Source organism: Streptomyces sp. NPDC087300, assembly GCF_044744425.1.
Classification (GTDB): Bacteria; Actinomycetota; Actinomycetes; order Streptomycetales; family Streptomycetaceae; genus Streptomyces.
This window is the reverse complement of record NZ_JBIUYI010000001.1, coordinates 1,195,028-1,251,305: the sequence shown is the minus strand read 5'-3', so window position 1 is coordinate 1,251,305 and position 56,278 is coordinate 1,195,028. Positions and strand designations below refer to the sequence as shown.

52 protein-coding genes and 3 pseudogenes (2 of these 55 cut by a window edge) are annotated in these 56,278 nt (G+C 71.0%); 31 read left to right on the top strand and 24 right to left on the bottom strand.

Annotated elements, in window-relative coordinates:
- Positions 1-198 carry the 5' portion of a threo-3-hydroxy-L-aspartate ammonia-lyase gene (locus ACIO9J_RS05055; RefSeq protein ID WP_401992631.1) on the bottom strand. The gene continues 786 nt to the left of window position 1, outside the view, so only the first 198 of its 984 coding nucleotides appear in the window; it begins with the start codon at positions 196-198; its stop codon lies beyond the left edge, outside the window.
- A gap of 207 nt (positions 199-405) precedes the next feature.
- On the opposite strand from ACIO9J_RS05055, the gene ACIO9J_RS05050 reads away from it, so the two are divergent.
- Positions 406-960, top strand: coding sequence for a two-component system response regulator (locus tag ACIO9J_RS05050; RefSeq protein ID WP_401992628.1), 555 nt, complete (start codon positions 406-408; stop codon positions 958-960).
- Between the two features lie 57 nt (positions 961-1,017).
- On the opposite strand, the gene ACIO9J_RS05045 is transcribed toward ACIO9J_RS05050, so the two are convergent.
- Positions 1,018-1,551 (bottom strand): GNAT family N-acetyltransferase, encoded by a 534-nt coding sequence (locus tag ACIO9J_RS05045; protein WP_401992625.1) that lies wholly within the window; start codon positions 1,549-1,551, stop codon positions 1,018-1,020.
- Between the two features lie 912 nt (positions 1,552-2,463).
- On the opposite strand from ACIO9J_RS05045, the gene ACIO9J_RS05040 reads away from it, so the two are divergent.
- The 3 genes from ACIO9J_RS05040 to ACIO9J_RS05030 all read left to right on the top strand — a co-directional run bounded on the left by ACIO9J_RS05040 (position 2,464) and on the right by ACIO9J_RS05030 (position 10,540).
- Positions 2,464-5,232: an AAA family ATPase gene (locus ACIO9J_RS05040; RefSeq protein ID WP_401992622.1), complete on the top strand. Its 2,769-nt coding sequence runs from the start codon at positions 2,464-2,466 to the stop codon at positions 5,230-5,232.
- Between the two features lie 293 nt (positions 5,233-5,525).
- Positions 5,526-6,299 (top strand): thioesterase II family protein, encoded by a 774-nt coding sequence (locus ACIO9J_RS05035; RefSeq protein ID WP_401992619.1) that lies wholly within the window; start codon positions 5,526-5,528, stop codon positions 6,297-6,299.
- A 287-nt stretch (positions 6,300-6,586) separates the two neighbouring features.
- The gene (locus ACIO9J_RS05030; protein WP_401992616.1) at positions 6,587-10,540 is read left to right on the top strand and encodes a type I polyketide synthase; all 3,954 of its coding nucleotides are present in this window, start codon (positions 6,587-6,589) and stop codon (positions 10,538-10,540) included.
- Positions 10,541-10,614: 74 nt separating this feature from the next.
- Here ACIO9J_RS05030 and ACIO9J_RS05025 read toward each other — a convergent pair whose 3' ends face one another.
- Both ACIO9J_RS05025 and ACIO9J_RS05020 read right to left on the bottom strand, forming a co-directional pair.
- Positions 10,615-11,988, bottom strand: a complete 1,374-nt coding sequence (locus tag ACIO9J_RS05025) for an FAD-dependent oxidoreductase (RefSeq protein WP_401992613.1) — start codon at positions 11,986-11,988, stop codon at positions 10,615-10,617.
- 251 nt (positions 11,989-12,239) lie between these two features.
- Entirely contained in the window at positions 12,240-13,238 is a 999-nt protein-coding gene (locus ACIO9J_RS05020; protein WP_401992610.1) for a TerC family protein, read from the bottom strand.
- Positions 13,239-13,595: 357 nt separating this feature from the next.
- On the opposite strand from ACIO9J_RS05020, the gene ACIO9J_RS05015 reads away from it, so the two are divergent.
- The 4 genes from ACIO9J_RS05015 (at position 13,596) to ACIO9J_RS05000 (ending at position 18,165) form a co-directional block, all read left to right on the top strand.
- The gene (locus ACIO9J_RS05015) at positions 13,596-14,564 is read left to right on the top strand and encodes a hypothetical protein (protein ID WP_401992608.1); all 969 of its coding nucleotides are present in this window, start codon (positions 13,596-13,598) and stop codon (positions 14,562-14,564) included.
- On the top strand, positions 14,561-15,682 hold the full coding sequence (locus ACIO9J_RS05010) for an NAD(P)/FAD-dependent oxidoreductase (RefSeq protein WP_401992605.1): 1,122 nt from the start codon (positions 14,561-14,563) through the stop codon (positions 15,680-15,682). The genes ACIO9J_RS05015 and ACIO9J_RS05010 overlap by 4 nt, the downstream gene beginning before the upstream one ends.
- Positions 15,683-15,745: 63 nt before the next feature.
- The gene (locus ACIO9J_RS05005) at positions 15,746-16,804 is read left to right on the top strand and encodes an AMP-binding protein (RefSeq protein WP_401992602.1); all 1,059 of its coding nucleotides are present in this window, start codon (positions 15,746-15,748) and stop codon (positions 16,802-16,804) included.
- Entirely contained in the window at positions 16,804-18,165 is a 1,362-nt protein-coding gene (locus ACIO9J_RS05000) for an aldehyde dehydrogenase family protein (protein WP_401992599.1), read from the top strand. Before ACIO9J_RS05005 ends, ACIO9J_RS05000 begins: the two co-directional genes overlap by 1 nt.
- 62 nt (positions 18,166-18,227) lie before the next feature.
- On the opposite strand, the gene ACIO9J_RS04995 is transcribed toward ACIO9J_RS05000, so the two are convergent.
- Positions 18,228-18,878, bottom strand: a complete 651-nt coding sequence (locus ACIO9J_RS04995) for a histidine phosphatase family protein (protein WP_401992596.1) — start codon at positions 18,876-18,878, stop codon at positions 18,228-18,230.
- 60 nt (positions 18,879-18,938) lie between these two features.
- A complete protein-coding gene (locus tag ACIO9J_RS04990; RefSeq protein WP_401992593.1) occupies positions 18,939-19,820 on the bottom strand; it encodes an LLM class F420-dependent oxidoreductase in 882 nt (293 codons plus the stop codon).
- Positions 19,821-20,042: 222 nt separating this feature from the next.
- Here ACIO9J_RS04990 and ACIO9J_RS04985 point away from each other — a divergent pair, with 222 nt between their 5' ends.
- Positions 20,043-20,915: an aldo/keto reductase gene (locus ACIO9J_RS04985; protein ID WP_401992590.1), complete on the top strand. Its 873-nt coding sequence runs from the start codon at positions 20,043-20,045 to the stop codon at positions 20,913-20,915.
- Between the two features lie 104 nt (positions 20,916-21,019).
- Here ACIO9J_RS04985 and nrdR read toward each other — a convergent pair whose 3' ends face one another.
- The 3 genes from nrdR to ACIO9J_RS04970 all read right to left on the bottom strand — a co-directional run bounded on the left by nrdR (position 21,020) and on the right by ACIO9J_RS04970 (position 23,110).
- Positions 21,020-21,469, bottom strand: coding sequence for a transcriptional regulator NrdR (gene nrdR, locus ACIO9J_RS04980; protein WP_401992587.1), 450 nt, complete (start codon positions 21,467-21,469; stop codon positions 21,020-21,022).
- A gap of 197 nt (positions 21,470-21,666) precedes the next feature.
- Complete coding sequence (locus ACIO9J_RS04975) at positions 21,667-22,464, bottom strand: maleylpyruvate isomerase family mycothiol-dependent enzyme (protein WP_401992584.1); 798 nt, start codon at positions 22,462-22,464, stop codon at positions 21,667-21,669.
- A gap of 130 nt (positions 22,465-22,594) precedes the next feature.
- A complete protein-coding gene (locus ACIO9J_RS04970) occupies positions 22,595-23,110 on the bottom strand; it encodes a cupin domain-containing protein (protein ID WP_401992581.1) in 516 nt (171 codons plus the stop codon).
- A gap of 191 nt (positions 23,111-23,301) precedes the next feature.
- Here ACIO9J_RS04970 and ACIO9J_RS04965 point away from each other — a divergent pair, with 191 nt between their 5' ends.
- Positions 23,302-23,859 (top strand): TetR/AcrR family transcriptional regulator, encoded by a 558-nt coding sequence (locus tag ACIO9J_RS04965; RefSeq protein ID WP_401992578.1) that lies wholly within the window; start codon positions 23,302-23,304, stop codon positions 23,857-23,859.
- A gap of 8 nt (positions 23,860-23,867) precedes the next feature.
- On the opposite strand, the gene ACIO9J_RS04960 is transcribed toward ACIO9J_RS04965, so the two are convergent.
- Entirely contained in the window at positions 23,868-24,674 is an 807-nt protein-coding gene (locus ACIO9J_RS04960; protein ID WP_401992575.1) for an oxidoreductase, read from the bottom strand.
- Positions 24,671-25,645: an NmrA/HSCARG family protein gene (locus tag ACIO9J_RS04955; protein ID WP_401992573.1), complete on the bottom strand. Its 975-nt coding sequence runs from the start codon at positions 25,643-25,645 to the stop codon at positions 24,671-24,673. Before ACIO9J_RS04955 ends, ACIO9J_RS04960 begins: the two co-directional genes overlap by 4 nt.
- A gap of 83 nt (positions 25,646-25,728) precedes the next feature.
- Here ACIO9J_RS04955 and ACIO9J_RS04950 point away from each other — a divergent pair, with 83 nt between their 5' ends.
- The 12 genes from ACIO9J_RS04950 to ACIO9J_RS04895 all read left to right on the top strand — a co-directional run bounded on the left by ACIO9J_RS04950 (position 25,729) and on the right by ACIO9J_RS04895 (position 39,193).
- Complete coding sequence (locus ACIO9J_RS04950; protein WP_401992570.1) at positions 25,729-26,199, top strand: MarR family winged helix-turn-helix transcriptional regulator; 471 nt, start codon at positions 25,729-25,731, stop codon at positions 26,197-26,199.
- Positions 26,200-26,313: 114 nt separating this feature from the next.
- Entirely contained in the window at positions 26,314-27,006 is a 693-nt protein-coding gene (locus ACIO9J_RS04945; protein ID WP_401992567.1) for an alpha/beta fold hydrolase, read from the top strand.
- Between the two features lie 120 nt (positions 27,007-27,126).
- Complete coding sequence (locus ACIO9J_RS04940; RefSeq protein WP_401992564.1) at positions 27,127-27,390, top strand: hypothetical protein; 264 nt, start codon at positions 27,127-27,129, stop codon at positions 27,388-27,390.
- A gap of 39 nt (positions 27,391-27,429) precedes the next feature.
- Positions 27,430-30,135, top strand: coding sequence for an aldehyde dehydrogenase family protein (locus ACIO9J_RS04935; RefSeq protein WP_401993076.1), 2,706 nt, complete (start codon positions 27,430-27,432; stop codon positions 30,133-30,135).
- Positions 30,132-31,826 (top strand): thiamine pyrophosphate-binding protein, encoded by a 1,695-nt coding sequence (locus ACIO9J_RS04930; protein ID WP_401992561.1) that lies wholly within the window; start codon positions 30,132-30,134, stop codon positions 31,824-31,826. The genes ACIO9J_RS04935 and ACIO9J_RS04930 overlap by 4 nt, the downstream gene beginning before the upstream one ends.
- Complete coding sequence (fabF, locus tag ACIO9J_RS04925; protein WP_401992558.1) at positions 31,823-33,082, top strand: beta-ketoacyl-ACP synthase II; 1,260 nt, start codon at positions 31,823-31,825, stop codon at positions 33,080-33,082. The genes ACIO9J_RS04930 and fabF overlap by 4 nt, the downstream gene beginning before the upstream one ends.
- Positions 33,079-35,040 (top strand): condensation domain-containing protein, encoded by a 1,962-nt coding sequence (locus tag ACIO9J_RS04920; protein WP_401992555.1) that lies wholly within the window; start codon positions 33,079-33,081, stop codon positions 35,038-35,040. Before fabF ends, ACIO9J_RS04920 begins: the two co-directional genes overlap by 4 nt.
- Positions 35,037-36,281, top strand: coding sequence for an aminotransferase class I/II-fold pyridoxal phosphate-dependent enzyme (locus ACIO9J_RS04915; protein ID WP_401992552.1), 1,245 nt, complete (start codon positions 35,037-35,039; stop codon positions 36,279-36,281). The genes ACIO9J_RS04920 and ACIO9J_RS04915 overlap by 4 nt, the downstream gene beginning before the upstream one ends.
- A 50-nt stretch (positions 36,282-36,331) precedes the next feature.
- A complete protein-coding gene (locus ACIO9J_RS04910; RefSeq protein WP_401993073.1) occupies positions 36,332-36,574 on the top strand; it encodes an acyl carrier protein in 243 nt (80 codons plus the stop codon).
- Positions 36,571-37,332, top strand: coding sequence for an SDR family NAD(P)-dependent oxidoreductase (locus tag ACIO9J_RS04905; protein ID WP_401992549.1), 762 nt, complete (start codon positions 36,571-36,573; stop codon positions 37,330-37,332). The genes ACIO9J_RS04910 and ACIO9J_RS04905 overlap by 4 nt, the downstream gene beginning before the upstream one ends.
- Positions 37,329-38,585 carry an MFS transporter gene (locus tag ACIO9J_RS04900; RefSeq protein ID WP_401992546.1) on the top strand — a complete coding sequence of 419 codons (1,257 nt, stop codon included), beginning with the start codon at positions 37,329-37,331 and terminating at the stop codon, positions 38,583-38,585. The genes ACIO9J_RS04905 and ACIO9J_RS04900 overlap by 4 nt, the downstream gene beginning before the upstream one ends.
- Before the next feature lie 167 nt (positions 38,586-38,752).
- Positions 38,753-39,193 carry a VOC family protein gene (locus ACIO9J_RS04895; protein ID WP_401992543.1) on the top strand — a complete coding sequence of 147 codons (441 nt, stop codon included), beginning with the start codon at positions 38,753-38,755 and terminating at the stop codon, positions 39,191-39,193.
- Positions 39,194-39,220: 27 nt separating this feature from the next.
- Here ACIO9J_RS04895 and ACIO9J_RS04890 read toward each other — a convergent pair.
- A pseudogene (locus tag ACIO9J_RS04890) lies at positions 39,221-39,559 on the bottom strand (hypothetical protein); the annotation flags it as partial.
- Between ACIO9J_RS04890 and ACIO9J_RS04885 the strand changes: the two are divergent.
- Positions 39,500-40,015 (top strand): hypothetical protein, encoded by a 516-nt coding sequence (locus tag ACIO9J_RS04885; RefSeq protein WP_401992540.1) that lies wholly within the window; start codon positions 39,500-39,502, stop codon positions 40,013-40,015. The pseudogene ACIO9J_RS04890 and the gene ACIO9J_RS04885 sit on opposite strands and share 60 nt — an antisense overlap.
- A 10-nt stretch (positions 40,016-40,025) precedes the next feature.
- Here the strand turns inward: ACIO9J_RS04885 and ACIO9J_RS04880 are convergent, their stop codons facing one another.
- Together ACIO9J_RS04880 and ACIO9J_RS04875 are read right to left on the bottom strand one after the other, a co-directional pair.
- Entirely contained in the window at positions 40,026-41,210 is a 1,185-nt protein-coding gene (locus ACIO9J_RS04880; protein ID WP_401992537.1) for an acyl-CoA dehydrogenase family protein, read from the bottom strand.
- Between the two features lie 27 nt (positions 41,211-41,237).
- On the bottom strand, positions 41,238-41,630 hold the full coding sequence (locus ACIO9J_RS04875; RefSeq protein ID WP_401992534.1) for a VOC family protein: 393 nt from the start codon (positions 41,628-41,630) through the stop codon (positions 41,238-41,240).
- A 195-nt stretch (positions 41,631-41,825) separates the two neighbouring features.
- Here ACIO9J_RS04875 and ACIO9J_RS04870 point away from each other — a divergent pair, with 195 nt between their 5' ends.
- The 4 genes from ACIO9J_RS04870 (at position 41,826) to ACIO9J_RS04855 (ending at position 45,072) form a co-directional block, all read left to right on the top strand.
- Positions 41,826-41,948: a hypothetical protein gene (locus tag ACIO9J_RS04870; RefSeq protein WP_401992531.1), complete on the top strand. Its 123-nt coding sequence runs from the start codon at positions 41,826-41,828 to the stop codon at positions 41,946-41,948.
- Positions 41,945-42,424, top strand: coding sequence for an FtsX-like permease family protein (locus ACIO9J_RS04865; protein ID WP_401992528.1), 480 nt, complete (start codon positions 41,945-41,947; stop codon positions 42,422-42,424). Before ACIO9J_RS04870 ends, ACIO9J_RS04865 begins: the two co-directional genes overlap by 4 nt.
- A gap of 27 nt (positions 42,425-42,451) precedes the next feature.
- Positions 42,452-43,300: an FtsX-like permease family protein gene (locus ACIO9J_RS04860; protein ID WP_401992526.1), complete on the top strand. Its 849-nt coding sequence runs from the start codon at positions 42,452-42,454 to the stop codon at positions 43,298-43,300.
- 86 nt (positions 43,301-43,386) lie between these two features.
- Entirely contained in the window at positions 43,387-45,072 is a 1,686-nt protein-coding gene (locus tag ACIO9J_RS04855; RefSeq protein ID WP_401992523.1) for a sensor domain-containing protein, read from the top strand.
- A gap of 22 nt (positions 45,073-45,094) precedes the next feature.
- Here ACIO9J_RS04855 and ACIO9J_RS04850 read toward each other — a convergent pair whose 3' ends face one another.
- Entirely contained in the window at positions 45,095-45,661 is a 567-nt protein-coding gene (locus tag ACIO9J_RS04850; RefSeq protein ID WP_401992520.1) for a TetR/AcrR family transcriptional regulator, read from the bottom strand.
- 168 nt (positions 45,662-45,829) lie between these two features.
- Between ACIO9J_RS04850 and ACIO9J_RS04845 the strand changes: the two genes are divergently transcribed.
- Positions 45,830-47,299, top strand: a complete 1,470-nt coding sequence (locus ACIO9J_RS04845; RefSeq protein ID WP_401992517.1) for an MFS transporter — start codon at positions 45,830-45,832, stop codon at positions 47,297-47,299.
- Positions 47,300-47,378: 79 nt separating this feature from the next.
- Positions 47,379-48,227, top strand: a complete 849-nt coding sequence (locus ACIO9J_RS04840; protein ID WP_401992514.1) for an oxidoreductase — start codon at positions 47,379-47,381, stop codon at positions 48,225-48,227.
- 21 nt (positions 48,228-48,248) lie between these two features.
- On the opposite strand, the gene ACIO9J_RS04835 is transcribed toward ACIO9J_RS04840, so the two are convergent.
- The gene (locus tag ACIO9J_RS04835; RefSeq protein ID WP_401992511.1) at positions 48,249-49,424 is read right to left on the bottom strand and encodes an epoxide hydrolase family protein; all 1,176 of its coding nucleotides are present in this window, start codon (positions 49,422-49,424) and stop codon (positions 48,249-48,251) included.
- 103 nt (positions 49,425-49,527) lie between these two features.
- Here ACIO9J_RS04835 and ACIO9J_RS04830 point away from each other — a divergent pair, with 103 nt between their 5' ends.
- On the top strand, positions 49,528-50,094 hold the full coding sequence (locus ACIO9J_RS04830; RefSeq protein WP_401992508.1) for a CGNR zinc finger domain-containing protein: 567 nt from the start codon (positions 49,528-49,530) through the stop codon (positions 50,092-50,094).
- Positions 50,095-50,174: 80 nt separating this feature from the next.
- Here the strand turns inward: ACIO9J_RS04830 and ACIO9J_RS04825 are convergent, their stop codons facing one another.
- From ACIO9J_RS04825 to ACIO9J_RS04795, 7 genes and pseudogenes are all read right to left on the bottom strand, one after another.
- Positions 50,175-50,375 (bottom strand): LPXTG cell wall anchor domain-containing protein, encoded by a 201-nt coding sequence (locus ACIO9J_RS04825; RefSeq protein ID WP_401992505.1) that lies wholly within the window; start codon positions 50,373-50,375, stop codon positions 50,175-50,177.
- Positions 50,336-50,569 (bottom strand): hypothetical protein, encoded by a 234-nt coding sequence (locus tag ACIO9J_RS04820; RefSeq protein ID WP_401993085.1) that lies wholly within the window; start codon positions 50,567-50,569, stop codon positions 50,336-50,338. The genes ACIO9J_RS04825 and ACIO9J_RS04820 overlap by 40 nt, the downstream gene beginning before the upstream one ends.
- Before the next feature lie 144 nt (positions 50,570-50,713).
- Positions 50,714-51,070, bottom strand: a pseudogene (locus ACIO9J_RS04815) (DUF3592 domain-containing protein); the annotation flags it as partial.
- Between the two features lie 490 nt (positions 51,071-51,560).
- Positions 51,561-52,226 (bottom strand): deoxynucleoside kinase, encoded by a 666-nt coding sequence (locus ACIO9J_RS04810; protein WP_401992502.1) that lies wholly within the window; start codon positions 52,224-52,226, stop codon positions 51,561-51,563.
- A 174-nt stretch (positions 52,227-52,400) separates the two neighbouring features.
- Complete coding sequence (locus ACIO9J_RS04805) at positions 52,401-52,760, bottom strand: DoxX family protein (RefSeq protein WP_401992499.1); 360 nt, start codon at positions 52,758-52,760, stop codon at positions 52,401-52,403.
- Positions 52,761-53,034: 274 nt separating this feature from the next.
- A complete protein-coding gene (locus tag ACIO9J_RS04800; protein WP_401992496.1) occupies positions 53,035-53,271 on the bottom strand; it encodes a hypothetical protein in 237 nt (78 codons plus the stop codon).
- A 147-nt stretch (positions 53,272-53,418) separates the two neighbouring features.
- Positions 53,419-54,426: pseudogene (locus tag ACIO9J_RS04795) on the bottom strand (serine/threonine-protein kinase); the annotation flags it as partial.
- A gap of 98 nt (positions 54,427-54,524) precedes the next feature.
- On the opposite strand from ACIO9J_RS04795, the gene ACIO9J_RS04790 reads away from it, so the two are divergent.
- Positions 54,525-55,184, top strand: a complete 660-nt coding sequence (locus ACIO9J_RS04790; RefSeq protein ID WP_401992493.1) for a hypothetical protein — start codon at positions 54,525-54,527, stop codon at positions 55,182-55,184.
- Positions 55,185-55,199: 15 nt separating this feature from the next.
- On the opposite strand, the gene ACIO9J_RS04785 is transcribed toward ACIO9J_RS04790, so the two are convergent.
- On the bottom strand, positions 55,200-56,278 hold the 3' portion of the coding sequence (locus tag ACIO9J_RS04785) for a thiamine pyrophosphate-binding protein (RefSeq protein WP_401992491.1). The gene runs 526 nt beyond the window's last position; the window shows 1,079 of its 1,605 coding nt (coding positions 527-1,605); its start codon lies beyond the right edge, outside the window; it ends in the stop codon at positions 55,200-55,202.

The following is a 56,278-nucleotide window of genomic DNA, read 5'->3' as shown; positions in this document are numbered from 1 at the left end:
CTGGGCGGCGGCGTTGTAGGCGCCGCGGAACTTGAAGGCGCCGACGCGCTGGAAGTTCTCGCACTTGATGAACACCTGGGCGCCGACCAGGGCGTCGAGGGTGCGTGAGGTGAGGACGGGGGTGCGGTGGGCGACGCCGTCGAGACGCGCGGCGGCCTGCCGGACGTCGTCGAAGGTGACGGGCGGTGCTGCGGCCATGGTGTGTCCTTACGCGACGGGGGTGGATCCGGACGGGTACGACGGGGCTGGATCCGGACGGGTACGAGAAGAACGCTGATCAAGACAGGGACAGCTCACCAGGTCGACGGCCCGACCGGAAGGACACGACACGGTGCATGCCGCAGAGGAACGCTCTTCAACTCACCTTGGGCATAATCTGGTTGGTGGAGTGAGGGGGCTCAACTCATGGCGGCGGATTCGAAGATCCTCATCGTCGATGACCACGCGGACACCTTGTTCGCGCTCGAAAGCGCGTTGGCACCTCTGCACTACGAACTGATCTGTGTCACCAACGGCGACGACGCGCTCAAGCAGATACTCCGGGGCGACATCGGCCTGGTCCTGCTCGATGTCCGCATGCCCGGCTCCGGCGGTCTCGACGTGGTCCGCTACATGCGCCGCCTGGAGCAGACCCAGTACATCCCCATCCTGCTGCTCACCGGCTTCGGCATGAGCCGTGACCTGGCCGCGGCGGCCTTCATGTTCGGCGTGGCCGACGTGATCCTGAAACCCGTCGACCCATGGACCCTGCGCACGAAGGTCCGCTACCTCTACGAGGCATACGTGCGCACACGCGCCCTCCAACAGGAACTCGACGCGCTACGGGCCAACGGCTCCACCACCCCACCCCGGGACCACACCTCACCGGACCGCCAGGACCCCACACCCCCAAGGGTCCCGGAACAGCCGAAGGGCACGAACCGGCCGAACCGTGTGGTGCATGACGGGCGACAGCAGTGACGGCCGGTACACGTATGCCGTAGGCCCGTCAGCCGTGGGCCCCCGTCACGCCGTGGGCTACGCCTCGTACTCGGTGAGATCGATCGCATGCACCAGCAGCGGATGGCCCGAGGTCGGGTGGGTCGTTTCGTGGTCCAGGGTCATGCCGAGTTTGCGGATGACGTTGGCCGAGGCCTCGTTGCCGAGGCGGTCGATGGCGATGACGCGGTCGATGCCGCGGTCCTGGAGGGCGAATTCGAGGGTGGCCTGGGCGGCTTCCGAGGCGTAGCCCTGGCCCCAGAACTGGGCGCCGAGCCGCCAGCTGATCGCCACGTCGGACCCTGCCTCGGGGAGGAATTCGGGGACGAAGAGGCCGGTGAAACCGGCGAGTTCGCCGGAGGCGAGGAGTTCCACGGCGAAGAGGCCGAAGCCCTCGTCGTCCCACTCCTCCTCCCAGCGCTCGATGGCCTCGGCCGTGGCGTCCAGGTCGCCGCTGGGGCCCTCGTCGGTCCAGCGCATGACGCGCGGGTCCGCGTTGATGTCCGCCATGGGCGCGAGGTCGTCGTCGTGCCAGCGGCGAAGGAGGAGGCGGGGGGTGCGGATCTCGGTCATGGGTCTCATCCTGCCGAACGGGGGAGGGGTGGTGGTAATCGGGCCATAGGGGGTCGGCCCGAAGGCGTAGGGGGCGGATTCCGTAGTTGCGCATGTTGTGCAGTTACGGAGATTGCCCGCGTGGAGCGACTGGCTCTCTCGCGGCGCATATGCCACAGCGTTCCGCGATTCGGAAGTCGGCACGCCGCAAGGCCGGTCCATTGTCGTCAACTCGAGAGCGGAAGCGGGTTATTCGGATTCTTCGCCGAGGTCGCTCCGGTGTCTCCTCGCGTGGATCTCTCATGGATAGGCCATCGGTGCGGAGCGGCGGCGGCAACTGATTGCGCGGCATGCCCGTCGCCTTGCGGCGGGGCACGCAAGGGCAATATGTCTGAACTGTGCCGTCGTTGAAGTGTGCGCTTGCCCACGTTTCGGGGGGTGATGGTGAAGCCTTCACGGGGAGCCGAGTGATCGGCCGAGTACGGAGCGTGTGGGTGTGTGTCGACTGGGTGGCGCGAGGCGGGTGTTGGTGCTGCTTTGGTGTAGACCTGGCGCCGCCCCGGTGGTGCCCCAGTGCCGTCCCGGTGATCGATTTCGGCCTCGCCGCGAGAGGTGTTCCGGCGGCGGGCCGTGAGGCGCGCGGGGCGATTTCGGGGCCCGTTCCCGCGTTCGGGCCCAGTTGGGCCGGAAAACGGAATCGTACTCTCCGTCCCGAAGGCGCGAGCGCCCGCCCTCGGGCGCATATCTTCGGCCAGCCTCGGCCAGTCGATGTGTAGCTTTCCCGGCCTTATGGGGCATTGTTTGGCATTTTTTCTAGATGGGCAGAGTAAAGGCCGGGTAGGGGGATCTTGACTGATCGCAGGGAGGTGGGGATACATTAAAGTTCAGCCAAAGTTGTTAAATCACGGGTGAACTTGGCTGGATGGCTCTGCAGTGAAGGGGGATTCAGTGATCTGGGTTGAGCGGCATGCTGAGCTACAAATCCTGAAGCGGATGCTTGATGAGTGCATGATGACAGGCCGAAAAGTTGCCCTGGTCGCAGGTCCGGGCGGTATGGGGAAAACGACGCTCCTGACGGGATTCTCCGGCTACGCCAAGGCCGTCGGCGCACTGGTGCTGAGTGCGTCCGCGGCCCGTTCCGAGCAGGTCAACGACTTGGGGGTGTTGAGGCAGGTATTTCGCTCCGTTGAGTTGAGCGCCGAGGAAAAAGAGCGCCTTGAGTTCATTCTGACCTGTCAGGAGGTGGAATCCCGGGATTCTGCGCTGAGCACGTGTGTGGTGGATGAATTAACAGATATTCTCCTTGAAGCGGCCGATAGCCGCCCCCTGGTATTGGCCCTCGATGATATGCAGTACGCGGACTCGGTCAGTCTTCAGGCGCTTCTCCTGATGCTGCGCCGACTCGCTTCGAAGCCCGTCGTCGCGGTATTCGCCGAGTGGCGGATATTCAACTCCGCAGGACCGGGCATCCTGTCCGAGTGCATCAAGCAGCCATATTTCTGCTACCTGAATCTGAGCCCGCTCTCGCTGGCGGGAGTAACCGACTGGCTGCGGCACCAGCGGCTGGGCGATACGCGTGCGGAACGGCTCGCGCCGTCCTTCCTCGCGGCGACAGGGGGAAGCCCCCTGCTCCTGCAAGCCCTGTGCCAGGACCAGTTCCCCCGGGGTGCCGAGCCCGCGTCCCCGGACGCGGAGGGCGCACCCGTCGAGGACGAGCTGTCCCCGGGGGCCCACTTCCAGGTCGCCATCGAGGCGTGCCTGCACCGCTGGGACCCTCGACTGCTCGATGTGGCTCGGGGTTTGGCCGCTCTCGGCGGACCGGCCTCCGTCGCCGTACTGGCGCGGCTGCTGGAGAGTGAACGCCGGACGGTGGTCCAGACGTTGAGCGCGCTCACCGACACGGGACTGCTCCGCTCCGGGTGGTTCTGCCATCCCGCCGTCCAGGGAGCAGCGTTGAGAGGGCTCGGCGAGGACGCGCTCGGCGTGCTCTACGAGCGCACCGCGCTGCAACTGCACCATGACGGCGCGCTGCCGTCGAAGATCGCCGACCGCCTCGTCGCCGCCGGAGGCATCCCGCAGAAGTGGTCCGTAGGGGTCCTCCGCGACGCGGCCAGACAGGCCATGAGGGAAGGGGATCCGTGCCGCGCGGCCGAGTTCCTCGAGGTCGCCCGCGAGGCCTGCACCGACGCCCGGGAGCGCGCCGAGGTGCTGGGGTCCCTGGCGCGGGTGCTGTGGCTGGTCAAGCCGTCGGCGGTCAACTCGCTGCTGGCGCCGCTGCGTTCGGCCCTCGACGACGGAAGCCTGGGCGGCCGCGGCATCCTGCTGCTCAGCAGCTCCCTCGCGTGGCAGGGCGGCGCGGAGGAAGCGACGGCGGTGCTGGAGCGCATCGGCACGCAGGAGCGCGAGTTCGACCTGACCGGCGCCGCGGAGGTGATGCTCGTACGGCAGTGGCTTCGCTGGGTGTCGCCCCTCAAGGACAAGGGCCGCGCCGACGGAACGACGTGGGCGGAGTGCGCCAGGGAGGAGGGGGCGGTCGAGGGCAAGTCGTGGAGCGACCTGGTCAAGAGCGCCGAACAGGTATTGCAGAGCTGTCGACTTGCCGACGCCCTGCCGGTCGCCGTGCTGTCCGCGCTGCTCGTCCTGGCCTACGGCAACCGCCTCGACGACGCCCAGCGCTGGTGCGCGACGCTCAGGCCCGAGGCTGAAGAGCACCGGGCCGTGGCCTGGGTGGCCCTGCTCGCGGCCGTCGAGGGGGTGGTGGCGCTGCGCAGGGGCGACCTGATCGACGCCGAGCGGCACACGCGCCGGGCCCTGGCCGTGATGCCGCCGCACAACTGGGGCGCGGCCGTCGGCCTGCCGCTGTCCTGTCTCGTGCACGCCACCACGGCCATGGGGAAGACGAGCGAAGCGGAGGCGCTCGTCAAAGAGGCCCTCCCCGAGGCTCATCAGAACGCGTTCTGGCTGCACTTCCTGCATGCCCGGGGCCGCTTCTACATCGCCATCGACCGGCCGTACGCGGCGCTGGCGGACCTTCAGGAGTGCGGCACCCACCTGGTCAACTCGCACCTCGACGGCCCGAACTTCATCCCCTGGCGCAGCGATCTGGCCGAGGCGTGGCTGCTGCTCCAGGAGCCGCACAGCGCCAGAGCCGCGCTGGAGGAGCAGCTGCTCCTGGTGAACGTCGAGGACGACCGGGTGCACGGCAGCTCGCTGCGCATCATGGCCGCCACGCTCGACCTGCCGGGCCGGGCCGCCATGCTGAGGGACGCGGTGAACGTGCTCTTCAAATCGGGGGACCAGCTGGAGCTGGCCCTCGCGCTCGCCGATACAAGCGACGTCGAACTGGAGTACGGGCGCTTCGCCGAGTTCCGGCTCAGCGCGCACCAGGCGAAGCGGATCGCCAAGTTCTGCGGTGCCGAGCCGCTCTACTGGCGGTTGCAGAAGACCGACGGCGCGGAACAGCAGGAGGACGCTCCCGCGGCGCAGCAGAACACCCCCGGCTTCACCGAGCTGAGCGAGGCCGAGCGCAAGGTCGCGGCACTGGCCGCGCAGGGCCGGAGCAACCGCGACATCAGCCGCACGCTCTTCATCACGGTGAGCACGGTGGAGCAGCACCTCACCAAGGTCTACCGCAAGCTCCGGGTGAGCAGCCGCTCCAGCCTCCCCGCGGAGCTGTACCTGGTGGGCTCGGCCGAGCACTGACCGTCTTCAGCGATAGCGCTCACGACAGGACGGGGATCCGACGAGGCCCCCGTGCCGTAGGGGCGAGGCGTCCGACGCCTCCCCTGCGGCACGGGGGCCTCGTGCGTCGTGCCTGGTCAGGGGCGGTATCGGGCGACGCGCTGGGGTAGGGCGACCGCCACGATAGGGGGCTGATTAGGGGTGGGACCGCGCTTGATCGCCGGTACGTTGACGCTCGATGGCAAAGAGTTTCCCAACAGATCGGGCGCCGCACACGCCGGCCGACTGCGCTGAGGATGAGGGGTCTTGAACCGATGAACGTAGCCGCGGACCGGAACAATTGGTTCCGCAGATACGTACCCGCGGCGCCCGGCGCCGTCCAGCTGATCTGTCTGCCGCACGCGGGCGGCGGGGCACCACAGTTCCTGCCGCTGGCCCGCGCGCTGGCGCCGGACGTCGACGTGGTCAGCGTGCAGTACCCGGGACGCCAGGACCGGCGCCAGGAGACGCCCTTCGACGACGTGCGCGCCCTCGCCGACCGGATCTGCGAACTGCTGGCGCCCCCTCCCTCGCAGCCCCTGGTCATCCTCGGACACAGCATGGGATCGGTCCTCGGATTCGAACTGGGCCTGCGGATCGAACGGTCGGCGCCGGGCGCGCTGCTCGGGCTGATCGCCTCGGGCCGCAGGGCTCCCGTCGTGCACCGGGACGAGAACGTCCACCAGCGTGACGACGACGCGGTCATCGCGGAGATCCGCTCCCTGAGCGGTACCGCGGCGACCGTGCTGCAGGACGACGAACTGCTGCGCATGGCCCTGCCCGCCCTGCGGGCCGACTACCGGGCGGTGGAGACCTACCGCTACCGCGAGGGCGACCGGCTGCGGGCTCCGATCGCCGCGCTGGTCGGCGACACCGACCCCCGCGTGAGCCTCGACGACGCCAGGGCCTGGCAGCGGATCACCGATGCCGGGTTCTCGCTGCGCACGTTCCCCGGCGGACATTTCTACCTGTCCGACCAGTGGCCCGACGTGGCCGCCGCGGTCGTCGACCGCATCGCCGTGTTCGAGGGCCGGGCCCATGCCTCCTGACCTGCCGACGCACTCGTGTGCGCGGCCGCGCCCGGCGCGGCACCCCGCGGGGGACGCGGTCCTGGCCACCCCGGCCGTCCTGGCCATCGGCATCCGCTGAGCCCTCACGCCCCTCCCCGCCCGTCCCTCCCCTCCCCTCCCCTCTTCTTCGTCTTCCCCGTTCCGTCCCAGCGGTGGGCGTCCCGCCGACCGCGCACGGCGTCGTTCCGTCAGGCACTGACGGCCCGGCTCTTCCCACGCACGTTTCCTCGCTCGTTTTCCTCGCGACCATGGAGGTGATTTCGGCAATGCTGGAATCGGCGACCGATTCGTACGGCCGTCACGGCTGTCAGCCGATAGCCGTGGTCGGAGTGTCCTGCCGGCTCCCGGAGGCCGCGACACCCGAAGCCTTCTGGCGCCTGCTGGCCGAAGGGCGCAGCGCCGTCGGGCGGGTACCGGCCGGGCGGTGGACGGCCGAACCGCCGGAGCGGGAAGCCCACTTGGGCGCCTTCCTCGACGAGGTCGACCGGTTCGACGCGGCGTTCTTCGGCGTCTCGCCGCGCGAGGCGCGGACCATGGACCCGCAGCAGCGGCTGGCGCTGGAACTGTGCTGGGAGGCTCTCGAAGACGCGGGCATCGTCCCTGAGACGGTGCGCGGCGGCCCTGCCGGTGTGTTCGTCGGCGCGATCGCGGACGACTACGCCCGGCTGCTGCACGGCCAGGGCATGTCGGCCATCGGCGCGCACAGCATCACGGGACTGCACCGGAGCCTCATCGCCAACCGGGTCTCCTACGGTCTCGGTCTGACCGGGCCGAGCCTCACCGTCGACACCGGCCAGTCGTCGTCCCTGGTCGCGGTGCACCTGGCGGCGGAGAGCCTGCGCAGGGGCGAGTCCGAGATCGCGCTCGTCGGCGGAGTGCACCTCAACCTCGTCGCGGAGAGCGCCGTGACCGCCGCCCGGTTCGGCGCGCTCTCGCCCACCGGCCGCTGCCACACCTTCGACGAACGCGCCGACGGTTATGTCCGGGGCGAGGGCGGGGCGATGGTGGTGCTCAAGCCCCTGGATCGGGCGCGGGCCGACGGCGACACCGTCTACTGCGTGATCCGGGGCAGCGCCGTCAACAACGACGGCGGGGGCGCCAACCTCACCCGGCCCAGCGGCCGGGCCCAGGCGGAGGTGCTCAGGACGGCCTACCGGCGGGCCGGGGTCGCTCCCGAACACGTGGGATACGTGGAACTGCACGGCACCGGCACCCCGGTCGGGGACCCGGTCGAGGCGGCCGCGCTGGGCGCGGCCCTGACGTCGGACCGGCCGGTGGGCAGCCGGCTCCTCGTCGGTTCGGTGAAGACGAACATCGGGCACCTGGAGGGCGCGGCCGGTATCGCCGGTCTGGTCAAGGCGGTGCTCTCGCTGGCACACCGCCGGATCCCGCCGAGCCTCAACTTCGTCCGGGCGAACCCGGACATCCCCCTCGACGAGCTGCGGATGGACGTCGTCCGCGAGCTGACGCCGTGGCCCGACGGCACGGGCCCGGCCCTCGCCGGTGTGAGCTCGTTCGGCATGGGTGGCACCAACTGCCATGTCGTACTGGCCGCGGAGTCCGAGACGCGGGAGTCCGAGACGGAGGGGCCCGAGACGGAGGGGCCCGAGACGCAGGGGTCCGCACCGGAAGAGAGCCCGGCGCGCACCATCCCCTGGGTCCTCTCGGCCCGCACCGAGGCCGCGCTCCGCGAGCAGGCGGACCGACTGCGCGCCCGCGTCGAAGCCGACCCGGACCTCGGGCACCTCGACGTGGGCCGGACGCTGGCGGGACACCGCACCCTGTTCGAGCACCGGGCCGTGGTGCTCGGCGACGACCGCGCGGCGCGGTCGGACGCGCTGGCCGCTGTGGCCCGTGCCGAGTCCTCGGCGGACGCGGTGACCGGGCGGGCCGTCCAGGGGGACGCCGTGTTCGTCTTCCCCGGCCAGGGGTCGCAGTGGCTCGGCATGGGGCTGGAGCTGTACGGGGAGTTCCCGGTCTTCGCCGACCATCTGCGGGTGTGCGCGAGGGAGTTGGAGCCGTACACCGGATGGTCGCTGCTGTCCGTGCTGCGCGGGGAGCCGGACGCGCCGTCGCTCGACCGGGTGGACGTGGTGCAGCCCGCGCTGTTCGCGGTGATGACGTCGCTGGCACGGCTGTGGGAATCGCTGGGTGTGCGTCCGGCCGCGGTGGTCGGGCACAGCCAGGGCGAGATCGCGGCCGCGTACGTGGCGGGCGCGCTGTCGCTGGCCGACGCGGCGCGCGTCGTGGCCCTGCGCAGCCGGGCCCTGCGGAGCCTGTCGGGCCGGGGTGCGATGGCCGCGGTGTCGATGCCCGCGGACGAGGTCGCGCGGCGGGTCGGCGACGTCGCGGGCGGCCTGTCGGTCGCGGCGGTCAACGGGCCGGTGTCGACGGTGGTCGCCGGTGAACCCGGCCTGGTGGACGCCTTCGTGGACCAGGCCGTCGGTGAAGGGTTCCAGGCGCGTCGGCTGCCCGTCGACTACGCCTCGCACTCGGCGCAGACGGAGGAGATCCGCGAGGAACTCCACGAGGCCCTGGCCGGGATCTCCGCCCGCGAGGGAGAGGTGCCGTTCTACTCGACGGTCACCGGCGAGCTGGTGGACACGGCCGGGTTCGACGCCGACTACTGGTTCAGGAACATCCGGCAGACCGTCCGGTTCGAGGAGACCGTCCGGCTGCTACTGGCCGACGGGCACCGGCAGTTCGTGGAGTGCGGTCCGCATCCGGCCCTGCTCGCAGGAGTGGCCGACACGGCCGCCGCGGCCGGGGTGCCCGCTGTCACGGTGGGTTCGCTGCGCCGTGACGACGGCGGCAGGCGGCGGTTCCTGACCAGCCTGGCCGAGGCGCACACCCAGGGCGTGCCGGTGGACTGGTCCGCCGTACTCGAAGGGCCGGACGGCCGACGCGTGCCGCTGCCCACGTACCCCTTCCAGCGTGAGCGGCACTGGTGGGAAGCGCCCACGGGCACGGCGCGGGCGACCGTCGCCCCTGAGCCGGTGCAGGCGCCCGCCACCCCTGAACTCCCCGCCGCACGGGCCCCGTTCACGGACGCGTACGCCGACGAGGAGCCGGCGCCCGCCACGGAGGCAGGCCGGCAGTCCCTGGCCGACCGGCTCGCCCAACTGCCCGACGCCGACCGCGACCGGACGCTGCTCGACCTGGTCAGGGAGCGCGCGGCACACGTGCTGGAGCACCCCTCCACGGACGGCGTCGAAGCCGACCGGTCGTTCCGGGAGCTCGGTCTCGACTCGATGATGGCGGTCGAGCTGCGGCGGCAGATGAACGACGCCACCGGTCTGCACCTGCCCCCGACCGTCCTGTTCGAGCACCCGACCCCGGCCCGCCTCGCCCGCCACCTGCGTGGCGAACTGCTCCCCACGGCGCCCGCCGCGCCCGCCGCCCCCACCGCGGACCCCGACCGGGACGAGCCGGTCGTGATCGTCGGCATCGGCTGCCGCTTCCCCGGCGACGTCCGGTCCCCCGAGGACCTGTGGCGACTGCTGGCCGAAGGAGGCGACGCCGTGTCGGAGTTCCCCGACGACCGCGGCTGGCCCCTGGACGAACTCTTCGACCCGGACCAGGAGAACGGCGCGCGCAGCTACGTACGACAGGGCGGCTTCCTGCGCGACGCGACGCAGTTCGACGCGGCCTTCTTCGGCATCAGCCCGCGCGAGGCCGACGCGATGGACCCCCAGCAGCGGCTGCTCCTGGAAACCTCCTGGGAGGCGCTGGAGCGCGCCGGGATCGACCCGGTCGGTCTCGCGGGCAGCCCCACCGGAGTGTTCTTCGGCGCGACCTCGCAGGACTACGGCTCACGCCTGGACGCCGCACCCGCCGGTTACGAGGGCTACGTGCTGACCGGCAGCACCTCCAGCGTCGCCTCCGGAAGAGTGGCCTACACGCTGGGACTTGAAGGTCCCGCGCTGACCGTCGACACCGCGTGCTCGTCCTCACTGGTGGCACTGCACCTGGCGCGGCAGGCGCTGCTGCGCGGCGAGTGCTCCATGGCGCTGGCCGGCGGGGTGACCGTGATGGCGACGCCCGGCATGTTCACCGAGTTCAGCAGGCAGCGCGGACTGGCCCCGGACGGACGCTGCAAGCCGTTCGCCGAGGCGGCCGACGGCACCGCGTGGAGCGAGGGCGTCGGAGTCCTCCTCCTGGAGCGGCTGTCCGACGCGACGCGGCACGGACACCGCCTCGGGCGACCGCAGGCCGACTGAGGCCGGGGGGTGCGAGCCCCACGGAACGCCGAAGGGCCCCGGCAGTTGCCGGGGCCCTTCGGTATGCAGGTCGTTCAGTCGCCGTACGCGGCCAGCGCGTTCGTCAGCTCCGGGTAGGTCGGGCCGGGGGAGAGCACCGGCGGCTCCCAGTCGGAGGTCAGCACGGCGTCGAGCCGCTCGCGCACCTCGGGGGTGTCCAGGCTGTCCGGGGCGGCCATCAGATTGGCGCGCAGCTGCGCCAACTCCCACAGGCGGTGGTCCTGTTGACCCGCCAGGGCGGCGAGTACGCCCAACGGGAGCTCGGCGGGCGGCTCCTGCTCGCCGCTCACCGTCGCGCGCCAGCTGCGGGTGCGCTCCACGTCGTCGTGCACCCCGTCCTCGTACCAGGGCCGGAGCTCGTGCTCGGCGTGGGCGCGCAGTCCGGCGCCCACCGCTGCCAGGTCGGACTTGTGACGGCCCATCAGCTCACTCAGTTCGACCGCACCCGACAGGGCGAAGGACGCGCCACGGCCCAGGATGGGGTCGGTCGTGCACAGCACGTCCCCGAGCGGCAGATAGCCGTCCGGCGTCTCCGGCGACAACTCGCGCCAGGTGTTGGTGAGTCCGGCCATCGGCACGACGTCGCCGATCGGCTCGGAGCTGCCCGGCTGGAGCCACGGCCCGAACTGGGCCACGGCGTCCGCCGCCGCCTCGAACGCGCCGGTCTCGCGCAGCCGCCCGAGCGTCTCGTCCTCCGGAAGGCGGGCGAACACCACGGCGAACGTGCGGTTGTCGTGCGCGTAGAGCCCGCCACCGAAGCCCGCCCCGCCCGCGAAGACCACGGGAACCAGGAACGTCGGCGGCTTCGGTACGCCGTCCATGAGCCGGTAGAAACGGCTGTGGTAGACGTTGCCGCAGGGGCTTTCCTCCACCTCCTTGATGAAGGCGCCGACCAGCGGGGAGCGCCGCCCCGTGGCGTCCACCACCGCGTCCGCTTCGAGCACCTCGCCGTCCACCCGCACGCCCCGGACACGTCCCTGGTCGGCCACGACCTCGCGGACGGACAGACCGTGGTGGACCTGGATGCCGGCCTGCTTCCGCACGGCGCGGTGCAGCACCCACTCGACGGTCGCCCGGCGTGAGCCGAAGCTCGCCAGTACGGTCGCGCCGGCCGGCGCCTCGGCCCCGGGCGGCGCGGTGTTGTCCACCTCGTCGACGCCGTGCGCGAGCAAGTCCGCGTGCACGTCGGGCAGTCGGGTGTGCAGCAGGTGCCGGAACAGGCCGAGGAACATGTGCGGGTGACGGACCTGCGGCGCACCCGGCCGCTGCCACTCCTGGATGTCGCCGAGGCTCTCCGGCGGGGGACCGTCGCGCTCGACCAGGTCCACCGCGTACCCCTGGCGGGCGAGCAGCAGCGCGGCGCTCAGCCCGGCGATGCCTCCGCCCGCGACCACGATTCGTGAAACCATGCATGCTCCTGGATGTCGTGCTGCCCTTGCGATTCACTGCGAAGCGGCGGCCACACCCCACGCCCGTGCCCAGGCCGGGCACCGTGCCCGTGCCGTTGAGCCGACTGCGTCACGCCGCGATGCTAGGCCGCGCCGCTCGGCCTTGTGGAGGCCGGGCGGCGAAGATAGGGGCCCCCTACCGGTCGGACAGAGGGAGCGGGCCGCCCCCTGGCACCCCGGCCGGGAGCGGCCCGATTCGTAGGGACGCGGGCTCAGCCCCGGGCGTCCGCCTTCTCGTCGTCGGCCTTCTCCGCCTCGGCCTTCGCGGCCTTCTTCGTCGCGGCGAGGCTGGTGATCGTCGTGATGATCAGTACGCCGAAGATGACGCTCAGCGAGACCGGCAGGGAGACCTCGGGGACGTTCAGCGACGTCGTCTCGTGGATGCCGTGCAGGACCAGCTTCACGCCGATGAAGGCGAGGATGACCGACAGGCCGTACGACAGGTGGACCAGCTTCTTCAGCAGGCCGACGATGAGGAAGTACAGCTGCCGCAGGCCCATCAGGGCGAAGGCGTTGGCGGTGAAGACGATGTACGGGTCCTGGGTCAGGCCGAAGATCGCCGGGATCGAGTCCACCGCGAAGAGCACGTCCGTGATGCCGATGGCCAGCATCACGATCAGCATCGGGGTGGCCAGCCGCTTGCCGTTCTCACGGACGAACATCTTCGTGCCGTGCCACTTGTCGGTGGAGGGCAGGCGCCGCTCGATCGCCTTCATCAGGCGGCCTTCCTCCCAGTCCTCTTCCTCCTCGCCGGCCCGCGCCTCCTGGATGAGCTTCCAGGCGGTCCAGATGAGGAAGGCACCGAAGATGAAGAAGACCCACGCGAACGAGTTGATCGCGGCGGCGCCCGCGGCGATGAACACGGCGCGCAGCACCAGTGCGATCAGCACGCCGATCATCAGGACCCGCTGCTGGTAGATCGGCGGGACCGCGAACTTCGCCATGATCAGTACGAAGACGAACAAGTTGTCGACGCTGAGGGACTTCTCGGTGACGTAGCCCGCGAAGAACTCACCCGAGGCCTCTCCGCCGCCCCAGATCAGCAGGCCGATGCCGAAGAGCGTGGCCAGAGCGATCCAGACGGCCGACCAGATGCCCGCCTCCTTGATCGAGACCTCGTGCGGCTTACGGCCGCCGATGAAGAAGTCGGCCGCGATGAGCACACACAGTCCGGCAACTGTGAGCACCCACATGGTCATTGAGACGTTCAACCTGGATCCCTCCCTGTGGCGAGAGCTGCCAACAGTACAAGGATTACCAAAGGATAGTAAAGAAACGGTATGGAGGCCTGGTCGCGGGATTCGTGAGCAGGGCCCCCGTCGGCGCCTCGTCGGGGGTCGATCAACTCGCTCTGTCCGGGCGTGTGTCGGGGTGTCCGAAAGGAGACGCATGTGTCACGTGAAGGTAAAAGTCAAGCCTGGCCAGAGCCGGTTCCGCGCGGCGCGCTGGGGTCGCGTGACGGCCACGATAGGGGGCTGATTAGGGGTGGGGCGGCGCTTGATCGCCGGTACCTTGAGGCCCGATCGCAGGGAGTTTCCATTCAGGTCAACTGAACTAAGGGGAAAATCTTGACTGACACGTTTTCCGGTCGGCATGTCGAGATCGCCTGGCCCGACCTGGGTATCACCGTGACCGCGGAACTCGACGGCCGTAACAGCGAACTCGCCGACGCGCTGTGGGAATCGTTGCCCTATCAGAGTCTGCAGGGACACGCGCTGGTGGCGGGGGAACATCTCTACCACGCGGCACCGATTCCGTCACTGCTGCACCTGACCCCCGAAACGCGGATCCCGGACCGCCGTGACGCTCCCAACGGAACCGTATTCTGCTCCGGCCTCCAGCATTTGGGCATCAAGTACGGCACGTTGACCGAACCGATGCCCGCCGCGCCCGTCGGCCGCATCCGGCAGGAGGACATGCCCGCGCTCCTGGAGGCGGCGCAGGCGGTCTGGGATTCGGTCTACGCGACGAAGAAGCCGATCCTGGTGGAGGTCCGCAAGGCGGGCTCCGAAGGCGGCCACCGAATACCGAAGTTGACCGCCGCGAATGCCGACGCGAGCAGTCTCATCCACGACGTGTACACCGCGACCGAGCGCGACTGGCTGGCGGGACCCAAGGAGCTCGTGGAGCTCCACGAGGGAGTGATCCCGTCCGGCGCGGGCAGCTTCGAGACGGTGCTGCCGACCCTGCTGTTCGTCAACGGCGAGACGCGCCCGCTGGGTTACGCCACCTACGGCGGTCTGGTCCGGGCCTCGGTCCAGGGCATGCCGCTGGAGTCCCTGCGCCACATGACGCGGCTGCTGGTCGGCGTCCCCGCCGAGTTCCTCGGCTACTGCGGCCTCGAAGAGCTGTGGAGTTTCACGCAGCGCTTCCTGGCCTGCCTCGACGAGCTCGACCGCGACGACTTCCTGAGCGTGGTGAGCCAACTCGCCCTCTACATCAACCTGTTGGGCGGCTGGAACCTGCACCTGTACCCGTGGGACTCCGGTGACCACCTGCGCCAGCTGACCACCGCCGAGCCGGTCCACCAGTCGTGAGTCGACTCCCCGAGCGCGCCGACGCCGTCGTCATCGGCGGCGGCGTCATCGGCACCTCCGTCGCGTGCCAGCTCGCCGAGTCGGGCGTCGGCACCGTCCTGCTGGAGCGCGGCGCGCTCGGCTCGGGCTCCTCCGGGACCACCGCGGGCGTCGTGCGCACCTACTTCCCCGGCAAGCCGCTCATCAGCAACCTCGCCGTACGGAGCCTGGCCGCCTACCAGGCCCTGGCCGAACGGACCGGCACCGACCTCGGCCTGCGACGCATCGGCCTGCTCGTGCTGTTCACCGACGAACAGCAGGTGCGGGAGTTCCGGGACACCCAGGCCGCCCAGCACGCGGCCGGTGTCGACGTCGAGTTCGTGACCCCCGCCGAGGTGGCGCGGCTGAACCCGCTGGTCGACGAGCGGACCGTCCTGGGCGCCGCCTGGGCGCCCGAGGCCTACGGCTGCGACCCGGCCGCGATCGTGCGCGCCTACGCCACCGCCGCCGAGAAGGCCGGTGCCGTCCTGCGCACGGAGACGCCCGTCACCGGGATCGACCCGGACGGTGTCGTCCACACGCCCGAGGGCAGCATCCGCGCGGACAACGTCGTCTGCGCGGCAGGGCCCTGGGCGGACACGGTCGGGGCCCTGGCCGACGTGCGGATTCCCGTGTCCCCTTACCCCGTCGAGATGCTCCTGACCGACACCCCGGACGCGCCCGGCGGTGCGCCGCTCGACGCGCTGCCGATGACCCTCCACCCGTCCAGCCTGCGGATCAGGAGCTGGGGCGAGCGCATCCTCATCGGGATGGGCCGCCCCGCTCCCGACGAGACCCGGCAGGCCTGGCTGGAGCGCGTGTCGGGCACCCTCGGCACGATCTGCCCGTCGCTCGCCGACCACGGCATCGACAGCGGGTGGACCGGAGACCTCGACGTCAGCCCGGACGGGATGGCCTTCATCGGCCGGGACGACTCCCGCCCCTTCTTCTACGCCGCCGGATTCTCCGGCCAGGGACTGTGCCAGGCACCGGCCGCCGGAGAAATCGTCCGGAACCTCGTGCTCGGCAAGGAATCCTGGATCGACACGGCCCCTCTCTCCACCGCCCGCTGCCTCGGCGAACCGGCCGGGACCGGATAGGGAAAAGGGCACGCTGCCGGGTGGTTGCCGGGAATCTTTTCAATTCTTTCGAGAGGAAAATCCATGGCCGAGCACACTGACGGAGAGTTCGTCCGGGAGATGATGCGGTGGCACTTCAGTCCGGAGACCGGGTCACCGTTCTGGTTGAAACGGGCCGCGGAACTCGACTTCGATCCGCTGACCGACGTCCGGGACTTCGACGATCTCGGTCTGTTTCCCAACGTGGTCGACGAACTGCGCGATGTCGGCGTCCGTGAACTGATTCCCCGTGGCTACGGCGACGAGCACCGGGCGTCCGTCTACGAAAGCGGCGGCACCACCGGACAGCCCAAGCGCGTGATGTACAGCGCCGAGTGGCACCGGCGCAGCGTCGAATGGTTCAGCGAGCGACTGGATTCCCACGGCGTACCGCGGAATGTCGACTGGCTCAGCGCGGTTCCCACCGGGCCGCACAATGTCGGCGCGATGGCGGTCGACACCGCGATGCTCCGGGGTGGCCTGAACTTCAGCATCGACCTGGACCCGCGCTGGGTGAAGAAGCTGATCGGCCAGGGCAACATGGACATGGCGAGCGCCTATACCGACCACCTGATCGAACAGGTCGGTTACATCCTGGCCAGCCAGGACGTCGGCGTGCTCTTCGCCACTCCGCCGATGCTGGAGCGCCTCGCGCAACACGACGACCTGGTCGAGCTGGTGAACCGCAAGGTCCGCGCGATCGTCTGGGGCGGCACGCATCTGGACGCCGACACCCGGGACCTGCTGCGCGACGAGGTGTTCGGGAACGCCACGTTCGTCGGCGGGTACGGCGGCACGATGATGCTGGGAACCTCGGTGGAGCGCCCCGGCCTCGGCGCCGACGAGCCGTGCGTGTTCGACTCCTTCGCGCCCTACACCACGTTCCGGGTGGTCGACCCGGACACCGGCGAGGTCGTTCCGTACGGCGAGCGCGGGCAGATCGTGCTGCACCACATGAGCCGCAGCGCCCTGCTGGTCAACAACGTCGAGCGGGACTTCGCGACCCGGATCGCGCCGGTCGACGGCGGCTTCGGTGACGCGGTCGCGGACGTCACCCCCGTGGCGTCGTTCGGCGACACGGCCGTGGTCGAGGGCGTGTACTGATGCTGTCCCTCGACGTACTCGGCCCCGGCGGCCCCTACCGGTCCCGGCGCCAGGAGACCATCCACGGCCTGTCGGGAGAGGCGGCCGCGACCCTGAGCCTCGCGCCCTCCCTCTACGTCACCCGCGCGATCAAGGCCATGCGCCGGGCGTCCGAACTCCCCGTCGACACACGGCTCGACGCCATCGCGCGGGCGGGCCGGGCCTTCGCCACGGGGACGGTCGCGGGACAGACGGCGCAGGAGTACCAGCACACCGTCAGCGTCTCCACCGGGATACCGATCTCGGTGGTGCGCAGCGCAACCGACGACATCGCGCAGGCCGCCGAGCGGATCCACCTCAACGTGGCGAACGCCCGGCCGGCCGGCGCGGTCAGCTCCTGGCGCGATCCGCGGGCCAAGGACGGCGCCGCGGCGTGGACCCGGCGCGGCACGGTGTTCGCCGTCCACGCGGCGGGCAACCACCCAGCGGTGCACCAGGGTTGGCTCGACGCCCTCGCGCTCGGCTACCACGTCGTCGTACGGCCCTCGCGCCGTGAGCCGTTCACCCCGTACCGGCTGGTCACCGCGTTGCGCGAGGCGGGATTCGGCGACGAGCGCGTCGTGCTGCTGCCCACCGACCACAGCGTGGCCGACGACATCCTCCGGCACGCCGACTACGGGATGGTGTACGGCGGCGCGGACGTCGTGGGCAAGTACGCGGGCGATCCGCGCATCCTGCCGCAGGGTCCTGGGCGCTCCAAGGTGCTCATCACCGCCGAGACGGCGTGGGAGCCGCTCGTCGACACCCTCGTGGAGTCGATCAGCGGTGGTGGTGGCGTCGGGTGCATCAACGCCACCGGCGTACTGGTCGAGGGTGATCCGGCCCCCGTGGCCGCGGCGATCGCCGAACGCCTCGCCGCGCTGCCCAGCCTGCCGCCGACGGACGAGCGCGCGGTCCTGCCCGTGATGCCCGTCGAACCCGCCCGCCGGTGGGACGTGTATCTGCGGCAGCGGACCGTGGGCGCCAAGGCGTGGCTCGGCGGTGACGGCATCGCCGACGAACTCGGCGACGGCTCCGCGGCGCTCCGGCCCGCGGTGCACCAGCTGGACAGCCCGTTCGACGAGCGGCTCGGGATGGAGCTGGGATTCCCCTGCGCGTGGGTCGCGCCGTGGGACCGGGAGGCCGGGATCCGACCGCTGCGCGACAGCCTCGTGCTGACCGCCGCCACCACCGACGAGGACTTGATCGACTCCTTGGTGGCCGAGCCGTCCATCGCCAACGTGTACATCGGCGACCATCCGACACCGTGGATGGCGCACGGGTTGCCGCACGACGGCTACCTCGCCGAATTCCTCATGCGCACCAAGACGATTCGGCGCTGAGCGGTGAGTGGGGGGCGGTGCCGAGCACCGCCCCCTCAGCTACCGGGGTCAGCGCAGATCCGTCAGCTACGCAGATCCGTCAGGTACGAGGTGTCGTTCAGTGAACGCAAGGACGCGTTCCCGTTCCCGTCGTACGTCACGGCCGTCAGCGAGGCCGCCGACAGTTCCATCCGGAACAGCGACTCGGGCGGTGCGCCGAGCGCAAGGCGGACCAGCGTCCGCAACACCCCGACATGCGAGACGACCGCCACGGTCTGCCCCTGGTACCGCTCCAGGAGCCGGTCCCGCGCGAGCGCGGCCCGTTGGGCGACGGAGGTGAACGGTTCGCCGGTGCCGCCGGGCACCACCGCCGGGGACGCGAGCCAGGCCGCCATCTCCTCAGGGTGGCGTTCGCGCACCTCGGCGAACGTCAGCCCCTCCCAGGCACCGAAGTCCGCCTCGCGGAGTTCGTCGTCGATGTGGACGTCCAGGCCGAGCCGTCGTGCCGCTGCCGCGGCCGTCTGCCGGGCCCGGCGCATCGGTGAGGACACCACGGCCCGCACCGCGCCGAGTGCCACGAGCTTTCCCGCGGCGGCCTCGGCCTGGCGCTGCCCGATGTCCGACAGCGCCGGATCGGAGCCGCCGCTGCCGGACAACCGCCTTTCCGGTGTCAATGCCGTTTCACCGTGCCGCAGCAGTAAAAGGGTGGTGGGGGTGCCACGGTCGGCGAGCACGTGTCGGTCCTTTCGGTCGCAGCCCCCCGTCGGCGGCGGCATGCTGGCGGAATGTGCGGTTCAGCGGAGTGCGGCGATGACCGGAGCGAATAGCTCCATGTTGTATTCCATGATGGTGAAATACGTGAATCCGTAGCGCTCGCTGCGTTCCTTGATCTGCTGTGCCATTTCCGCCGGGGTGCCGGTCACGACACTCGGCAGATCCTCGGGCTCGTGCGGGGCGTCGGGGGACACCGTCGCGAACCTGTCGGGCGTCGCGGAGTCTTCGGAGGGCGGAATGACCTGCTGCAACAGGAGATTCAACTCCACGTCGTCCGCGCGGTCGCCGAGAATGCCGCGCACATAGGCGAGACGTTCTTCCAGTTGCTCGGCGCTCGCCAGATGGAGTGATTCACCCGTGGCGCTGGCCCAGCCGCCGGGAAAGGCGATGATGTCGGCGTGCGTGGCGGCCAGCCGCAGCAGCCGGTCACCCCATCCCGCGATCAGCAGGGGCGGCCCGTCCGGCTGGGCGGGCCGCGGCTGGTACTCCGCGTCCGCGAACAGTCCGCGCAACGTGCTGACGGTCTGTTCCAGCTGCTCAACCCGCTTGCCGCCACTGGGGAACGGCATCTGCGCGGTGTCGAACTCGGCCTTCACATAGCCGGCGCCGAGCCCGAGTTCCAGCCGCCCGTCGATGAATTGGTCGGTGCTCGCCACGTCACGCGCGAGAAGGGCGGCGTTGTAGAACGGTGTGTTCAGGACGAATGTGGTCAGCCGTACCCGTTCGGTTGCTTCCGCCGCGAGCATGAGCGCGGGAAAAGGCGAAGGGAAGCCCAGGTGATCGGCGACTCCGACCACATCGAAACCGAGTTCCTCGGCTCTACGGCACTTCGCACTCCACTCGTCTTTCGAACCGGGAACGAACATGTTGACACCGAAGCGGAAAGGGCGCTGTAAAGACATTTTGACTGTATATCACATGGTGATTCTCGCGTCATCCCATTAGTCGAGACGGCCTTCGTCGCTCGGTCAAAAGGGCCAAGGGTGACGAATTCACCGATTCCTGCCGAACGTTCGGTGAGTGGCCTCACCTACTAACTTCCGGCCCAAAGGGCCTTCGGCCTACAATCGGCACCGCGTGTTTGCCGTTACTCCACAGTTCCCGAGTGAAATGAGACGTACCTCATGAGCGACCGGACCACGTCCCGTCCCGCAGCGGCGTCCGGCACCTTCGCCCTCGGCGGAGACCTGACCGTCAACCGACTCGGCTACGGTGCCATGCAGCTCACCGGCCCGGGTGTCTGGGGCGATCCCAAGGACCCGGACGAGGCCGTACGGGTGCTGCGCCGCGCGGTCGAGCTCGGCGTCACCTTCTTCGACACGGCCGACTCCTACGGCCCCTTCGTCAGCGAACAGCTCATCCGCAAGGCCCTGCACCCCTACGCCGACGACGTCGTCATCGCCACCAAGGGCGGGCTTACCCGGCCGGGACCGGACGACTGGCGCCCCCTGGCCCGGCCCGAATACCTGCGCCAGCAGGCCGAGTTGAGCCTGCGTCACCTCGGCGTCGAGCGCATCGACCTCTACCAGCTGCACCGCATCGACGAGAACGTGCCGCTCGCCGAGCAGCTGGGAGAGCTCGCCCAGCTCCAGCAGGAGGGGAAGATACGTCACATCGGTCTCTCCGAAGTGACGGTCCCGCAGCTCAAGGAGGCGCGCGGCCTCGTGGACATCGTCTCCGTGCAGAACCTCTACAACCTCGCCAACCGGAGCTCCGAGGACGTCCTCGACTACGCCGAGGGCGAGAACATCGCCTTCATCCCCTGGTTCCCGCTGGCCACCGGCGAGCTCGCCCGCCCCGGCGGTCCGCTCGACACCGCCGCCAAGCGGCACGACGTCAGCCCCTCACAGCTCGCCCTCGCCTGGCTGCTGCACCGCTCCCCGGTCATGCTGCCCATCCCCGGCACCTCGCGGACGGCCCACCTGGAGCAGAACGTCCAGGCCGCGGAGATCACCCTCACCGCCGAGGAGTTCGAAACACTCGCCGCGGCGGTCTGAGTCCGGGCAACGCACACGCGAGGGCCGCCGCATCGTCTGCGTGGCCCTCGTGTGCGCGGAACGTGCCAGACCCCGCGAGCCCGGCCTGATCCAAACGAAAGACCCTAGCCGCACCTGGCGCGCAGATCGGCGATCGCGTTCTCGAAGTCGTCGAGCGACTCGAAGGCCCGGTACACCGAGGCGAAGCGCATGTAGGCCACCGGGTCCAGCTCGCTGAGCGGCTCCAGGACGGCCAATCCCACCTCGTGCGTGGAGAGTTGGGCGCTGCCGGTGGCCCTTACGTTCTCCTCGACCTGCTGGCCGAGCCGTTCGAGCATGTCCTCGGTGATGGGGCGGCCCTGGCACGCCTTGCGGACACTGCTGACGATCTTCGTGCGGCTGAACGGCTCGGTCACGCCGCTGCGTTTGACCACGAGCAGCGAGTACGTCTCCACCGTGGTGAAGCGGCGCTGACAGTGCGGGCACTGTCTCCGGCGGCGGATCGAGGTCCCGTCATCGGTCGACCGACTGTCGATGACGCGACTGTCGGGGAGCCTGCAGAAGGGGCAGCACACCGTTTGTGTCCTTTCCGATTCCCTCGGGCGGGTGGGAGGTGTCTTCCGGTGTCCGGCCGACTGTGGGTCGATCCTGATCATAACGGAACTGACCAGGCTCTTTATGCCAGATCTACCGCATCCGAGCGGTCAGTTCGGGCCCTCGGCGTCCCGACGGCGGGTCAAGACGACCGAGGGGCCCGCTCTCTGACATCGGTTCACTGCGGCGGAACGACCTTGAAGTACCGGTCCAGGAGCGAGGCGTCGCCCCGTACCTCAAGACCTTCCTTGGGGAGCCGGTGCCAGAGGAACAGCATCAGGTCCGAGGCGTCGGCGGTCAGTTCGACGTGGCAGCAGCCGCTGCCGTGATTGAGCAGGGCTCCTTCGGCGTCCAGCTGGACGACCCAGATGCCGGAGCCGTCCGCCTGCCGGAAGCGGAGGCGCTCGCCCTCGCCGGGCGGCGCGGGCTGCCGACGGCGGCGGGCCGGGGCCATGACCTCGAAGGTGTGCGTGACGGCGTCCATGGCCAGTCGCCTGTCGACCGGCCCCGGGTCGCCGACGGCGTTCTCCGCGTCCCAGCGGTGCACCGCCATCTCGATGGCCGTCATCCGCTGCCAGAATCCGACCGTCTGCTCCCTGTCCCAGGTCCACACCCGCTCGGCCGGGTCCCGCGCGGCGAGCACCTCGGCAAGGCCGGTGGCCCCTTCGCCGAACCACTCGAGAAGACTCGGCGGCAAGGGCCCCCGGTTCGGCGCCTTTTCAGGATCGGGCCAGTCAACTCGCCCGTCTGGCAGCCCGGTTCTGCCCGCGTCCTCCGGCCAGCCGTCCAGTCCGGCATCCACCACCTCGATCACCCGACGGTGCTGGGACCCCAGATGGAACACCAGGTCCGACACCGACCAACCGGGGCACGACGGCACCAGGGCGGTGCCCGCACCCCCGCCCTCCCGCGAAGCCCTGCGGGCCGCGGCCTCGAACGCATCGACATCGCAGCGGAACTGCGCGACATAGTCCATGCTCCACCGTCGGGCCGGAGCCACCGCTCGCGCAACTCCCTCACGATTACCGGGGGAGAACCTTGGCATGCGTGGCGCCCGCGTCCACCTCAGCTCGACCTCGCAGCCTCCAGACCTCGGAAGCGGAGTTCTAGCTGGGGTCGGGGAGGACCTCCGTGGCGTAGCGCTCCATCAGTTCCGTCGGGGGCTCCCCGATGCTGAGTTCCCTGACGGGCGGCGCCACGCCGGGCTCGGCCGGTGTGGCCCCGGCGAGGAGGAGTTCCTCGATGCCGCCGGGGGTGAAGAAGAAGATCATCTTGGCCGAGTGGTAACCGCGGTTGCGGAAGCGGTGGCGCGTGCCGCGCGGGACGAAGAAGAATCCGCCGGCTCCGGCGGTCACCGTCTCGTCGCCGTTGAGGAACTCCAGCTCCCCGGAGATCACGTAGAACGCCTCGTCGTGATCGTTGTGGACGTGCGGTTCGGGCCCGCCCTCGGGCGGCACCGTCGCCTCCAGGAACGTCAGCGTCCCGTTGGTCTCCTGCCCGCCGACCTTGAGGGTGTACGTGTCGGCGAACACCCAGGAGGTCTCGCCCTGCCCCGAGCGCACGTAGACCGCGCTTCTCTTGGTGTACCGGGGGTCCGTCGTATAGGGATCGATCAGGCTCATGACTCTCCTCGTCGCCGAGCAGAAGTATCCTAACGATCGTTAATAAACTATTCCGCGCCCATGACGCCGTGTCAACACGGCCTCGGCGGGGCGTGGGAGGGCTCGCTCCGGGCCCGCGGTCGAGAGAGCCGAGAGAGAAGGCAGGGAAGCTCATGCCAGGTGGTCGACCTCGCGGTTACGATCCCGATGCGGTGTTGCACGCGGCGATGCTGACCTTCTGGGAACGGGGGTACGAGGGCGCCGCCATGTCCGACCTCTCGGCGGCCATGGGGATGAGCGCCCCCAGCATCTACGCGGCGTTCGGGGACAAGGAGGCCCTCTTCCGCAGGGCCGTCGAACGCTATATGGCCGGGCCGGGGGACTACCTGCGGGCCGCCCTCGACCAGCCGACGGCCGAGGGGCTGGCGCGCACCTTCCTGCACTGTGCCGTGGAGGCGGTCGCCGGTGACCGCACCCCGCACGGCTGCCTGGTCGTGCAGAGCGCACTCGCCGTGCACCCTCGCTCGGCCTCCGTGCGGGGATATCTGGCCGGGCTCCGGGAGGACGGGGTGCGCGCCCTGTCCCGCCGGCTCGCATCCTTCTCCGGCGCCGACGGCCCGCCTCCCGGCTGCGATTCCCCGACCCTCGCGCGGCTCCTGGTCACGGTCGCCCAAGGGCTTGCCGTCCAGGCCGCTTCGGGAGTGCCGCGCGAGACCTTGCACGCCATCGCCGACCAGATGATCACGTGCTGGCCGCGCCGGGCGCATTGAGCAACCCCCTACGGTGTGCGCAGCATGCCGCCATCGATGACGTAGTCGACCCCCGTGATCCAGGCGGCTTCGTCCGAGACGAGGAAGGCGACCAGGGCGGCGATGTCCCGCGGCGTACCGGGGCGTCGCATCGGGATGCCGCCCAGGCTCTCGGTGAGCTCGCGCAGCGCGGTGTCGCGGTCGGTTCCGTCGCGGGCCGCGGACCGCGCGAACAGGTCCTCGGCGGCGGACGTGATCGTCACCCCGGGGGAGACGCGGTTGACGCGGATGCCCCGGGAGGCCACCTCGTTGGCCAGGTTCTTGCTGTACGCGGACAGGGCGGCCTTGGCCGAGGAGTAGCCCGCTGCCTCGGCCATGGGTTCGTGGGCCGCCGTCGAGGAGATGTGAATGATCACTCCCGCCCCCAGGGCCAGCATGCCGGGGAGCACGGCGCGGTCCAGGCGGACCGCGCCCAGCAGGTTGGTGTCCAGGTCGCGCTGCCAGTCCTCGTCGTCGGAGTGCAGGACGCTCGCGGCCTTCATGACCGTCCCGCCCGTGTTGTCGACGAGCAGGTCGACCCCGCCCAGGTGCCTCTCCGCTTCCAGGGCGGCCCGTTCGGCGTCGGCGGCGACGGACGCGTCGGCCTGCACGAAGTGGACACCCGGTGGCACGTCGGCCTTGGGGCCGCGCGCGGTCGTGAGTACGGAGGCCTCCTCGGCGACCAGCTTCGCCACGATCGCGGCGCCGATGCCCCGCGTCCCGCCGGTCACGACCGCGCGCTTCCCCAGTAGCCGGCCGGTACCCTCGACGCTCTCCGCCCGTACGGTCGCGCTCACTTGAGGAACTCCGACGCGTGGCGGCCCAGCCAGTCGGGGAACGACTGCAGGTCCGGGTTGAGGGCGCGCACGGTGGGGATGTCACGTGCCGCGGTGAACGCGTCGGCGGCCTTGACGTAGTAGGCGAACATGTTGGCCGTCTCGTCCCCGCCGAACGCGCCGATGGAGCGGAACTCGGCCAGGGACAGCGGCCGGTAGGTGACCTTCTCGCCCAGCGCCGTACTGAAGAGCTCGGCGAGTTCCGTCCCGGTCAGGTGGGCCCCGGCGATGCTCACCGTCCGTCCTGCCATCTCGGGCCCTCGGCGGAACACCGCGAGCGCGGACCTGCCGATGTCGTCGGCGGCCACCGCGGCGAGCTTGGCGTCGGCCATCGGCAGGGTGAGGACGAGCGAGCCGTCGTCGGCCCGGACCGGACCCATGCCCCGGAGGAACGACTCGTAGAAGAACGTGGTGCGCAGGAAGGTCGTCGGGACGCCCTCCGCGGTGAACAGCCGGTCGGCATCGGCCTTGGCGTCGAAGTGGGGGACCGTGTACTTGCCCTCCAGTACGGGCAGTTGGCCCTCGGCGGGTGGGAACACCTCGCGCGTGTCCTCCAGCGTGGACCACACGACGTGCCGGAGCCCGGCCTCCCGTGCCGCGCGGGCGGCGGTGCCGGCCTGCTGGAGTTCCATCTCGGCGGCCGTACGGCGCTTGATGTCCTCCTCCGGACGGGCGGCCCAGAAGTTCGTGACGACGAAGGCACCCCAGGCGCCTTCGAACGCCGTACGCACGGTGGCCTCCGCGTCGAGGTCCGCCTCCACCACCTCCGCGCCGAGCGAGGAAAGATGCCTGGCCGAGGGCGAGTTGGCGTCGCGGGTCAGCGCCCGCACGGCGAACGGACCCTCCGGATCGGCGAGTACGGCCCGCACGAGGCTGCCGCCCTGCGTTCCGGTCGCGCCCACCACGGCGATCGTCTTCTTGCTGTCTAACATCGGGCTCTCCTTCAGGTTGATGCGTCAACCTGAAAGTAGAACCCCCTGGGTTGATACGTCAACACCCGGCTAGAGTGGGACCCGTGTCCGACGAAATCTGGCTGGATGAGACCGAACAGCAGGCCTGGCGGTCCTATCTGCACATGCAGCGCATGCTCACGGTCCGGCTCGCCGCCCGCATGCAGGACTTCGGCCTCTCTGCGGCCGACTACGAGATCCTCGTCAACCTCTCGGAAGCCCCCAACGGCTGCATGAGCCCCGGGGAGTTGACCGAGGAGACCCAGTGGGAGAAGAGCCGCCTCTCGCACCACGTCTCCCGGATGGAACGCCGAGGTCTTGTCCGCCGCGAACCGCCGCGCGCGGGCCGCTATCCGGACGTATGGCTCACGCCCGCGGGCCTGGATGCCGTCCGCAGCGCCGCACCCGCGCACGCCGCCGACGTCCGTGCCCTCGTCCTGGACGTACTGGGCCCCGAGCGCCTCGCCCGCTTCGCCGAGGACTGCCGGTCCATCACCGCCGCACTCGACGAGAACGGCACTCCGCACCGTCCTTGATCCCCGCACGTCGGGCCGGCCGAATACGTCACTTGACGGAATCGGCGGGCGCCGTGCCCGCCTACCTTCCTCCATGGGGCCGCGTCGGCCCGACGCGGCGACGAAGGAGGAGCCATGAGCGCGAGTCCGGAACCGAGGAACGTCGTTCTCGTCCACGGAGGCTTCGCGGACGGATCAGGCTGGCAGGGGGTCTACGACCTGCTCAAGCAGGACGGGTACCACGTCAGCGTCGTCCAGAACCCGACCGTCTCGCTGGCGGGGGACGCCGCCGCGGTGCGTCTCGTCCTCGACGAACAGGACGGCCCCGTCGTGCTGGCGGGGCACTCCTACGGCGGTGCCGTGATCTCCGAGGCGGGCCTCCACCCGAACGTGGCCTCGCTCGTCTACATCGCCGCGTTCGCGCCCGACAAGGGCGAGTCGGTGAACACCCTCATCGCCGACCCGCCGCCCGGTGCGTCCGTCCCGCCCATCCTGCCGCCCAGGGACGGCTATCTGTTCCTGGACCGTGCGAAGTTCGCGGCCGCCTTCGCGGCTGATCTGCCCGCCGAGCAGGCCGCGTTCATGGCCGACTCCCAGGTTCCGTGGGGAGTCGAGGCCCTCTCGGGTGCCGTGGCGGAGCCCGCCTGGCGGGTGAAGCCGAGCTGGTATCTCGTGGCGAGCGACGACCACATGATTCCGCCGCCGGCCCAGCGCGCCATGTCGGAACGGGCGGGCTCCCACGTCGTCGAGGTCGCGGCCAGCCATGCCGTCTACCTCTCGCGACCGGCCGAGGTGGCCGCCCTGATCCGACAGGCCGCCGGTCGCTGACCCGGGACGGACCGTAGGACGACCCATGAGCCGGGACGGGCCGGGGCCGCAGCGGGTGGAACCCCGCGACAGCGCGTCCCGGCCACGCGCCCGCGCCTCGATCCGGCGGAGTCCACCGCCGTGACCGACGCCTGTCACAGGCCCGTGGCCTATTTCCTGATCCGGCCCGCCACCAGTGGAATCCGCCGTTCAGCGCGCGGGCTCCTGCTCACCCTGGGCCGCGATCAGCACGCTTCCCGCGATGCCTCTCACGCACCACCCGCACGCCTGAACGCAATCAGTTTCGACTCAATTGGCCTCATGGGCGGCGAAGCGGATATGAAACAATCTCGCTGGACGGATCTTCACGAACGGTACTTGAACCAAAAACGGTACGTGAACTGAAGCCGACGTCCATTACATGAAGACCAATTGAAGACCAACGTGAAGACCATTGGTGACGCCCTGGGATCGAGCCCCAAGGAGCACGAGTTGCCCGTTTCAAGACGCCTGATATCGCCCGATGGGCACATCTGGGAGACGGGCGAAATCGTGGCCCGGGTACGCGCCACCGCCGAACTTCTTGCCAGCCGTGGAGTCGAATCAGGTTCGCGGGTGATGGTCAGCGGAGCCAACTCCCCTTATTGGCCCGTTGATTTGCTCGCGCTCATTCATCTCGACGCCTCGGTGGTCCTGACCGACCATCGAGCCACCCCGTCACAGCGCTCGCGCATCCGCGGTCGAGCGCGCGTGGCACTGGAAATCAGCGAGGACACGGGCCGCACCGCGGTGCCACCGTCCGCGTCGGGCGGAGCGGCCGAACCGGACGTCGAGCGCTGGGCGCGCCGCCGGGACGCCGCGATCTCCTGGTCCTCGGGCACGACCGGCAGCCCCAAGGGCATCGTCCGCTCCGGACGCTCGATCCTGGACAACCTCGCCCTCAGCGCCGACCGCATGGGGTACCGGCCCGACGACGTCTTCCTGCCCGTCCTGCCGTACTCCCACCAGTACGGCCTGTCGCTGGTCCTCTCCTGGTGGCTGGGCGGGGGCACGCTCGTGGTCTACGGGCCGGCCACCCGCCTGGACCGGGCGCTCGCGCTCGGCGTGGACCACGGCCTCTCCGTCGTCGACGGCGCCCCGTCGACGTACTACAGCCTGCTCACCCTGCTCGACCGGCGCCCCGCTCTCGCGGACGCGCTGAGGACGGTGCGCCTGTGGTGCGTCGGCGGCGCACCGCTGGGGCGCAACCTCGCAGCCCGGTTCCACGCCGCCACCGGACGGCACCTGCTGGACGGCTACGGAGCGACCGAACTGGGAAACGTCGCGCTCGCCTCCGCCGGCGATCCGGTCGGCTGCGGCACACCGCTGCCCGGCGTGGTCGTCGAGGTCCGCGACGACCACGGCGGACCCGTGCCCAACGGCCGGATCGGCGAACTCGTCGTACGCAGTGCCGGCCTGATGACCGGTCAGCTGGGCGAGGACGGGGAGATCGTCCCCGTTCCCGGACCCGTGCACCGCACCGGCGACATCGGCCTGCTCGACGACGCGGGACGGGTCTTCCCGGTCGGCCGCAAGCGCGCCGTGCACCGCGACGGCCACACGCTCTACCCCGACCACCTGGCGGAGCGGGCCGAGTCGGCCGGTGCGCGGACCGAGGTCGTCGCCGTCCCCGACGAACGCCTGGGCTCCCGCCTGGTGTTCGTGATCACGGACCCGGACGACCACGAACCCGCGCACTGGAAAAGGCTGTTGCGCCCCGTGCTCGCCCGCTACGAACAGCCCGACCACATCGTCGTGCTCCCCGCGTTGCCGCTCACCAACACGGGCAAGCCCGACCTGGCCGTTCTGGAGAAGGTCGCCATGAATTCGCTGCCCGCCTCGCACCACACGGCCGCCGACGCGCTCGCGTCCGGCTCGACCGTCGGTGCGACCGACTACCGCATCCCCTTCGCCGACCGCCTCGACGCGCTGCGTGCGGTGCGCCGGTACGTGGCCGCCCAGGAGGACGCGGTGCTGAGCATCCTCACCGAGATCTCCCCTCACGACACCGCCCGCGCGGAGATCCGTTCGTTCCTCGCCGCCCTCGACGGGGCCGAGGAGGAAATGCTCCGGGTCAGGCCCGGCTGCGTGCCGCGCGCCGCGATATTCACGCCTTCCAACATCCCGCTCTATTCGTACGCGCTCTACATGCTCGTGGCGTCCCTTTACACCGACCGCATCACCTTCCGTCCGTCCTCTCAGATCAAGAGCCAGATGGAACGCCTGCACGCCCTGCTGGCGCCGGTGCACGAATTGCCCATCGATCTCTTCGAACTCAGTCAGCGCAAGTTCGTCACGGGGCCGGTGCGCGACGCGGACCTCATCGTCTTCACCGGGAAATACTCCAATGCCGAGACCGTCAGAGAAGGGCTCGCGGAGGACCAGCTGTTCCTCTTCTTCGGACGGGGCGTCAACCCCTTCGTGATCGCGCCCGACGCCGATCTGGCACGCGCCGTCCACGACGTGGTGAACATCCGGCTCTACAACTCGGGCCAGGACTGTTTCGGACCCGACGTCGTGTTCGCACCGCAGGGCCGCACCGAGGAATTCGTCGACCTGCTCACCGCCGAACTGACGTCGCTGCGCTTCGGGCCGAACAGCGACCCCGACGTCGACTACGGCCCGATCTTCTACGACTCGGCGCTGGTGGACTGCTCGGACTACCTGGTGCGGCACGTGCGTCACATCCGGCACGGCGGACGCATCGATCTGCTGTCCCGCAGGGTCGAGCCGACCGTGCTGCTGTGGGCCTTCGACGACAAGATCCCCCTGGAGGAGATGTTCGCCCCGGTGTTCAACGTCGTGGCCTACCGCAGCGCGCGGCGGCTGCGGGAACGGCTGTCGAGCACCTTCTTCACCGAACGCGCACTGGGGGCGATGGTCTACGGAAGCGATCCGGAGACGGTGAAGATCCTCTCCAAACGTCACCAGACCTGTGTCAACCACACCCTGCTCGACGCCGAGGACGGCAACCGCCCGTTCGGCGGATTCGGCATGCGGGCGAACTACCTCGCGTACGGCGGCGAGCGGCACGCCGAACCACTGCTGATGTCCCAGGCCGTGGCCCGGAATCTCCCGACGGCCGTCCCCCTCGCGGTGCGTGCGAAGTGACCCAGGCGATCAAACGCTACGCCGGGGCATGGTCCGCGATCGTCGACGTGCTGGTCGCGCACGAGGTGGACACCTGCTTCGGGCTGCCGGGCGACGACCTGGAGCTGCTCCGGGCCCTCGACGACGCGGGGCTCGACCTCGTGCCCTGCCGGGACCAGCGCAACGCGATGTACATGGCGACCGGCTACGCGCTGCAGTCGGGGCGGCTCGCCGTATGCGCCCTGGGCAAGGGACCCGCCGTCACGCACGCGGCCACGGGACTGCTCGAAGCGCGGGAATCCGGTGCGCCGGTCCTCGTGCTCGCCGCCGGAGCACCCGAACGGCGCCGGGGCAGCGGTGGGTTCCAGGAACTCGACCAGGTCGCGGTGACGGCGCCCCTGGTGCGGTGGGCGCATCGGGTCGGGCACCCCGACCGGGTCGTCCCCGCCACCGTGACGGCGCTGACCCGGGCCATGGGGCCGCCGTCGGGACCCGTGTACCTGGAGATCCCCGACGACGTCCGTACGACGGAGATCCCCGTCACCGGAGCGTGGCCAACACTGCCCGAGACACTGGTCGTTGAGTCCGCTCCCGTGGTCCAGGGACCGGCCTTGGCGGCGATCCGTGCGAGTCGGCGTCCGGTCGTGCTGGTGGGCGGCGGGATGCGGCACCGCAACGACGGCGGCGTGGTCGAGCAGTTCGCCGAACGCGTCGGGGCGGCGCTCTTCACCACGGCGTCAGGGCGCGGTGCCGTCGACGAGCACCACCCGCTGTTCTGCGGCGTGGCCGGCCTCTACGCCTCGGCTCCCGCGCGCCAACTGTGGTCCGACTGCGACCTGGTGGTGTCGCTCGCCGGACGCCTGGAGGAGACCGTCACCGACGGCGGAACGCCCTGGCCGGCGGTCGACGTGGTGCAGGTCAACGTCGACCCCGGCGGCCTGTCGGCGGAGTTCCCGGGCCCGCGCGTCGTCGGAGACGCCCGGCACGCCGTGCTCGGCTGGTCCCGGGCGCTGGACGACGGAGGCGGAGCCGGACCCGCGACGGGCGGGCGGTGGGCGGACGAGATCGCCGGGGCGCGCGAGGCCATGTCACGCGGCGCGGCAGCGGAGTTGGCCCGCGCGGCCACACTGCCGGAGATCCGCGTCGCCGAGCTGCTCGCCGCGCTCGACGCCACCGCCATCGGGCCCCGCGTCCTGGTCCAGGAGAACGGATTGCAGGACATGTGGTCCTACGGCTTCCCCTTCCGGGTCGGCGGCGGCTCCGTCGTACCGTCGGAGCAGACCCCCCTGGGCTTCGGCGCGGCCGCGGCCATCGGGGTCAAGCGGGCCGCGCCCGACCACGAGGTCACCGCGTTCATCGGGGACGGAGCGTTCCTCGCGGCCCGTGCGGACATCGCCGTCACCGCTCCCGCCCACGGCGGCGTGCTGTACGTGGTGCTGTGCAACGGCGGCTACGGCTGGCTCGACGCCCAGCGCGCCCGCCTCGGCCTCGACGCCGAGCGCCACCCCTTCACCCGCCCCGACGAGGCGCCACCCGTGCTGGCCGCGCGGGGCGTCCACTGCCGGGTGCTGCGCGACAAGACCGCGCTGACCGACGAGGTCCGCGCCGCGCGACGGTTCTGCGCACAGGGCGGCACCTCCGTACTCATGGTGCCGGTCGCCCCCGACGACATCCTGCCGTCCCTGCGCGACGCCGAGGTGGTTCCCCAGTGACGGACGTGACCGGGCGGGACGGCGCGCGGCGGGTGATGGTCACCGGGTACGGGGCGGTGACGCCCCTGGGCCACGGCGTCGACGAGACGTGGAAGGCGATGCTGGCGGGGCGCAGCGGCATCGACACCGTGGCGGCGATGGACGTGACCGATCTCGGCGTACGGATCGGCGGCCAGGTCCGCGGGTTCGACCCCGGCCGCTACATGCCCCCGACGGTCAGCCGTCGCGCCGACCCGTACGCGCAGTACGCCCTCGCCGCCGCGCTGGAGGCCTGCGAGCACGCCGGACTCGCCGTCGACGACCACGTGGCGCCACGCGTCGCCGTCATCATCGGCAGCGGCTACGGCCCGGTCGGGTCGATCTACCGCGCCGCGAACATCCTGCGTGACAAGGGACCGAGGGGCATCAGCCCGTACACCCAGGTCACCACCGCCATGGACAGCGCCGCAGGCGAGATCAGCATGCGCCTGGGCACCCAGGGCCCCAGCCGTGCCCAGAGCACGGCGTGCGCCAGTGGTGCCGACGCGGTGGGCGCGGGGATGCGCATGATCGGCCACGGCGAGGCCGACGCCGTCCTGGTCGGCGGCGCCGACGCCTGCGTCACCACCGTCGACCTCGCGGGCAGCGGCAACGCCCGTGCGCTGTCCAAACGCAACGACGACCCGAGTGCGGCGTGCCGGCCGTTCGACGCGCACCGCGACGGCTTCGTGATGAGCGAGGGCGCCGCCGTGCTGGTGCTGGAATCCGCCGAGACGGCCGACCGGCGCGGGGCGACGCCCCTGGCCGAACTCGTGGGCTACGGGGCGAGTTCGGACGCCCACCACTGGACCGCCCCGCATCCCGAGGGCCGGGGCGCCTGCCTCGCCGTCGAGGCGGCGCTGCGCGACGCGGGCATCACGGGAGAGGACGTGGACCACGTCAACGCGCACGGCACGGGAACGGTACTCAACGACGCCACCGAGACGGCCGTCCTGCGCAAGGTGCTGGGGGAGCGCGTCACCCGGATCCCGGTCAGCTCCACCAAGTCGATGACCGGGCACATGATCGGTGCCGCGGGGGCGGTCGAGCTCGTGGCCTCCATCCAGGCGCTCCGCACGGGTGACGTCCCGCCGACCCTCAACTGCGACGAACCGATCGACCCGGACATCAACTTCGTGGCGCACCGGGCGCAGCACCACGAGGGCCTGCGGATCGCTCTCAGCAACTCGTTCGGCTTCGGCGGCCACAACGCCGTTCTCGTGGTGCGCTCGGTATGAGCACCCGGCCCGTGCACCACCTTCGGGAACCGGCACCGAGCCGCGCCACCGTCCTGCGCGGCGGACCGCTGAGCTGGGTCCAGGAGTGGCACTGGTTCGAACGCACCATCCCCGCGCCGCGGCGGGTGAACCCGACACCGCTCGCCGACCACTGCCACGTACCGCCCCCGGCGACCGTCGCCGACGTCCACGCGGCGCTCGCGCTCCTCACCGCCCGCCACGAGGCGCTGCGCACCACCGTCGACCCGCTCCGCCCGGTACAGCACGTGCACCGCCCCGACTGGGCCCCGCTGCCGGTCGACCGCGTCGACGTGCCCGTCGCCGACGCCGACACCCTGGAGACCGAGACGGCGGCGCTGGCGGCCCGGCCGATCGATCCCGAGCGGCGGCCGCCGTGGCTCGCCAGAGTGCTTCTTGAGAAGGGCGAGCCGCGCGCGGTCCTGCTGGCCGTCCACCACGTGGTGATCGACGGCTGGGGCCTCGCGGTCCTGCTCGACCAACTCCACGCTCAACTGCGCGGCGCCGACGTACGGTTGGCGACGGCCATGCACCCGCTCGACGCGGTCGACACCCAGCACCTCGCACGCGCCCGCGCGGCGGAGCGCGCGTGGCTCGCGCGATTCGAGAGCAACCCGACCGGTGTGCTGGCCCCGTTCGGCGGGATCGCGGACGGCGGCGGGCGCCACCGTCTCCAGCACCGCTCGGTGGGCGCGTACGAGGATCTCGACCGCGTGGCCCGTCGCTTCCGGGCCAGTCCGGAGACGGTCGTGCTCGCGGCACTGGCCCATGACGTCGCCTCCCGCACCGGCGAACACCGCTTCCTCGCGTCGGTGGTGGTCTCCAACCGGGCCAGGGCCGCGCTGCGGAACAGCATCGGCGTCCGGGCCCTGACCGTCCCGGTACAGATCGACCTGCGTCCCGGCGCGCCGTTCGGCGAGGTGGTCGCCTCGGTCGTCGACGCCTCCGCCGCCGCCTACCGGCACGGTCAGTGGCGCCCCGCCGAACTGGTCGCCGCCCAGGCCCGCATGGACCGGCGGCGCGGCATCGTGACCGTACCCACCATCGAGTACAACTGCTACGCGTGGCCGCGCGAGTACCTGGTGCCGGTCCGGGACGCGCCGCCCGCGGGGTCCGCCACCTGGCTGGCCAGCGCGCCCGACGACCCCTGCGAGACGCTCTACGTCGACTTCAGCCGCGACCAGGGGTTCGTCAGCATCGACGTCACCGTCGGGGACCACCTGCTGGACGCCGCGCAGGCCCTGGCGTTGCCCACCCGTCTGTGCGCTCTGCTGCGCGCACTCGCCGACGGGGCGCGGTGCCCGATTCCGGCGGCCGCGCTCGCCCCGGCCGCGCCCGGCTGGTGGCGCGCCCCGCAGGGATGGGCCGACCTGGCCGCGGTCGAGGACGTGGTGCGCGGCCACCCCGGCGTGCTGGAGGCGACGGTGACACCGAGCGGGGAGGGCGACGAGGCGCACCTCGTCGTACGCGCCGAAGTCGCCGCCGACGTCGGCCCCGACGACCTGCACCGGCACGTCCTCGACCACATCGGCGAGGTCCCCGGCGTGCTGGCCCCGGCCCGTTACGTCCTGTCCTCGGCCGGCACCGCGTCCGGCGGCCTCCGCGGGCAGTTCCGCGCCGCTCCCGGCGCCTCGGACATCCCACGGGTCCCGGTGCGCCCGCCCGCGACGGACGCCGAATGGGCCCTCGCCGAGGCAGTGGCCGCAGTTGTCCCCGGCGGAGCACAGCCCCACCCCGCCGACGTGGACATGAACCGCTGCCTCGCCGACCACGGCGTCACCCTGGTCGCTGTCCCCTCGCTCCTGACGCTGCTCCAGGAATCGGGCTTCGCCGGGATCGCGCCGGACGAACTGGCCGGAACGGCCTCGCTCGGCCACCTCGCCGCGGCCCTCGCACCCCTACCGCCCCGCGCCCCTTGTGGAGGAGACACCTCACCATGACCGCGTCCCACACCCGCGCACCGGCGGACCGCCTGGCCCCGTGGGCCTTCGGCGCCTTCGTCGAGGCGAACACCCATGAGACGGCGTACCGCCCTCCGGTGGTCGACGGCCCCGTCGGACCGACCATCGTCCGCAACGGCCGCGAGCTGGTGAACTTCGCCAGCATCAGCTTCCTCGACCTGGAGCGCCACGTCCCGGTCCGGCGGCACTTCGCCGAGGGGGCGCTCGCCCACGGCCTGAGCACCGCCGGATCCCGGATGACCCAGGGGATCTGCCGTCCGCACCAGGTCCTCGAGGAGACGATCGCCCACCACACCGGCAAGGAACAGGCCATCACCTTCGCCACCGGGCTCCTCGCCAACATCGGGTTCGTGCACGCCATGAGCAGCTCCGCGCGCTTCGACGCCGGGATCGAGGTGCGCAACCACGACACCGTCTTCGTCGTCGACCGTGACGTCCACTGGAGCATCTGGAAGGGCGTCGAAGGGCTCGGCTACGGCCGCGGTGTCCACGCGTTCCGGCACAACGACGTCGCCGACCTGGCACGCATCCTGGACCGGATCAGGCCGGGCAAGACCGTGGTGATCGCCGAGAGCGTCTACTCGGCCGACGGCACCATGGGGCCGATCGTGGAGATCCTCGACGAGTGCGACCGGCACGGCGCCGTCAGCATGATCGACGACGCCAACGGCTTCATGGTGTACGGGCCCGGGAACCGGCCCTACGCCCGGGAGGCGGAAGCGATCAGGGAGCGGGCCGACTTCGTCATGGTGTCGCTGTCGAAGGCGATCGGCCTGGAAGGCGGCGCGATCGCCGGACCCGCAGAGGCCATCGACGCCTTCGAACTGCTCTCCGGCACCTCGATGTTCACCGCCGCCGTCCAGCCACCCACCGCCTACGCCGCCAAGCGCACGATCGACGCCCTCGCGAGCGATCCGGCGATCGTCGACGACTACCTGGCACACGCCGCACGGTTCCGCCGGCAGATCCACGAGGCGGGAACGCCGACGACGCCGACCGATTCCTACATGCTCTCGGTGCCGATCGGGAACGACGCCGCCGCCCTGCAGATGCGCGAGTGGTTCGTCGAGGACGGCTACCTCGTCCCCGTCTTCTCCTACCCGGCCGTCTCGCGCAACCAGGCGCTCCTGCGCCTGTTCCCGCACGCGGGCCACACCGAGGAGCAGATGGACGGCTTCCTGCGCATCCTGCGCACCTACCGACGGCGCCTCGGGCTCTGACGTCCCCGCCGAGGCCGCCGCACCGCCCCCCATCCCGAGAAGGGAAGTCCCTGGTGGACAACACCGAAATCCTCAACGCCGTCGCCGGCATCGTCGAAGAGGTCGCAGGCATCGCCTCCGCCGAGGTGCGCACCGAAAGGTCCTTCACCGACGACCTCGACATCGACTCCCTGGCGATGGTGGAGATCACCGTGATGTTCGAGGACAGGTTCGCCGTGAAGATCCCCGACGACCGGGTCGCGGAGCTGAGAACGGTCGGCGACGCGGTGACCTACATCGCCGACCACCGGTGAGCGTGCTCGACCGCTTCCGCATCGACGGCCGCGTCGCCGTCGTCACCGGCGCGTCCTCCGGCCTCGGCGTCGCCTTCGCCACGGCCCTGGCGGAGGCCGGTGCCGACGTCGTGCTCGGGGCGCGGCGCGCCGAACGGCTGGAGGCCACGCGTGCGGCCGTCGAGAAGCTCGGCCGCCGGGCCGTCGCCGTCCGCACCGACATCGCCAGTCCGGAGCAGTGCCGCGCCCTGGTCGCCGCGGCCGTGCAGGAGTTCGGGCGCGTGGACATCCTCGTCAACAACGCGGGGATCAGCAGCGAACTGCCCGCCGACGACGAGACACCGGAGCAGTTCCGCGAGGTCATCGACATCAACCTCAACGGCTCCTACTGGATGGCCCAGGCCGCGGGCGCCGTGATGCGGCCCGGCAGCGCCATCGTCAACGTGTCGAGCATCCTCGCGCTGGTCACGGGCGGTGTGCCGCAGGCCGCGTACACGGCGTCGAAGGCCGGGATCCTCGGGCTCACCCGCGACCTCGCCCAGCAGTGGACCCCCGGCAAGGGCATCCGCGTGAACGCCCTGGCGCCCGGCCTCTTCGACTCCGCGATGACCGACGGCTACACCGAGGGGTACGTCGAGGCGATGCTGCCGCGCGTGCTCGCGGGCCGGGTCGGCCGGCCCGAGGAACTCGCCGCCGCGCTGCTCTTCCTCGTGTCCGACGCGGCGTCGTACGTCACCGGCACCACGCTGACGGTGGACGGGGGCACGCACATCGCATGACGACGAAGCCGGTCGGCCAACCGCTGCCCCGCGCACCGCTCGGCGATCCCCACCTGCGCCGCCTGGTCGTGGGCGAGGGCCTCGCGGGCGTGGTCGACGCGCTGTTCCTGGTCTGGCTCACGCTCTTCGTGCTCGACCTGTCGGAACCGGGCATCTCCACGGGACTCGTCCTCGTGGCCGTCGCCCTGCCGCGCGCGGTGCTGCTGCTCCCCGCGGGGGTCCTGGTCGACCGCCTCGGTCCCGCACGCGTCGCGGCCACCGCGTCCTGGCTCCGGGTCGCCGTCCTGCTCGCCCTCGGCGCCCTGGTCACGCTCACCTCGCCCTCGGTGACGACGGTCGCGCTGCTCGCCACCCTGCTCGGCGCCGCCGACGCCGCGTACTTCCCCGCGGCGCTCGCCCTGATCCCCGCCGTCGTGCCGACCGAGAAGCTCACCCGGGTCAACGGTCTCGTGCAGGGCGCCGAGTCGGGAGGCGATCTGGTCGGCCCCGCGGTGGCCGCCGGAGCCATCGCCGTCATCGGCTTCGACGCGACGCTCGGGGTGATCACGGCGACGGCCGCGCTGGCCGCCGCCACCCTCAGCACGCTCATCCGCGTGCTCCGGCGGGGCGGGACCGAGGGCGAGGGCGCCGGTCAGGACCCCGACGACGGCGAGTCGGTCAGCAGCGCGCGCGCCCTCGCCGCGGGCCTGCGGTACGCCTGGCGGGAACCCCTGGTACGGGGCATGCTCGGGGCCGTCGCACTGATCAACATCACGGTGGTGGGCCCGGTGCTCGTGGGCGGCGCGGTCCTCGCCGACCAGCGCCTCGGCGGCGCGGGAGCCCTGGGCATCGTGCTCTCCGGATTCGGCGCGGGCTCCCTGGCCGGCTCGCTCGTCGCCGGGTGGCGGCCGCCCGCCCGGCGCGGCTGGACCGTGGTCGGCGGGGTCGCGGCGATCGGCGCGGGCATGGCAGGACTCGCCGCCGTCACCCACGTCGTCGCCGCGACGGCGGTCGTCGCGCTCATCGGCATCGGATCCGCGTTCCTCGGAGTGGTCATCGTGGCCACGCTCCAGGAGCGCGTGCCCGCAGGCCTGCTCGGCCGTGTACTGAGCCTCGTCGTCCTGGCCACGGTGGCGTTCGACCCGTTCTCCTACGTGATCGCGGGAGCGCTGCTTCCGTACGGCACGACGACGTTGTTCCTGGTCTGTGGCGGTGCGGTCCTGGCCTGCGCGGGGGTGGTCGCGGCGAGCGCGGAGATGCGGTCGCTGCGCTGACCGGGCCGAGGGCGTGTCGGCGGCGGACGGGCCGGTCTCCGACGCTGGGATGAGATACAGATTTTTCTGAGTTCGGCGGTCCGCGCATGTCGAGAATGCCGCGACGGCTCCGTCCCAGGGATGTCAGCGGCCACCACCGGCCGCATACGGAAGAAGGAGAGAGCGTCATGGCGGTTCAGCGGATGGACAATGTGGGCATCGTCGTCGAGGACCTGGACGCGGCCATCGCGTTCTTCGTGGAGCTCGGTCTGGAGCTGGAGGGCAGGACCGAGGTCAAGGGCCTCGTCGCCGACCAGTGCACCGGACTCGACGGCGTCCACTGCGACATCGCGATGGTCCGGACCCCGGACGGTCACAGCAGGCTCGAACTGGCGAAGTACCGCAGCCCCGCGGCGACGCGTCCCGAGCGGCGCGATCAGCCGCACAACATCCTGGGCACGCACCGCGTCATGTTCGCCGTCGACGACATCAAGGACACCCTCGCCCGCCTGCGCCCGCACGGCGCCGAACTCGTCGGCGAGCTGGCGCGGTTCGAGGACAGCTATCTGCTCTGCTACGTCCGTGGTCCGGAGGGCGTCATCGTCGGACTGGCCGAGCAACTGAGCTGAGAGACGGGGCCGCCGAGCGGTGTAGGTGTCCGGGGCGAGGGCGGCGTAACCCCGGTCGAACAGGTCGGCCTCCTCCGCGAGATCCTTGAAGCGCGCGGACGGGCCGGTCTTCGTCCACTTCTCGTCCGTGAGTTCGCCGGAGTGCCCGAAGCAGGCGCCGACGGACAGGATGACCGGCACCTACTTGCCTCGGGGCAGATCCTCGGGCAGCAGGACGTCGGCGTGCAGCTCGGTGCCGGAGTCGTCCTAGGACGGGAAGTAGTGCTGGGTCCACGCCGCGCCCTTGGGGACGCGGCCGTTGCCACTGTGCGTCACCGCTCTCTCTCGCTGTCCCAGATCGGCGGGACGGGCGATGCGGACGACCATCCGGCCGAGGCGTTGCGCGCCCTCGACGCCGAACTGGCCACCACCATCGAACGGTTGCAGCGGGCCAGGATGGAACTCGGCCTCATACTCCGGCAGTCGGCGCCGACCGACCTGCCGCCGCAGTTCGCCACCGCCGGGGCCGACACTCCGATGTCCGACGCGGACCGCTCGGTCGTCACCGTGATGGGCAGCGTGCTCGGCCTCAAGGGCATGGCCGCCTGGACCGACCTGATGAACGACCCGCTCATCGACCCCGCCGGCGAGGCCTTCGACCAACTGCCCGCCGACGCCCCGCGCGGCGAGGATTCCGCGAAGAAGACGGTCGGCAGCGCACTCCGGGAGATCTGCAACGACGCCCAGATGGATGTGCTGCGCCGCCTTGCCGTCCTGCTGGCCGCCGCGCCGAAAGCGGCATCCGAGGGGCGCTCGCCGCGTGAGCGGCCAGGAGTCGGCTGACCCGTACGGTTCACGCGTCGGTCAGGTCCAGGAAGCTCCACCTGGCGTCCGGCCGGGCGCCGCTCAGCCACTTGCCGCAGTTCTGGAGCACCACCGGGCTCGACGTGATGTGCTGCGTGCCCGTGCCGAGATCGCGCAGGAACCGGTCGACCGGGCCCCGGCGGATCGCCGCCGAGCCCGCCCAGTGGTGCACGGTCTGGCCCACCTCGTACGCGGTCGTGGTCGTGTGGTTCAGGACGAGACGGATCAGCGTCTCCTGCTCGGTGCTCGGCAACTCACCCTCGTCCAGGGTCTGTTCGACGTCCTGCCAGACGTCGTCCACCCAGGCCCTGGCCGCCCGGAGCCTGGCCTCCGCCGTCGCGTACTCGGCGTGGAAGTGGGAGGTGTCGACCGCGGCGCCCCGCGAACCGGTGCGTGCCGCCGCGACCCGCTTCAACTCGTCCAGGAGCCGCCGGCCGACGCCGAGTGCCCAGCCCGTGTGCCCGATCGCCGTCATGGCGACCAGGCCGAGGCGGTAGAGGGCGCCGCCGTTGACCGGGGTGTGGGTGGTCGCGTCGTAGGTGTACTCGTACGGTACGTGGACGTCGGTGCAGTGGTAGTCGATGCTGTGGGTCGCGCGCAGGCCGAGCACGTCCCAGTTGCCGTCCAGGGTCACCTGCGACTTCGGCATCGCGAGGATCCGCAGCTCGTCGGTGCCCTCGACCAGGATCGCGCTGTGGATGTGGGTGGCGTGCGCCATCCCGGAGGCGAACTGCCACTCCCCGCTGACCCGGTAGCCGCCCGCCACGGAGACCGCCCGGCCGGGGCGTGCGCCGTGCCCGGAGAGCAGCGCGTACTTCCCGTTCGGCGTGTCGGGGAACAGCTCGGCCGCCGCGTCCGCGGCGAGGTACGCCGCGGTGGTCCCCGTCATCACCTGGAGCGCGAACATGGTCCACCCGGCCGAGGCGTCGTGGTAGCTCGCCCGCTCCACCGTCTCGATCAGCTGCCGCGGTGCGAACTCGTATCCACCGAGGCTCAGGGGGAGTTCGGCCCGTACGATCCCGGTGTCCAGGAGGGCCCGTGCGGTGTCCTCCGGCAACCGGCCCAACTCATCGGCGGCGTCGGCCCGTTCGTCGAGCATCCCGCCGAGCGCGTCGATCCGCTCCAGCACTCCCGCCAGTTCCGTACCGACATGCAGCTGACCCTTGCCCGTCATGGAATCCCTCTCCTCATGGTCCGTTCCTCAGCCGCGTGGGGCGAGCCACTGCTGGAGTTCGACGAGGTTCCCCGCCGGATCCATGACGTGGGCGACGCGCATGCGGTCCGTCATGGGAGACGGGCCACGGACGAGTTCGGCTCCTCGCGCGGAGATCTCCTTGCAGTAGCCGTCGATGTCATCGACGCGCAGGACCACGAGGGAGCGGAAACCCCGCGGCTCCACGGCGAGTTCGCGCAGCACCTGAGCCATCTGGGCGCGGTCCTGCAACGCGATGCCCCCGGTGCCGCCGTCGGGCGTGAACTTCGCATACGGGCCCTCCTCCGCGGCGAACTGCGGCTCCAGGCCCAGCACGTCCCGGTAGAAGCGGTAACAACTGGCGAAGTCCGTGACGAGGAGCCGGACTTGGGTGAGTTCCATGGGTGTTCCCTTCGGGAGGCGGCGGCGTGATCGACCGGCCCCGACCGGACGGGTGCAAGGCCTGAGCACAGTGTGCCGGGCGCCGATACGCCCAGGCTCCGCCCAGGACCCGCCCCGGGTTCGGGAAAGCGAACCCCGTTTTCCGGGGGAGCGCTCCATGGCGGCTCTGAGCTGCGGTTTCGTAGCGTTTACGGCATGAGCGATGTGCTGGAGCTGGAGCGGGTCAGCCGGTCCTACGGCCGCGGCGGGGGAGACGGCGGGGACGGCGGAGAGGGCGGGTACGGAGCCGTCGCCGCGGCAGGGGGACAGGCCCGATGAGCGTCCGACGACCCACCGGTCTGGCCACCGCGGCCGTCCGCTCGCGCCCGTCCGCGCTGGCAGGGACCTTCGCGGCCCTCGTGCTCACCGCCACCATGGTCACCGCGGGCGTCTCGATGGCCGTCTCGGCGTCGGCCGTGCCGCCGGGCGCCGGTCCCGCCGTCCGCGCACAGCTCGCCGACCTCACCGACATGGGCATCGGCTTCTGCGTGATGTCGGTGTACCTGTCCATCTTCGTGATCAGCCAGGTGATGGCGCTCGCGGTGGCCCAACGCAAGCGGGAGAGCGCGCTGTTGCGCGCGATCGGCGCCGAGCCCCGGCAGATCCGCCGGATGGTCGCCGTCGAGGCACTCGGCACCGCGCTCGCCGCGCTGCCCTTCGGCTACGGACTCGGAGCGCTGCTCGGCCACTTCTGGCTGGACGGCCTGACCGCGCACGGCATGGCCCCGGCCGGTGTGTCCTTCCACGTCGGGTAGCCCCCGCTCCTTGCAGCGGGCGGGACCATGGTGGTCTGTTCGCAGCTCGCCGGTCTGGTCGCGGGCTGGCGGGCGTCCCGTACCCGCCCTTCGGCGGCGCTCGCCGAGTCCGCCGTCCAGGGCGGCGAACACGTGGGCATGCTGCGCGGTGTGGCGTCGCTGGTCGCCCTGGCCGCCGGGGTCGTGCTGACCGTGGTCGCGGTCGAGGGGCCCGTCGAGAACGCGTCCCAGACGATCCCGCTGGTGCTGCTCTGCCACCTGGCCGCCATCGGCCTCGCCGGGCCGTGGATCGGGCGGTGCGTGAGCGCCCTGTGCGCTCCCTTGTTGCGGGCCTCCGGCGGGGCGCCCGGCGAGCTGGCGGTGGCGGGGACCCGCGCGAGGGCGCGCAGGCTGTCCGCCGCGATCACCCCGGTCGCGCTGGTCACGGCCTTCGCGGTGGCCGAGCTGACCACGGCCACCGGATCAGGGACCGACTCCGCGGCGGACCGGTGGGGCGAGGTCTTCCTCACGCTGGTGGTCGTCAGCTTCGGCGGTCTCGTCGCCGCCAACACCCTGGTGATGCTGGCCCTGGAGCGGCTGCGTGAGTTCTCGTTGCTGCGCGTGGTCGGCGCCCGGCGGTGGCAGATCGTCCAGACGGTCGCGACCGAAGGCGCGATCATCACGCTCGCCGGGGTCGGCACGGGAGCGGCCGCGGGCTGCGCGGTGATGCTGCCGCTCGGCGCCCGCACCGGCACGCCGCTGAGCGGGCTGCCGGGGTGGGCCTGGCTCGCCGTCGCGCTGTTCGGCGCGGCACTGGTCGCGGTCTCCTCGGGCGCGCCGCTGCTGCGCATGCTGCGGGTGCGGCCGATGGACGGCCTGACGCGCCACGCGCATTGACGTCACGCGATCGCCCTCATGGGAGAGGACGGTCGGTGATGATGGGAACCGCTCCGAAGCGGCGTGCCACGCCGAGAGAGATGACCATGAACCCCCCACTCCACCGGCATCGTCCCGACCACCCACAGCCCACCTCGGGTCGGCCGTGGCGCTGGACGCGTGGCGTACTCCGCGCGGCCTTCGGCACACCCGGCGAGTTCGTGTACGGGCTACTCGCGCCGCTCCCCGGCTTCCTCTGCGGACTCGTGCTCCTCACGATGCTCGCCACGGGTCTCGTCGGGTCGGTCGTCCTGGTGGGCCTCGTGCTGATCATCGCCGTGCCGGTCGTGGCGCGTGGCGCCGGGGCCGTGCACCGCGCACTCCTGAGCGGGCTGCTCGGCGAGCGGATCAAGCCGCCGCCCCGGCGGGAGCGGCCGCCCGGCGGCCTCCGCACCCGGGCCCGCGCCGCGCTGACCGACGCCGACGGCTGGCGCTGCGCCGCGTTCACCCTGGCCTTCCTGCCGGTCGGGGCGCTCCTGGTCCTGGTGTCCGCGACGATCCGCCTGTACGCGCTCTTCGCGGTGACCTATCCCCTCTGGTGGCGGTTCGTCAGCTCGGACGACGGTCACCGCGGTTTCGGGCTCGGGTTCGGAGGCGTACAGCTCGACAACTGGCCCGCCGCGCTGCTGACCTGCCTGGCGGGGCTCCTGCCGATGGCGCTCGCCACCTGGTGCACCCGGGGCCTGCTCGATCTGGCCGTCCGGCCGATGGCCCGCGCACTGCTCGGGCGCGGTCGTCTGGACGCCCGCGTGCACGTCCTGGAGGACACCCGCGCGCTCGCCGTGCAGGACTCCGCCGCCACCCTCCGCCGGATCGAACGCGACCTGCACGACGGCGCCCAGGCCCGGATGGTCGCGGTGGCGATGACGCTCGCCCGCGCGCACGAGAAGCTGGCCCGCCTCCCCGGTGACCAGGCCGACCTCACCGTGGGGCGAGAGCTGGTGGGCACCGCCCTCGCCGAGTCCAGGACCGCGATCGGCGAACTGCGGGACCTCGTCCGCGGCATCCACCCGCCGGCCCTCAACGACGGTCTCGACGTGGCCCTGGAAACCCTCGCCGCCCGAGCCGGCCTTCCCGCCACGGCGGTGACCGACCTGCCCGTGCGGCCGCCGGAGGCGATCGAGTCCATCGCCTACTTCTGCGCGGCCGAACTGCTCGCCAACGCCACCCGGCACTCCGGCGCCACCGCCGTCCGGATCGGAGCACACATCGAACAGGCGCCCACCGGAGGCGCACTGAGGCTGACCGTCCGGGACGACGGCCACGGCGGCGCGCAGCCGCGTCCGCACGGCGTGACACGGGGCGTCGGCGGAACCGGGCTCGCCGGCTCGCAGTACGTCGAGACGCGCTACGCCGACCGGCTCGTGGCCGGTGGCCTCGCCGGACTCGGCTATCTGCTCAAGGAACGCGTCGTGGACATGGACGAGTTCCTCGACGCGCTGTGCCGTGTCGCGGACGGCGGTACGGCGCTCGACCCGGAAGTGGTCACCCAGCTCCTCGCCGCGCGCCGCACCGCCGAGGCGCTCGCGCCGCTCACCGGCCGGGAGCGCGAGGTGCTGTCCGCGATGGCCGAAGGCCGCACCGATACGGCCATCGCGGACGCGTCCGGCATCTCACGACGGGCGGTGGAGAAGCACGCCGCGGCGATCTTCGACAAGCTCGGCCTGCCCCAGACCGAGTCCCAGCACCGCCGTGTCCTCGCGGTCCTGCACTACCTCGACCGGCTCGACTGAGCAGGCCTGCCCGGCCCCGAGGTCACAGCAACCGGTCGACCAGCCCGTCGACGTACTCCGGAGTGAGCGGGCCGATGCCGAACAGGACCCGGATGTACATCGGGGCCAGGATGTGGTCCAGCACGCCGAGCGCGTCGGGTGCGTCCTCCCCGCGTGCGCGGGCGCGGTCGAGCATGGACTGGAGCTGGCGGGTGCGTTCGTCGCGCAGCTGGTCACGGGCCCGTACGGCGTGCTCGCTGTCGCTCGACAGGGCGACGGCCAGGCGTACCAGCGCGAGCCCCGCGGGGCCGGTGATCTCGCGCGCCACGTTGGCCGCGTAGGTGCGCAGGTCGCCGTCGATGGTCCCGGTGTCGGGCATCGGTGACTGCGCGTTGAGGTGGTTGAGCATCACGTCGCTGAGCAGCGCCTCCAGGTTGCCCCACCGGCGGTAGATGCTGCTGTCGGCCACGCCCGCGCGGGCCGCGACCTCGCCGACGGTGAACTTCCCGTAACCGCGCTCGACGATCAGGTCGGTGACGGCCCGGTGCACCTCCGCGGCGACGCGGGCACTGCGTCCGCCGGGCCGCCGGGCCCGCTGTTGCTCGTTCATGCTCCCTACCTTAACGCAGGAGCCACTTGCGTTTGTGGGATGTCCTCTCTACAGTCTCCTAACGCAGTCACCGACTGCGTTAAAGCGCTCGGGTGTATTCGGCACCTGCCGTATTCGGCAGCCGCGTCGACCGTGGCCGGGCGCATCGGACGAGGGAGAGGGATCCCCATGACCGCATCGCCTGCGGCCGTAGCCGGTAAGTCAAACCGGGCCGTACTGCTCACGGTGACCTGCCTGGGCCAATTCATGGTGCTGCTCGACAACACGATCGTCGGAGCGGCGCTGCCCGACATGCAGCAGCGGCTGCACACTCAACTGACCGGCCTGCAATGGATCGTCGACGCGTACGTGCTGCTGGTCGCGATGCTGCTGCTGTCCGGCGGCGTCTTCGCCGACCGCTTCGGCCGCAAGCGCGTGTACCTGACCGGCGTGGTGTTGTTCACCGCCGCTTCCCTGCTGTGCAGCCTCGCGCCCTCCGTCGGCTGGCTGATCGCGGGACGGGTGTTGCAGGGCGTCGGGGCCGCGGCGCTGAGCCCTGCCTCGCTGGCCCTGCTCGTCGCCGCCCACCCGATGCCGCAGGAACGGGTCAAGGCGATCGGCCTGTGGGCCGGATTCAGCGGCATCGGTCTGGCCGCGGGCCCCGTGGCCGGCGGCGTGCTGACGGAGGCCTTCGGCTGGCCCGCCATCTTCCTGGTCAACCTGCCCATCGGCCTGGTCCTGCTGCTGGTCGGCCTGCGCCACCTCGGCGAGTCCCGCAATCCGGGCGCCCCCGCGATCGACGTCCCGGGCACGGTGCTGTCCGTCCTGGCGGTGGGGGTCCTCACCTACGGGCTGATCGAGGGCGGCGCCCGCGGCTGGACCTCACCCGTCATCCTGGGCAGCTTCGCCGCCGCTGCGGTCCTCGTCGTCGCCTTCTGCGCCGTCGAAGCGCGTCGCGTCGCGCCGATGCTGCCGCTCGGCCTTTTCCGGCAGCGGCTGTTCACCGTGTCCAACACCGCCATGGTCGTGGTGGGGTTCGCGCTCAGCGGCTCGTCGTTCTTCTTCTCCCAGTTCTTCGTGTACGTCCAGGGCAGCTCGATCCTGCGCGCCGGTCTCCAGACGCTCCCCGTCTCCCTCGGCATGGTGCTCGTCAGCCCGTACGCGGGCCGGCTCGCCGCCCGGTACGGCTACCGCGTGGTGGTCACCATCGGCCTGGCCCTGGCCGGAGGAGGGCTCCTCGCGCTCGGCTGGGTGCACGCCGACACCGGTTACGGCAACGTGTGGTGGCGCCTCGCGGTCGTCGGCATCGGCTTCGCGCTGACCATGTCCCCGCTGACCGGCGCCGCCATCCAGTCGGTCAGCCCGCAGGAAGGCGGCCTCGCCTCCGGCATCAGCAGCACCACCCGGCAGATCGGCGCGGTGCTCGGCGTGGCGGTGCTCGGTGCCGTCGTCCGCAACCGGCAGTCCGGCGGCGGCTCCTTCGAGGCCGGCCTCGACAGCGCCTTCGTCGCCGCCGGGGCCGTCACGCTGGCCACGGCGGTGTTCACGGGCCTGTTGCTGGCGAGGTCCAAGCCCGTGGGCGGCCCCGCGGTGGCGCACCGGCCCACCGGTTCGGAGGTGCTCGGCACGCCGAACGAGGTACCCGTGAAAGCGAGTTGACGACGGCATCGGCGTCGACGCCATCGGTCTCCTCCTGCTCCCATGGCCATCCGAAACTTCGACTCCCCTGGAGAGATACATGTCCCGCACGTTCCTCATCACCGGCGTGAGCAGCGGACTCGGCCGCGCCTTCGCCGTCGCCGCCCTTGAGGCCGGCCACACCGTCATCGGTACGGTCCGGAACCCCGACCAGACCGCTGCCTTCGAGGAGTTGGCTCCGGGCCGCGCCCACGCCCGCGTCCTCGACGTCACCGACACCGGGGCCGTCGCGCGGACCGTCGCCGCGGTCGAGGACGAGGTGGGGCCCATCGATGTACTCGTCAACAACGCCGGGTACGGCGTCGAGGGAACCTTCGAGGAGACCCCGCTCGACACCTTCCGCCACCAGTTCGACGTCAACGTCTTCGGCGTCATCGCGGTCACCCAGGCCGTGCTGCCCCGCATGCGTGAGCGCCGCGCGGGACACATCCTGTTCGTGACCTCCATGGGCGGTCTGCGCGCGTTCCCCGGTCTGGCCGCCTATCACGGCTCCAAGTTCGCCGTGGAGGGCATCGCGGCCACGCTCGCCCCGGAGGTCGCGCCGTTCGGCATCCACGTCACGGCCATCGAGCCCGGCTCCTTCCGCACCGACTGGGCGGGCCGCTCGATGCACCGCGTGGAGAGCGCCATCGCCGACTACGACGCGTCCTTCGCCCCCATCCGCGACCGCCGGCTCGACATGCGAGGGCGGCAGCTCGGCGATCCCGCCGGAGCGGGCCGCGCCCTGCTCGCCGTGGTGGAGGCCGAAGCGCCGCCGACCCACCTCATCCTCGGCAGCGACGCCCTCCGCCTGGTCGCCGACGCCCGTGCCGCCTTCGACGCGGAGACGGCCGCGTGGGACGAGCTGTCGAGGTCCACCGACTACCCCGACGGGGAGCAGATCCGGTGAACGGGAGGGCTCCGGCGCCGTTCACCGACGGGCGGCCAGGACCGCCGCGAGGCCTTCCCACAGATCCTTGACGAAGTACTCGGGCACCTCCAGCGACGGGAAGTGTCCCCCGGCCTCCGGCGACCGCCACCGGACGATCCGGCGGTACCGCTCCTGCGCCCAGGCGCGCGGCGACTTCTCGATGTCGCGGGGATACATGGTGATGGCCGACGGGACGTCGACACGGAGTTCGGGGTCCAACGAGTTGTGGCTCTCATAGTAGATGCGGGCCGACGACGCTCCGGTCCGCATCAGCCAGTACAGGGTGACGTCGTCCAGGATCCTGTCCATGGAGATCGTCTCGAACGGGCTGTCCTCGGTGTCCGACCACTCGGCGAACTTGTCGAGGATCCAGGCGAGCAGCCCGACCGGTGAGTCGACGAGCGCGTAGCCGATGGTCTGCGGCCGGGTCGCCTGCTGCTTCGCGTATGCCGCGCGATGGCGCCAGAAGTGGCGGGTGTCCTCGGTCCATTGCCGCTCGGCCGCCGTCAGCCCGTCCGTCGAAAGACCGGGCGGGGCCTCCGCGAACGTGGTGTGGATGCCGAGCACGTGCGCCGGGAACCTGCCCGCGAGGACCGTGGTGATGTTGCCGCCCCAATCGCCGCCGTGGGCGGTGAACTTGTCGTAGCCGAGCCGTCCCATCAGCTCCACCCAGGCGGCCGCGATCTTCTCCGTCCCCCACCCGGTGGTGGCCGGCTTTTCGCTGTAACCGAAGCCCGGCAGCGACGGTACGACGACGTGGAACGCCGGGGCGTCCGCGTCCTCCGGATCGGCCAACTCGTCGACCACATCGACGAATTCGGCGATGCTGCCCGGCCAGCCGTGCGTCAGGAGCAGGGGAGTGGCATCCGTGCGCGCGGATCGGCGGTGCAGGAAATGGATGCCCAGACCGCCGATGGTCGTACGGAACTGGCCGATCTCGTCGAGGCGCGCCTCGAACGACCGCCAGTCGTACGCGGTGCGCCAGTAGTGCACGACGTCGACGAGATCGGCGAGCGGAACACCCTGATCCCATCGGCGGGCGTCGGGCGCGGGGCGTTGGACCGTCTCGGCCTCCGGCAGCCGCGCCGCGGCCAGCCGTGCGCGCAGATCGTCGAGGTCGGCGTCCGTCGCGTGGGCTTCAAATGCGTGCACGTCTGTTCGTACGTCGCCGGGCATGGAGGCCTCCTGTGGTCGCGGAACCGGTCCGGATCTTGCGTGAACCGGCTAAGACGGTTCTAGCGTGTTCCGGCGCCGAGACGCAACCGGCTAAGGTGGTTCCATGCATGATCGGTTCCCTGATTTCCGTCTCGGCAAGGTGTTGCCGACCAGCTTCACGGCGACTTTGACGGAGCGGTGCGGCGACGCCGTGGAACGCGTTCCGGTCCCGCGGCGACTCGTCGACTGGCTGACGGTGAGCGGCCTCGCCGTGGACTCCTGCACCACGGCCCAGCACGAACTCGCCCTGGAACTAAGGGGATCGCTGCACGCCGCGCTGACCGCGGCCGCGCTCCAGGAACCTCTGCCCGCGGCCGCCGTCCAGGTCATCAACGACCGCAGCGCTCAGGGCCGGGCAGTGGCCGTCCTGACGCCCGAGGGCGCTCGGCGATGGCGGCTCGGCTCGGCTTCCTGCGTGGAGGACGCCCTGGGCGTGATCGCCGCCGACGCGATCGGCATCATCGCGGGCGAACGGGACGGCAAGCTGGCCCTGTGCGCATCGCCGACCTGCCGGGCCGCGTTCTTCGACACCAGCCGGAGCCGCACCCGCAGGTGGTGCGAGATGAACACGTGCGGGAACCGGGAGAAGAAGGCGCGCTTCCACGCGAACCAGCGCAAGGAGCTCGGATAGGCGCGGTCCGTGGCGGGGGTGGCCGAAGACCCCCGCCACCAGGGCGGGGGCCGCGTCTCGTGTACGGGTTCTGACGGGTTCTAGTCGTTCGTCCCGCGGCGACGCGCGGCCATCACCATGCCGGCCCCGGCGAGGAGCGCGGCGGCCCCGGCGGCAGGCACCGTGTTGCTCTGTGCGCCCGTGCTAGCCAGCTCGGCGCCAGCAGCCACACCACCCTTCGGGGCCCGTGGGGCGCGGGCGGTCACTGAGGGACAACGCGGTGGACCAGGTCCGGCGTCCATTCCACGTATCCCACTTCCGGTCCTCCGACATGACGTGCGTACAGATAGCGGCCGGTGGGGGCCGGCGTGGCGGCCTCGGTGATCACGGCTCCGGCGGCCGTCAGGGTCGCCGTCAGATCGTCCAGGTCGTCGACGACGACCGTCGCGGAGCCGTGCGTGTGCTTCGCGCGCTCCTCTGGAGGGCCGGCGAACAAGAGGAAATATCGCCGATTCCGACCAATTCCCCTTCACCATCCGTGAAACGAAGGTCGGGGTCCTCGGAACCGGTCAACTCCGTGAGCAAGGGAAGAGCCTGCTCGACGCTGTCCGCGTAGAGGCGGGCGTATGTCTTGACGAGCTCAACGACCGGTGACGAGCATCCAGACCCCGATGGCCGTGAAGAGGATGCCGCCGCCGAAACGCGCCGAGACCTCCCCGATCCGCCGCCCGCGAAGGTCGATTCGCGCGCTCGTCGGAGTCTCGGGAAGGTGGCGCACCGGGACCTCACCGCCCACGGGGAGTCCCTTGACCCCGGACGACCCCGCCTGGAACGTGTGGCGACCACCCCGTGCGTCGACGAACTCGACCACCGCGAAGTAGACAGGGCCGCCATCGCTTCCGGTGCTGTCCGCGAGGTGGCGGATCACCAGGCCCCTGACGCGGATCCCCTCGCGCAGGAGCCGGCGCTGGACCACGGCCTCATGGACGCCGAACCCGAGGAGGACGAGATGCCACTAGCGCCATCGCGACCCACACCGCTGCCCCTACCTGCTGTGGATGATTCCTCGGGTACCCCATGCCCCCTGCCGGGGGAGCGGACGCCACCTCGCATCCGCCGATGGCCCGGTCCGCGCTCAGTGCGGCGTGTCGGGGGTGGGCTGCTGCCGGGGCCGGTCCCGGGGCACCGGCCCTGGGGGCACCGGCCCCGGGGGCACAAGGGCCTCCCACACGCCGCGCCGATCCGCCGGAGCTGCTCGCGCGTCCGCGGCTGGCGGTAGACGTACTCGGAGAAGTACTCGCCCTCGTAGAGCACGAGCCCCGGTGCGTGGAGGCGGCCGGTGCAGCAGGTGTCGGTGTCGGCGCCGTAGAACGGACCGGGCACGTTGAGCCACTTCCGCTCGCTCCACCGCCCCGTGAAAGCCGCGCGTGCGTCGCCGAGGAGCGGAACCGGATCGAAGTAGGACTCCCCACCGGCTCCCGTGCGGGTCATACCCGCGGGCGTGCGGCCTGCGCCAGGGCGTCCTTGACCTCGTGGACCACGCGGGCCGCGTCCTCGGGGTCGTTCACCACGTCGGTGTTGTTCATGTCGATGACGAGGACCTCGCTGGCCGAGTAGTGCTTGTGCACCCAGTCGTCGTAGCCGGACCAGAGGGTCCGGTAGTACTCGACGAGGCCCTCGTCCTGTTCGAAGGCGCGGCCCCGCAGGCCGATCCGGTGCAGCACGGTCTCGAAGTCCGCCTGAAGGTAGACCATGAGATCCGGCGCCTTGCGGTAGGGCAGGCCGTCGATCTCGCGCATCATCTCGTCGAGCAGACCCTCGTACACCTGCATCTCGAGCGAGCTGATGCGGCCCAGGTCGTGGTTGACCTTGGCGAAGTACCAGTCCTCGTAGATGGAGCGGTCGAGGACGTTGTCGCCCCGCTTGTACGCCTCCTTGATCGCGGCGAACCGCGTCTGGAGGAAGTAGAGCTGCAACAGGAAGGGGTAGCGGTTGGCCTGGATCTCCTCGGGCGTCGCCGTGTAGAAGAGCGGCAGGATCGGGTTGTCCTCGACGCTCTCGTAGAAGACCTCGCTGCCCAGATCCTTGGCGATCAGTTCGGCGACACTCGTCTTGCCGATCCCGATCATGCCTCCGACGCAGATCACTGGCATTCCTCGCTTCTCCCCCGGGGTCGTCTGTCCACGCGCGCGCGGACCGACCGCCCCCACGAGCCGCCGTGAAGCTTAGATGACAACGACGGCAGGTCGTGCCGTGGGCCCGATGCGCAGGGAGGGTGAGGCGGCCGGCCGAGCAGTCGCCTCCACCCGTCGAGGACCGGTCGGCGGTTACAGGCCGGTGGCCAGCCAGACGGTCACGGCCGCGGTGGCGATGAGTCCGGCATTGAGCGCGATCCGGCGGTCTCCGCCGGTCAGGTGCACGGCGATCGCACCGGTTTGGAGAAGGACGAAGCCGATGGCCGCGGCCGGTGCCAGCCAGGGAGCGATGCCGGTCAGAGGGGGCAGGATCAGACCGGCCGCGCCGAGTGTCTCGACCGCTCCCAGCGCCCTGAGGCCGGGCAAGGGCAGACGGTCGACCCAAGCCATCATCGGCCGGAGTTGATCGCGGCTGCGGATCATCTTCAGAGTGCCCGCGTAGAAGTAGAAGAGCGCGAGCAGTCCCGCGACTGTCCAATAGGCGATGTTCATGGTTCCCGTTCACGGTGGCCCCGGTTCGCGGGGGCCGGTCGATTGCGTCGATTGCTGGGGAGGCCCTTGGAGGAGGGGCGGTTCCGTCGTCCGACTCAGGCGAGGTCGGTGCCGGGCCGTGTCGCGTAGCGGCTCATTCCATGACGGGCGTCGTGTCGGCCATGGCGCGGGGCCGGCCTGAAGCTCGCTGGTCTTCGTTCTGTCGAGGTCATGCTCATGAGTGCACCGTCGGGACCCCGCCGGTGTCCAAGACCCGTTCAGCAGGGCCGATACCTCATGGGTATCGCCGCAGCGTGGAGCCGTGGAGCCTGCGCTCCTTCGGTGCGGCCCGAGGGGCCGAGGGCCCATAGTCATCGGTGTTGTTCTTGCAGCGCGACGTCTCGGACTTGGGGATCGCGCTCTTCAGCTGACTCGTGCCGAGCATGATCGCGTCGGTCTCGGGACCGTTCTCGGAACCGTTCCTGGACTGGGTGACGGTGCTGTCCCAGATGCACAGCCGGTCCTCGCTCAACAGGGCGTACTCGGCTGTGCCCTTCGCGTCGATACGCAGGCGTGCGGTGAGCCCCTCTATGGCTCACCGTCCTGCCAGGGGCGGAGTGCGAGCAGACCGCCGATGGCGACGAGCGCCACGACGATTGCCGTACCGGCCACGGCGGCCGGGCGGCGCGGCCCGCCCGGGGCCTGCGTCGGGTGCCGGTGCGGATGTGGGCCGGGCAGGCGTCGGCGGCGGGGTGAGGCTCGGGCCGGGCCCGAGGGCCGTGCGTGGGCGCAGCGGGTCGAAGTCCAGCAACTCCGCTGTGTGGCGCCCCAGTTGGCCGATCAACGCGCCTGGCAGCCACTCGTCCGTGCCGGCTGCGCCCTCTGTGCTTTCTGTGGCGGTGCGGGTCGCGATCTGCTCCGGCGTGGGGCGTTGCGCCGAGTCCTTCCGCAGGCATTCCCGTACGAGCCCGAGGAGCGCCTCCGGGACCCCGTCCAGATCCGGCTCTTCCTCGGCGACCCGGAACAATTGGGCGTGCACCCCGCTGCCGGTCGCGCCGAAGGGCTGGCGCCCCGTGGCGGCGTAGGCGAGGACCGAGCCCAGACAGAACACGTCGGAGGCGGCGGTGGCGTGCAGCCCCACCTGCTCCGGAGACATGAAGCCGGGCGAGCCGATCACCATGCCGGTCCGCGTTTGCAGGCTGTCCCCGCTGATGCTGTCCAGCGCGCGGGCGATGCCGAAGCCGATGACCCGGGGCCCGTCCACGGTCACCAGGACATTGGACGGCTTGAGGTCGCGATGGACCAGGCCCGCCCGGTGGATGACCTGTAGGGCGAGCGCGAGCCGATTGGCCAGGACCCGGACCGAATGCTCGGGCAACGGGCCGTGCCGCTCGGCCACGACGGTGTGCAGATCGGGCCCGGGAACGTACTGCGTCGCGACCCAGGGCGTCTCCGCATCCGTGTCCGCGTCGAGCACCGCCGCGGTCCAGACGCCACCCACCCGCCTCGCCGCGGTGACCTCGCGTGCGAACCGCGCGCGGAATTCGGCGTGTTGGGCGAATTCGCCCCGTACGACCTTGACCGCGACGGTGCGCCCGCCTTCGGAGCGGGCGAGGCACACCCGGCCCATGTCGCCTGCACTCAAGCGGGCGACGAGGCGGTAGGGGCCCCGCCGTCTACCCTGGCCGCATGATGGACGAGGGGGACTTTCGGGTGGGTGACGTGCTGTCGGTCGCGTGCCCTTTCACGGAGACCAGGGTCGAGCGGGGTGTCACCTTGGATCGCGTGTCGGTGCGATGGCCATGGTGGGAAGCCGACGGCGACAACGAGTTCGCGCACTGGAACGGGATCGTCTCCCTAGGCGTGGGCGGCACCGGCAGCGGCCACGTATCGCCCGAGGTGGAGGCCGAGTTGTTCCGAACGGACCCCTCGCCGGAACAGTTGAAGGCCGGAGACATCTGCCGGGTCGGCGTGCCACCCACCGTGGTGCACGTGACGGCGGTCGCCCATCACGATCCTCCGCTGGAGACGGCCTGGCTGCCGCATCCGACCCGGACCGTGACCGTGCTGCGCCGGGGCTTGTCCTATCGCGAGTTCCCGGACGAGAGCCACCTCGACGGTTCTGGGTACGGCATCCACCCCGGTGACGGCATCCCCTTCACCTTCGAGCTGCTCATGCGCCCGTACGCATATCTCCTGGTGGGCGACGAAGTCGCGGATGTCACCGGCCGGGCATGGCGGTTCGACGGCCCCTGGGACTGGACCGCTTTCGATGGAGGGCCGGTCGGTACGGGTCCCGCGTGGCCACTTGTCCTCCTCGCCCGAGAGGGCAAGCCGTGCTCCGTCGAGGAAGCCGAAGCGGTGGCCGCGGGCACGGCCAGTGGGTCGCACCAGGAGACGGTCCGGGAGTGGATGACACTCACGGAGGCCTCGCCCACGCCCTGAGTGCTGTCGCACGCTCTAGCCCTCGTCGAGGACGGCCTCGACGAGGAACGGCCCTCCGCTGTCGTACCCGTCCCGCATGGCTGCCATGAGTTCGCCGCGCGTGCTGACACTCCGGCTGGGCACCCCCATGGACCGTCCCAAGGCGCCGAAGTCGACCGCGGGTTGGGTCAGGTCCATGCCGAGGAGGCGTTTCGCTCCCGGCTCGCGGTGGTGCCAGTTGTCCTTGAGGACGCGGTACTCACGGTTGTTGGCGACCACGAAGCCGATCGGCAGGCTCAAGTGGGCGGCGGTCCACAGGGATTGGGGGCAGTACATGGTGGCGCCGTCGCCGACCGTGCACAGCACCCGGCCGCCCGGGTGGGCCAGGCTGACACCGATGGCCGCGGGCATGGCCCACCCGAGGCCGCCCGACACCCACTGGTACCGGTTCGCCTCCTTCAGGCGCAGTGCGGCGCGGATGCTGCGTGCCGCGTGCGGTGCCTCGTCGACCACCAGGGCATCGTCGGGAAGCGCGGCGGCCAGAGCCAGGGAGAGGCTGTCCAGGTCAAGTGGTGTGTCCTCACGGCCGGTTGGCGTTGCTGTCGTCTCGCGTGCGGGAGCCTCCGCAGCGGGCAGCGACGCGAGCAGGTCGCGCAGCGTGGGCCTCAGGTGCCCGTTCAGCGCGCGGTCGACCGGGGTGTCGCGGCCGGGTCCCGTCGGATCGGCGGAGATCTGGACGACGTGTGTGTCCTCGTCCAGCAGCGGTCCTGGAGCGTAGGGGTAGTAGAGCGGGAAGGTCCGGGTTCCCACGACGAGCACCAGTCGGAACGGGGCGAGCGTGGAGCGAATGCCCGGCAGGTGCGTGGGCAGATAGCCGCGCCACAGCGCGTGTGCCGTGGGGAAGGGGTTGGTGGCAGGCCAGCCCGCTCCCCACACCGGGGCGCCGAGGGCCTCGGCGAGGTCCAGGCCCTCGGCGGGGGCGTGGCGCGCCAGTTCGTCGCCGTAGACCAGCGCGATGTCGTCGGCCGGGGTTTCGTTCAGGAGCTTGGCGAGGTCGTCCGTGGGTGCGGCGGCGGCATAACGCACGGCCGTACGTCGCGGCGGGGGCGGGCCGA

Excerpts from the sequence above, each read along its gene's own strand:
- ACIO9J_RS05030 (WP_401992616.1), top strand. The coding sequence starts at position 6,587 with ATGCTGGAATCGGCGACCGATTCGTACGGCCGTCACGGCTGTCAGCCG.
- ACIO9J_RS04840 (WP_401992514.1), top strand. The coding sequence starts at position 47,379 with ATGTCCCGCACGTTCCTCATCACCGGCGTGAGCAGCGGACTCGGCCGC.
- ACIO9J_RS04810 (WP_401992502.1), bottom strand. The coding sequence starts at position 52,226 with ATGCCAGTGATCTGCGTCGGAGGCATGATCGGGATCGGCAAGACGAGT.
- ACIO9J_RS04990 (WP_401992593.1), bottom strand. The coding sequence starts at position 19,820 with ATGTCTTTACAGCGCCCTTTCCGCTTCGGTGTCAACATGTTCGTTCCC.
- ACIO9J_RS04850 (WP_401992520.1), bottom strand. The coding sequence starts at position 45,661 with ATGAACGAGCAACAGCGGGCCCGGCGGCCCGGCGGACGCAGTGCCCGC.
- ACIO9J_RS04860 (WP_401992526.1), top strand. The coding sequence starts at position 42,452 with ATGGTGGTCTGTTCGCAGCTCGCCGGTCTGGTCGCGGGCTGGCGGGCG.
- ACIO9J_RS04825 (WP_401992505.1), bottom strand. The coding sequence starts at position 50,375 with ATGGACGCCGGACCTGGTCCACCGCGTTGTCCCTCAGTGACCGCCCGC.
- ACIO9J_RS04805 (WP_401992499.1), bottom strand. The coding sequence starts at position 52,760 with ATGAACATCGCCTATTGGACAGTCGCGGGACTGCTCGCGCTCTTCTAC.
- ACIO9J_RS05025 (WP_401992613.1), bottom strand. The coding sequence starts at position 11,988 with ATGGTTTCACGAATCGTGGTCGCGGGCGGAGGCATCGCCGGGCTGAGC.
- ACIO9J_RS04855 (WP_401992523.1), top strand. The coding sequence starts at position 43,387 with ATGAACCCCCCACTCCACCGGCATCGTCCCGACCACCCACAGCCCACC.
- ACIO9J_RS04970 (WP_401992581.1), bottom strand. The coding sequence starts at position 23,110 with ATGAGCCTGATCGATCCCTATACGACGGACCCCCGGTACACCAAGAGA.
- ACIO9J_RS04865 (WP_401992528.1), top strand. The coding sequence starts at position 41,945 with ATGAGCGTCCGACGACCCACCGGTCTGGCCACCGCGGCCGTCCGCTCG.
- ACIO9J_RS05035 (WP_401992619.1), top strand. The coding sequence starts at position 5,526 with ATGAACGTAGCCGCGGACCGGAACAATTGGTTCCGCAGATACGTACCC.
- ACIO9J_RS04845 (WP_401992517.1), top strand. The coding sequence starts at position 45,830 with ATGACCGCATCGCCTGCGGCCGTAGCCGGTAAGTCAAACCGGGCCGTA.
- ACIO9J_RS04985 (WP_401992590.1), top strand. The coding sequence starts at position 20,043 with ATGAGCGACCGGACCACGTCCCGTCCCGCAGCGGCGTCCGGCACCTTC.
- ACIO9J_RS04915 (WP_401992552.1), top strand. The coding sequence starts at position 35,037 with ATGACCGCGTCCCACACCCGCGCACCGGCGGACCGCCTGGCCCCGTGG.
- ACIO9J_RS04875 (WP_401992534.1), bottom strand. The coding sequence starts at position 41,630 with ATGGAACTCACCCAAGTCCGGCTCCTCGTCACGGACTTCGCCAGTTGT.
- ACIO9J_RS04870 (WP_401992531.1), top strand. The coding sequence starts at position 41,826 with ATGAGCGATGTGCTGGAGCTGGAGCGGGTCAGCCGGTCCTACGGCCGC.
- ACIO9J_RS04830 (WP_401992508.1), top strand. The coding sequence starts at position 49,528 with ATGCATGATCGGTTCCCTGATTTCCGTCTCGGCAAGGTGTTGCCGACC.
- ACIO9J_RS04975 (WP_401992584.1), bottom strand. The coding sequence starts at position 22,464 with ATGGACTATGTCGCGCAGTTCCGCTGCGATGTCGATGCGTTCGAGGCC.
- ACIO9J_RS04920 (WP_401992555.1), top strand. The coding sequence starts at position 33,079 with ATGAGCACCCGGCCCGTGCACCACCTTCGGGAACCGGCACCGAGCCGC.
- ACIO9J_RS05045 (WP_401992625.1), bottom strand. The coding sequence starts at position 1,551 with ATGACCGAGATCCGCACCCCCCGCCTCCTCCTTCGCCGCTGGCACGAC.
- ACIO9J_RS04895 (WP_401992543.1), top strand. The coding sequence starts at position 38,753 with ATGGCGGTTCAGCGGATGGACAATGTGGGCATCGTCGTCGAGGACCTG.
- ACIO9J_RS04835 (WP_401992511.1), bottom strand. The coding sequence starts at position 49,424 with ATGCCCGGCGACGTACGAACAGACGTGCACGCATTTGAAGCCCACGCG.
- ACIO9J_RS04880 (WP_401992537.1), bottom strand. The coding sequence starts at position 41,210 with ATGACGGGCAAGGGTCAGCTGCATGTCGGTACGGAACTGGCGGGAGTG.
- ACIO9J_RS04945 (WP_401992567.1), top strand. The coding sequence starts at position 26,314 with ATGAGCGCGAGTCCGGAACCGAGGAACGTCGTTCTCGTCCACGGAGGC.
- ACIO9J_RS05050 (WP_401992628.1), top strand. The coding sequence starts at position 406 with ATGGCGGCGGATTCGAAGATCCTCATCGTCGATGACCACGCGGACACC.
- ACIO9J_RS05000 (WP_401992599.1), top strand. The coding sequence starts at position 16,804 with ATGCTGTCCCTCGACGTACTCGGCCCCGGCGGCCCCTACCGGTCCCGG.
- ACIO9J_RS04900 (WP_401992546.1), top strand. The coding sequence starts at position 37,329 with ATGACGACGAAGCCGGTCGGCCAACCGCTGCCCCGCGCACCGCTCGGC.
- ACIO9J_RS04955 (WP_401992573.1), bottom strand. The coding sequence starts at position 25,645 with ATGTTAGACAGCAAGAAGACGATCGCCGTGGTGGGCGCGACCGGAACG.
- ACIO9J_RS05005 (WP_401992602.1), top strand. The coding sequence starts at position 15,746 with ATGGCCGAGCACACTGACGGAGAGTTCGTCCGGGAGATGATGCGGTGG.